This window comes from Thermodesulfomicrobium thermophilum DSM 16697 (assembly GCF_059568695.1).
In genome coordinates, this window is sequence record NZ_JCANTW010000017.1 from 55,876 (window position 1) to 112,130 (window position 56,255).

Here is a 56,255-nt window from a genome sequence, read left to right on the forward strand (position 1 = left end):
AGCCAATGCTCCGACACCATGCATAAGGCGCATACATTCCTCCTTGGAGAGGGAAAACACGAAAGATGCCATAACCACACCGTCACAAGGGCGCGAGCCATTCCTGCGGGTCGAGGGCTTTGGAGCCGGAGCGCAGCTCAAAGCGTACTCCCGGCCCTTTGACCTTGGGGGAAAATCCACAGCGCCCCAAGGTGGCTCCTTGAGCTACGCGTTGGCCTTCCTCCACATTGGGGGTCGCTAAAAAAGCGTAGACCGAATAATATGTTTCTCCGTGGTAGACAATGACCACGTGTCCGAGTCCTCGGAGCGTATCGCTGTGGACCACCTTGCCTGCGGCAATGGCCCGGACTGCATCGCCTTCTTTGGCGGCGATGTCGATGCCGGTCACCGGCGGGGAGGCCTTGGGGGCGAAGCGATGCACCACGCGTCCCTGTACGGGCCAGGGGAGTTTCCCTTTGGCGGCGGAGATCTTCTGCGCTGCTTCCAGGGCGGCCTTGCGTCGGAGGTCTTCCAAGGCAGTGAGCAGGGATCCGAGCTGTGCTTCACCCTGCAGGCGCTGTGCGCGCAGTTTTTCCGCCTGTTTGACTCGGGCGAGGCGCTGGCGGGTGATATCGTCTTTGATGGCGGCCAGACGGCGGTTTTGATCCTCGAGATCGGCGGCGGTTTTTCGGACGGCTTCGGCCTGAGCCGAGAGGGCCGCCTGTGCTTGGGCAAGCTGGATGCGGTTTTGCCGGAGCTCTCGGAGCACCGCCGCCAGCCAGGTGCTCTCTCGGTCCGCCTCGGCCCAGCCTTCCGTGCGGAAGGACTTGAGGCGCATGGTTGCGGCCCACAAAACTCGGGCGAGCTCCGAGGCGCGTCTCGCCAACTGGTCGTGGCGGGACTGGATTTGAGAGAGCTGCCCTTCCAGGTCTTGCTTGCGTCCCTGGGTGGCTTCCCATGCCTTCTGGGCCTCGGCGAGTTGTTCCTCAAGGGCACGGATCTTGGTGTCGAGGCGCGTGAGCTCTGCCTGGACCGCGGCCTCCCTGCGTTTGGTGGCTTCAAGCTCCCGGCGTTGGGCTTCCACTTGGTGCTGGGTGCCGCGGAGCTTTTCCTGGGTCGTCGAAGCCCCCACGGCCGGGGAGGCGGCCAGGAGGAAACAAAGGACGAAGAGGCAGCTGCAGCGGTACGGCATGGAGAGCCCCTGACCACGCCCTGCCTTTGGGGTCAAGATGAAGGAAGGAGCGGGGCGAGCGGACAGAGGGCGCAGCGGGGCTTGGCGCGGCACCACTCCTTGGCCGTGCGTACAATGAGTGCGTGGAATTCTTTATATAAATTGACGTCCGGCGTGAGGGCGTCTGCAAAATAGGCGCGCAAGTCTTCGTAGCTGATGTCTTCGGGAACGAGGCCGTGGCGGTGGAAGATGCGTCGGGTGTAGGCGTCCACTACGAAGCTGGGGATCTCCAGGGCGTAGAGCAGGATGGAGTCCGCGGTCTCCGGACCGATACCCGAGACCTCGAGCAGACGCTCGCGGATGTGCGGGACTTCGCGCAAGGCGAGGATGTCTCCGCCGTGGGCTTGGAGAAAGGTCAGGAAATGCCGGAGCCGTTTGGCCTTGACCCGAAAGTAGCCTGCAGGGCGGATGAGTTCGGCCAGGTGCGCTTCGGGCAGGGCGAGCATGGCGGCCGGAGAGAGTACGTCAGCGGCCTTGAGGGCGGTAATGGCCCGCTCCACGTTGGTCCAGGCCGTGTTTTGGGTGAGGATGGCCCCCACCGCCACCTCGAACGGAGTCTCGGCCGGCCACCAGCCGCTTTCGCCCAGGGCGGCGAGCATGGTCTCGAAGTACTGACGCAGCAAACGTTCGCGACGCATTAGGCAGTACGAAAGACGAGGCTCGCCCACTCGCCTTGGGTGTGGCGCTGCGGGGAGGGAAGTCCCAGGTCGGTGTAGGCGGTTTCCACGGCAAGGGCCTGCTCGCCGGCGAGGATGCCTGAGAGAATCAAGATGCCGCCGGGCAGCAGGCGGGCAGTGATGTCGCGGGCCATGTCCATGAGAGGGCCCGCCAGGATATTGGCCAGCACCAGGTGGAAGTGGGCGGTTGGGGCGTCTGTGATGGTCCCGGTGCGGACTTCCACGCCCTGGGCCTTGTTGACGGCGAGATTTTCGGCGGCGTTGTCCACGGCCACGGAGTCGATGTCCAGGGCCAGGCCGGTGAGCCCCAGGCGGCTTGCGGCCAAGGCGAGGATGCCTGATCCCGTGCCGAGGTCGAGGAAACGCTGCCCTGGTCCGATGGCCCCTTCCTGGGCAAGGGCGTCCAGAGCCTCCAGGCAGAGGGCGGTGGTGGCGTGGTGCCCGGTGCCGAAGGCCATTTTGGGCTCGATGACCAGGGTCCAAGGCCCGGCGTGTTCCGCCGCCAGCCACGAGGGGACCACGGTGAAGCGCCCAATGGACAGGGGGGAGAAGAACTGCCGCCAGGCCGCGTTCCAATCGGCGTTGTCCACGGAGCTGGTGGAGACGTCCACACTCGGGCATACCTCGGATAGGGCGGCGTGGAGGCGGGCGGCATGCTCGGGCAGCGTGCTGTGCACCACCAGGTGGCGCAGACCATCGCGCATGCCTTCGTCTTCCCAGCCCCAGGAGGCGTGGAGGGCCAGGACCATGGTGACCATGTCTTCGCAGGAGGGCGGAAACGCCAGATGAATACGGGTGAGTTTATCGGTCATGGCTGGTGCGGGCTTGATAGCGCGCCATGCTGCGCTCCAGACGGCGGGAGAAGGCCGTGAGCACCCAGCAGATGGCGAAATAGAGCAGCGCAATGGTGAGAAAGATCTCCATGGGCGCTTTCATGGTGCGGGTGTAGACGTGGCGCGCGGCCAAGGTGAGCTCGTTGACGTTGATGATCATGGCCAGTGAGGTGTCCTTGGTGAGGGACACGAACTGGTTGACGAAGGAGGGGATCATGTTGCGCAGGGCCTGGGGGAGGATGATGTGCACCATGGCCTGGGTATGGGAAAGGCCGGAGCCACGGGCCGCCTCCATCTGTCCTTTGGGGATGGCAAGTACGCCGGCACGCACGATTTCTGCGATATAGGCGCCGGTGAAGACGATGAAGGCCGCGATGGCGCTTTCCGTTTCCGGAACGCTTTGGTTCATGAGCAGCGGGGCGAAGAAGTAGAACCAAAAGATCACCATCAAAAGCGGCGTGCCGCGGATGATCTCAATATAGATCAGCGCCGGCCAGGAGAGCCACGGCCGCTTGGAAATACGCATGAGTCCGGCGGCAAGACCGATCCAAAAGGCGCCGAAGATCCCGATGACCGCCATGACGATGCTCATGGCGAGCCCGCCCAAAGGACCTTGGGGATAGGCCCCTACCAGCAGGTAGTCGAAGTTGTTCCATACCACGCCCCAGTTGGCGAACAGTCCCGAAAACCACTGCCAGAAATGCTCCATCTCCGTCCTCCTACCGCCTGCTGCCGATGTGTAAGAAATGCTTGTTGTACTGGTTGATGATGAAGGACACCAGCAGGGACAACGACAGGTAAATGAGGGTGGACACCGTGAAGGCCTCGAAACCGTGGAAGGTGTGCGCTTCCACCTGGCGGGCCATATAGGTGAGTTCCATGACGCCGATGGTCATGGCCAGGGAGGAGTTCTTGATGAGATTGAGAAACTGGCTGATAAGCGGTGGAATGATGATGCGAAATGCTTGCGGAAGAATGACATAGCGCATCGCTTGGATAAACGTCAGTCCAGTGGCGCGGGATGCTTCCAATTGTGTTTTGGGGATGGAAAGAATCCCAGATCGCAATTCCTCCGCGATGAACGCCGCAGTATAGGTCGATAGGGCGATGACTGCTGTGGCAAACTCGATATTTTGTTGGTAGAGCCACTTTTTGAAAAAATCGGGTAAAATAGGATCAGATCCAAAATACCAGAAAAAGATCTGCACCATGAGTGGGGTGTTGCGAAAAAACTCCACATAGGCCGCGGAAAACCATACGAGCGGCCGTACCCGGGACAGACGCAGGACGGTGAGCAGCGTCCCCAGAAGCAGGGCAAAAAGAATGGAAATGCCGGAGAGCTCCAGCGTGACCGCAAGGCCGTCCACGAACCAGCGGCCGTACTCGCCGGCAAAAATCAGGGCCCAATTGAAGGTATAATTCATGAGGGTCAGAGGATTTCGGTTGCGGGCGGCCTCTGGGCCGCCCGGGATGCGTTGGCCTTAGGGCCAGATTTCCATGGTCCAGTTGAGCGGCAACGGGAACTTGGTGTCCGGGCCGAACCACTTGGCGTAGATCTGCTGATATTCGCCGGACTTCCACATTTCCATGAGGGTGGTGTTGACAAAGTCGCGAAAATCCGAGTCGTTTTCCGGCAGGCCGATGCCGTAGGGCTCTGCAGAAATGTCTTCACCCACGATGACCCACTCTTCCGGATGGTCGTCGGAGTTGCGGATGCCGAGCAAAATGGGGGCGTCGGTGGTTACGGCAGCCACTTTGCCTTGCTTGAGGGCGAGGAAGGCTTCGGGATAGGTTTCAAAGGACACCACAGTGCATTCGGGCTGCGCCTTCTTGATGTTCTGCTCCGACGTGGAGCCCTTGGCCGATCCCACCTTCTTGCCCGCGAGATCCGCCACGGATTTGATACCCGAGTCTTTGCGCACCAGAAGTTTTTGGGTGGCGGGGAAATAGGTGATGGAGAAGTCGATCTTTTCCTCGCGCTCGATCTTGTGGGTCATGGTGGCGGCGATGAGGTCGATGGCGCCCTGCTCGAGCATGGGAATGCGGGTGGCGGAAGTCACGGGTTTGAGTTCCAGCCCCACGCCCAACTTCTTGGCCAGGGCGGCGCAGATGTCGATCTCGAAGCCGACGATCTGCCGCGTCTGTTCGTCCACGTAGCCGAAAGGCGGCTGGGAGTCTTTGACGCCGGCGATGAGTTTGCCGCGGCTTTTGATCTCGTCCAATTTGCCGGCATGGGCTGTGCTTGCGCCCAAGGCCAGGGCGGCAAGGATCACCAATGTCCGCTTCCAGAATCCGTTCATGGTACGCTCCTTCGGTTGATGGTTAGAGGATTTCCTTCAAAAACGCCTTGGTGCGTTCATGCTGCGGACTCGTGAAGAAGTGCTCCGGGGTGCCGCGTTCCAGGATCTCGCCGTGGTCCATGAAGATGACCCGGTCCGCCACTTCGCGGGCAAAGCCCATTTCGTGGGTCACACAGAGCATGGTCATGCCTTCTCGGGCCAGATCCTTCATGACGTTCAGCACCTCGTTGATCATCTCCGGGTCCAAGGCGGAGGTGGGTTCGTCGAAGAGCATGATCTTGGGCTTCATGGCCAGGGCCCGGGCAATGGCCACCCGTTGCTGCTGGCCGCCGGAGAGCTCCACCGGATACTTGTGGGCCTGGTTGCCGATGCCCACCCGTTCCAAAAGGGCAAGGGCCGTGGCCTCGGCCTCGTCTCGAGGGATCTTTTTCACCTTCATGGGCGCCAAGGTGATGTTTCTCAGCACCGTGAGGTGCGGATAGAGATTGAACTGCTGGAAGACGATGCCGATTTCCGCGCGCAGTTGGTTGATGTCCTGATCTTTGGCATGGATGTTCTTGCCTTCGATGAGGATTTCGCCCTGGTCGATTTCTTCGAGGCGGTTGACGCAGCGCACCAGGGTGGACTTGCCGGAACCGCTGGGACCGCAGATGACGAGCACCTCGCCTTTTTCGACAGTTTCGTTGATATTTTTGAGGACATGAAAGTCCCCGTACCATTTATTGACATTGTGGATTTCGATCATGGGCATGGTTTTTTGCTCAAAAATGAAAAAATCGTTCCGAGTATGCAGGTTGCTTGCTACAAGGAGTTACGGGGGTTGTCAAACGAGGTCGGTGCCGCCCCTGTGGGTGCGGTGGCGGCCAGGGCTTCTTCCAACGCGATGCAAAAGCCTTCCAGGTGGGATTCATCCACGATGAGCGGCGGAAGCAAGCGCAGCACCGTGTCTTGAGTAAGGTTCACGAGGTAGCGCCGGGCCAGAAGCTCCTGCCAGACGGCCTTGCCCGGGGTTGTGAGCTCGATACCCACCATGAGGCCTGCGCCGCGCACTTCCTGGATGCGGCCCGGGTGCTTTTGGGCCACGACCTGCAGACGCTCCTTGAGCCACGTGCCGAGCTGGGCGGCGCGGGCTACCAGGCCGTCGCGCTCGATGATGTCGAGCACGGTGGCGGCCACACGGCTCACCAGGGCGTTGCCGCCAAAAGTGGTGCCGTGACTGCCGGCAGGAAAGCCTTGGGCTACGTGGGCGGTGGTCAGAACGGCCCCCATGGGCAGCCCGCCGGCGATGCCTTTGGCGATGGTCATGATGTCCGGGGTAAGGCCAAGACCTTGGTAGGCCCAGAAATGTCCGGTGCGGCCCACGCCGGTTTGGATCTCGTCGCAGATGAGCAGTACCCCCTGCTCGCGGCAAAGGCGCTGGATGGTTGCGGCGTAGTCCGCCGGCAGCGGGCGCACCCCGCCTTCTCCTTGGATGGGCTCCACGAGTACGGCGGCGGTGTGCTCGTCCATGGCGGATTTTAGGGCGGCTGCGTCGCCGAAGGGCACGGTGGTGAAGCCTTCGGGCAAGGGGCCGAAGCCGATCTTGACCTTGTCTTGACCGGTGGCCGTGAGTGTGGCCAGGGTGCGGCCATGAAAGGAGCCGGACAGGGTGATGATGCGAAAGCGGTCTTGTTTGCGCACTTCGCGCATGAAGCGGCGTGCGAGTTTGATGGCCCCTTCATTGGCCTCGGCGCCGGAGTTGCAAAAGAAGGCCCGCTCCATGCCTGGGGCGGTGGCCAGGAGCTTTTCCGCCAGGATCAACTGTTCTTCTTGGTAGAGGAGGTTGGAGACGTGGACCAAGGTGCCGGCCTGGGCGCAGATGGCGGCGGTCACCTCGGGGTGACAATGGCCCAGGGCGCATACGGCGATGCCGGAGAGCAGATCCGTGTAGCGCTCCCCTTCCGGGGTGTAGAGGTTCATGCCTTCGCCCCGGGACACAGCCAGCGGGTAGCGGGCATAGGTGGGGCATAAGAGTTGGGACTCGCGTTCCATGAGTTGGGAAGAAGTCATCATGTGGTCATCATCCTTGGGTTAGTGGGTTCCGGTATGGCCGAAGCCGCCGGCACCGCGCTCGGTGGGGGAGAGCTCGGACACGGGGATGCACTGCACCGGAATTACAGGTTGAAAGACGAGCTGGGCGATGCGCATGCCTTGCGTGACGGTGCGCGGCTCCTGCGAGAGATTGAGCAGCATCACCGTGATCTCGCCGCGAAAATCCGGATCGATGACGCCAACGCCCTGGGCCACCACCAAGCCTTGTCGGGCGCCGAGGCCGCTTCGAGAATAGACAAAACCCGCTACCCCCGGCATGAGTGGTTCCACAGCGATGCCCGCAGGAAAGGGGTGCCGCGCCCCAGGGGCGAGGGTGACGGCCGCTTCCGCCATGCAGGCGCGAAGGTCGAGCCCGCAGGACCCGGCCGTGGCCGGGCAGAGCCCCTCAGCGCCGTAAAGTTCGGAGAAGAAACGTACCCGTACCGGGCATGGGCCCCAGGGCGTAGTAGTGGACGAAGAAGGAGAACGCATGCAACCGCTCCAGACGTATACGGTTATTCCGCGGCTTCCTGAGCCGCTTTTGGGCCTCAAAGAGCTGGCCCAGAACCTCTATTTTTCCTGGCACCACGAGATCGAAGATATCTTCGTGCAGATGGACCGGGATCTTTGGGAGCGCACCGAGCACAACCCGGTGCTCTTTTTGAGCCGCATCCCCCAGACCGCGCTGGAAGAATTGGCGCAGGATGAGTTTTTTCTCCAGCGCCTGTCAACCATCGTGGAGGACCAACGGCGCTATGTCCAACGTCAGGGGGCGAGCATCCCGGGGTTTTCTGCGGGCCAAGTGGTGGCCTACTTCAGCGCCGAGTATGGCATCGCCCATTGTCTGCCGCTGTATTCCGGCGGGCTGGGTGTGCTGGCCGGAGACCATCTCAAGGCCGCCAGCGACCTCAATCTGCCCATGGTGGGCGTGGGGCTTGCGTACCGGGAGGGGTATTTTCGGCAGTATCTCACCCATGACGGCTGGCAGCAGGAGCGGTATCCCGTCAATGACTTCGAGCAGATGCCCTTGATCCCCGTGCGCGATGCCCAGGGGCGGCGCCTGGTCGCCCAGGTGCCCATGGCGGGAAGTCCGCTCTTTTTTGGCATCTGGCGGGTGCAGGTGGGCTGCGTGCCACTCTATCTGCTCGATAGCAATATTCCCGAAAACACTCCGGCCCGCCGGGAGATCACGGCTCGGCTCTATGGCGGGGACCTGGAGATGCGTCTGCAGCAGGAGTATTTGCTCGGCATCGGCGGGGTGGAGGCTTTGCGCTGTCTGGGGATTTCCCCTGCGGTGTACCACATGAACGAAGGGCATTCGGCTTTTGCCGGTCTTGCCCGGGTGCGGGAGTTCATGGCCCAAGGTCTTGCCTTCGAGGCCGCCGCGGAGCTGGTGGCCCAGGGTTCGGTCTTCACGACCCATACCCCGGTGCCTGCAGGCAACGACCGCTTTCCGCCGGAGCTGGTGGAGCGCTATTTTGCGCAGTTTGCCCAAGAGTTGGGGCTGGCCTGGAAGGTCTTTCTCGCTCTTGGCCGGGAAAATCCCCATGACGACCGCGAGCCCTTTTGCATGACGGTCTTGGCCCTGCGCCTTTCTCGGGTCAGTAACGGGGTGAGCCTTTTGCATGGCGAGGTCTCCCGCCGCATGTGGGCCGCGGTGTGGCCGCAATTCCCGGCCGAAGACGTGCCCATCGCCTCGGTGACCAACGGGGTGCATTTTCCTACCTGGGTGGCTCCGGATCTCTCGTCCCTCTACGATCGGTTTTTGGGCTCCTCCTGGCGTGAGGACCCGGATCATCAGCGAGTGGGGGAAAAGTTCGGCGTCATCCCGGATATCGAGCTTTGGCGCACCCATGAGCGGTTGCGGGAGCGGCTGGTGGATTTCGTGCGCACGCGGTTGCGTCGGCAGATTCAGGCCCGCGGCGGCCGCGCCTGGGAAGTGGAGGCGGCGGAGAACGTGCTCGATCCTGCGGCCCTCACCATCGGTTTTGCCCGGCGCTTTGCCGCCTACAAGCGCGCCTTTCTCCTGCTCAAGGACCCGGCCCGACTCTCCCGCCTGGTCAACGACCCGGAGCGGCCGGTGCAATTCGTCTTTGCCGGCAAGGCCCACCCCAAGGACACCGAGGGCAAGCGCATCATCCAGGAGCTCATCAATCTGTGCCAGTCGTCGGAGTTTCGGCACGCCATGGTCTTTCTCGAAGACTACGACATGCACGTGGCCCGGCATCTGGTGCAGGGCTGCGACGTCTGGCTCAATACTCCGCGCCGACCGCTGGAGGCTTGCGGCACCAGCGGCATGAAGGCCATGGCCAATGGCGTGCTCAATGTGAGCACCTTGGATGGCTGGTGGGACGAGGCTTGGCGGCCGGACAACAGCCTGGGCTGGGCCATCGGCAGCGGCGAGGAATACGACGATGCCGAATACCAGGACTTCGTGGAGAGCCAGATCTTGTACAATATCTTGGAAAAAGACGTGGTGCCGCTCTTTTACGAACGCGGCCGCGGCTCCTTTCCGCGCGAGTGGGTGCGGCGCATGAAGCGCGCTCTGCAGGTGCTCGGTCCGGTGTTCAACGGCCACCGCATGCTGGAAGATTACGCCCGGATGGCCTATCGTCCGGCCATGGATGCCGTGCATCGGCTCTCCGAGGATCATTTCGCCCCGGTGCGGGAACTTGCCGCCTGGCGCATGCGCTTGATGACCGGGTGGGACGCCTTGGCGGTACGGGAAGTGCGCGCCGCGCACACCGGCGAGGTGTACGTGCACGACGCCGTAAGCGTGGAGGCCCAGGTGTGGCTGGGCAGCCTCACCCCGGAGGACGTGAGTGTGGAGATCTACGCCGGGCCGGTGGACGGTCTTGGGCATTTCACGACACGCCGTACTACGTCCATGGAGCCGGTGGGGCTGACGGAGGACGGGTGGATGCGCTATCAGGGCCGCGCCATGGCCGAGGACACAGGGAAATTCGGCTTTACCGTGCGCGTGGTGCCCCGGCATCCGTTGCTGCGTGATCCCCATGACTTGGGGCTGGTGCGCTGGGCTGGGGCATGAAGCAGCGGGCCGACCTCCTGACCGTCACCCAGGGGCTTGCGCCCAGCCGCGAGGCCGCCCGGCGTCGCATCATGGCCGGAGAAGTCTTTTGCACCGTGGGGGGGCGCACGGAGCGGGTAGCGAAGCCCGGCCAGTTGCTCCCGGCTGCAGCGGTGCTTTCGGCTACGGCTCCGCCGCGCTTCGTCTCCCGCGGAGGAGACAAGCTCATGTCCGCCCTGGAAGGGATCACCGCCCGCGGCCTGGAGCTTCCCCTCGCAGGGGCCGTGGCCCTCGATGCTGGGGCGTCCACAGGTGGATTTACGGACTGCCTGCTCCAGCATGGTGCGGCCCGGGTGTACGCTGTGGACGTGGGCCGCGGGCAGCTCCATGTGCGGCTTCGCCAGGATCCGCGAGTGGTGAGCCTGGAGGGCGTGAACCTGCGCCATGCTCCGGCGGACCTCATCCCCGAGCCTGTGCACGTGGTGGTGGCGGACTGCTCGTTCATCTCCCTGCGCCACATCTTGCCCCCGTGCATCACCTGGCTTGCGCCGGGTGGGTATGCGCTGGCCTTGGTCAAGCCCCAATTCGAGGTGGGGCCGCGCTGGGTAGGCAAAGGCGGCGTGGTGCGGGATGAAGCCGCACGTCTGGCCGCAGTGGAGGGCATTCGCCGTTTTGCGGAGGAAGAACTGGGGCTGACACCGCTGGCCACCATTCCTTCCGCGGTGCTTGGCCCCAAAGGCAATCAAGAATACTTTCTGTTTTTGCGATGGGAGAAAAGCAGTTCATGAACCTTGCCCCTGATGCCTTGCTCACCGAAACCCGCAAGGCCCGGCTGCGCCGGGTGGTGGCCTGCCGCCAGCCGGACCTCACTTTGGTGCTGCACAATATCCACGACCCGCACAATGTTTCCGCGATCTTGCGTAGCTGCGACGCCTTTGGTGTGGGGGGGGTGCATCTCCTCTATACCCGGGAATCGTTTCCGAACCTTTCCGCTGCTTCGTCGGCCTCGGCCCGGAAGTGGGTGGACACCACCCGACACCGCGACGCTGCGTCGCTGGTGGCCAGTCTGCATGATCAGGGGTTTTCTGTGGTGGCCACCGGCATGACCTCGGATACGGTGCCGGTCATGGAGTGGGATTTCACCCGGCCCACTGCCGTCATCCTGGGCAACGAGCACCGGGGGCTGGATGCGGACCTGGCGGCCTTGGTGCCGCACACCGTGTGCGTGCCCATGTACGGCATGGTGCAGAGCCTCAACGTATCCGTGGCTGCGGCCATCATCCTCTATGAGGCCATGCGCCAGCGCCGCGCCGCCGGGCTCTTGGAGCGTCCGGCTTTGAACCCTGAGGCCTTGGAGGCCCTGTACGCGGATTATTGCTTGCGCGGCAAACCCTATGCGGAGGTGTTCCGTGGCCGGAAATAGTTTTGGCGAGGTGTTCAGGCTCACTACCTTTGGTGAATCCCACGGCCCGGCCTTGGGTGGAGTGGTGGACGGGTGCCCGCCGGGGATTGCGCTTTCGGAGGCGCGCATCCAGGAAGACCTGGACCGCCGCCGACCGGGAAGCGGCGGCATCGCGGCCACCACACGCAAAGAATCCGATCGGGTGCGGCTGCTCTCGGGCGTATTCGAGGGCTCCACCACGGGCACGGCCATCGGTTTTGTGGTGGAAAACGAAAACCAGCGCTCCGGGGACTACGACAGTCTGCGCGAGGTTTTTCGGCCCGGGCACGGGGATGTGACCTATCAGGCCAAATACGGCCGGCGCGATCACCGTGGCGGTGGCCGGGCCTCGGGCCGGGAGACCGTGGCCCGGGTGGTGGGCGGGGCCATTGCCGCCGCCGTCCTGGAGACCGTCGGCGTCAGCGTGCATGCGGCGTCCGTGGAGTTGGGCGGCATTGCGGCCAGTGGGCGGGACTTGGCCGGGGCGTGGAACCGCCCCTTTTTCGCTGCGGATGCCGAGGTGCTGCCGGCGTGGGAGGCCTTGGTGGCCGAGGTGCGCGCCGCAGGCGATACCCTGGGGGGTATTGTGGAGGTGGTGGCCCAGGGCGTGCCTGCCGGCTTGGGCGAGCCGGTGTTCGACAAGCTCGATGCCCGCCTGGCGGCTGCGGTCATGAGCGTGGGCGCGGTCAAGGGCGTGGAGATCGGCGCCGGCTTTGCTGCGGCCCGCAGCCGGGGAAGCCAGAACAACGATCCGCTCACGGCCCAGGGCTTTGCCTCCAACCACGCGGGCGGCATCTTGGCCGGTATCTCCACCGGACAGGACATTGTGGTGCGGGCGGCGGTGAAACCCATTCCCTCCATTGCCGTGCCCCAGCGCACCCGGGACGTCTCCGGGCAGGAACGGGAGATCCGCGTGGGCGGCCGCCACGACATCTGTGCCATTCCACGTATTGTGCCGGTATTGCGGGCCATGGTTTGCCTTGCCCTGGCGGACATGCTCCTGATGCACCGCGCCGTGCGTCCTTGGGGGAATCTGGCGTGAGGCGGCTTCGCGTTGGCGGGTGAGGGGCATGGGCGATGGAGATTTCCGGCTTTTGGATCAAGCGCATTTTGGGCCAGGGGCTCATGCCGCTCGGCGTGAGCGTGTGCCTTTCCCTGTGGGGGATGCTTCTGGCCTTGGTGGGCCGACCCAAGCGGGCCGTGGCCCCGTTCGTGCTGGCGGCCTTGGTGCTTTACGCCGTCAGCCTCGATCCAGTGGCTGCCTGGATGGTGGCGCCCTTGGAGCGGGCGTATGCGCCTCTTCGACTGGACGATTCCCGGCTGGCGGGCGTGCGCTGGATCGTGGTCTTGGGAAGCGGCCATCATCAGGACGCCGCCCTTCCGCCCCTCTTGCGCCTGGATACCGTGGCCACCGCCCGTCTGGCCGAGGCCCTGCGTCTGGCCCGGCGGGCGCCGCGGGCCCAGGTGCTGTGCACCGGGGGAAGCCCCACTGGCGGCACTCCCCATGCGGAGGTGCTGGCTGCGGCTGCCGTGAGTTTGGGGGTGGATGCCGGGCGGGTGGCTGTGGAAAACGCCTCCCTGGATACCCCGCAGCAAATGACGGAGGTGGCCCGTCGCGTAGGCCGCGAGCCTTGGGTGCTCGTCACTTCCGCCATCCACATGCCCCGGGCCGTGCGTCTGGCCCGCGCCCATGGGCTTTTTCCCATCCCGGCGCCTGCGGCCTTCGAGACCTTTTCCCCCGAGAGCCTGCCGTTTCTCCCGTATGCTCGAAACATTCTCGCCTGCCATCGTGCCTTGCACGAATATTTGGGCCTGCTCTGGGGCTGGATCACCGGGCGGCTCCAGCTTTGGGAGTAAGGACGGTGCGTATCGCCGCCGCCCCCTTGTCACTGCCCCCAATCCTGGCTAAGGAGCTTTGACCACTGACCAGGAGGGTTTGGACATGGTTATCGATGTGCGCGCCTGGAACGACATGCAGGCCTTGGATCAGCTCTTGGACGCCCTGTGGCACAACCCCAACGTGCGGCAGCGGGCCTTCGCCTTTCCCCCGGTCAATGTGGAGGAGACCGACACCGCCCTGGTGGTGACCGCTGCGGTGCCGGGGGTAGCCCCCGGGGACGTGGAGGTGACGTTGGAGGACAAATCCCTCATCATCCGTGGCGAGCGGCAGGCGGAACCGGGCCGCTACTTCCGCCAAGAGCGGCCGGTGGGGCCGTTTCAGCGGGTCATCACCATGGAGACTGCGGTGGACGGTGACGGCGTCCATGCCAGTCTGCGCCATGGCATCCTCACCATCACCCTGCCCAAAACCCACGCCGCCACCCAGCGCCGCATCCTCGTGGAGGGCGAATAGATGGACACGGCCCGTATTTCGCTGCCCCAAGGTCGACCTGCCGCGGACATCATTGAGCTTTCCGACGGTTTTGTCATTGTCTTGGATCTTCCCGGGGTTTCTCGGGAGAGTTTGTCCGTGGAGCTGCGGGGCACGGAGCTGGTGGTGCGCGGCCGCGCGCTCCTCGCCCGGGAGCCGGGGCGCAAACCGCTGCACCTGGAATTCGGGGACGCCGAGTTCGTGCGCTCCTTCACCGTTGCCCACACCGTGGACCGGGAACACATCCGCGCTACCTTCCGCCACGGCCAGTTGGAGCTGTTTCTCCCCAAGTCCACCCACGGCCAGCCGCGCACCATCCCGGTGGCAAGCGCGGACACCCAATCCTGATACTCCCAACCAGCAACCGCCCCGTAACGGAGCGGTTGTGCTGGTGCGCTGCCTCGGCGTCCGCCGTCAGTGGGCCTGCACGGCCCCTGCTGCGGTGCCGGAGAAGGTTCCGGTGCCGTACTGTCCCGCCGCCACACCGTGCATTTGGTCAACGATAAAGGCGCCTAAGTTCCCATTGAGTTCGCTTCCAGACACCGTCGCCGCCCATTGGTTTCCACTCCAATGGGTTGGAGTGAATTGGACAGCGAGCTGTCCGTTGGACAGAGAAATCGTCTCTGAAGGAATTCCTGTGAAGGCTCCTGTGACGCTTCCCGTTGCCCATACGGTGGGCAGGCCGCCGCTGGTTGGCGCAAGGAATTTGATGTTATTGAGAGCAACATTGTAGTTCGTACCCGCCCCGCTGAGGGTCGTTGTCCCTACCTCGTAGGCCGGCAGGTTCAGTGCCGTGAGTACACTGGGGTTGGAACTGACGAGGTCAAGATACGCGGTTGTTTCCATCCACGGGCCAATGGCGGTGGCAGTCCATGTGGGATCCGGGGATGCGGATGGATTAAACGTTCCAATGGTTTCTCCCACGAAAATGCCGGTGGAGACCGAAGACCCGTCCACAACCACAAATCCGGCGGCCGCGGTCCCTTCAATGACGTTGTGGAGGGTGCCTGCCGACTTGGAGGATTCGCTGGAGAATTGGGCGGTTACTCTGCCAGCGGCCATATCCAGTCCTGTCATCGATGATTGCAGTGGAAGCACAGCGGCTGCTGGAAACGATAGGGAACTATTTGTATATGTTCCTGATACATCGAGACTTCCAACGCCCCAGGGAAGCGATGCTGCATGCTTGAAGGTACTGGGTGCAGATGATGTCATTATGGTATCACTATATCCAATAGTTCCTGTGCCATTTACTGAAGAAGAAGATACCGTATAGAGAGAAATGGTGCTGAGTCCTGATGAGGAGTTCAGCTCCACCGCCTTTTGGAATCCCCCTTGGGCGTCCACCATGTTCACGGAGCTCAGGACATTGGCTTCTGCCCCTTCGCCGAAGCCGCCGGTGAGGATCCCTGCACCCCCAGATGGATTGACATATACGGCCACGATCCGTCCGGAGAGGTTGTACTGGCCATCGGTGCGCTGGGCGAGCCAGCCGGCCATGTCTCCCGCGTAGTCTCCGTCATCCAAAAGCACCGTGCCGTCGATTTCGGCGTGCCACGTGGCTGGAGACGGTGCTTCTCCGAGGGCTGCCAAGAAGGCGATGGGATGGTGCGGAGGACTCGGGTTGGGATTGTACCATGGGGAGTCGGTGCTCCAGCCTCCCAAAATGTACTGGGGGGACAAATCAGAAATAGTGCCTGTAGCTTTGTGGATGAGGGGAACAGGCTGGAGGCCGCCTTGGAAGCCAAGTTCCGTGATCGCGTTGGAAGCATCCAGCGTTGCCTCAAGTGTTCCTGAATCGCTGCTCCACCAATGGGTATCTGTGAGAATATGGAGGGAATCCACGGTGTAGTTTGCGGTACCCGGCCCGGTGGGCGGGGTGCTTGTCCCGGCACGCAGCGCCCATGCCGTTGGAAGCACGTATCCTCCGGCTTCCAGGGCGGTGCCGCTGGTGGGGACAGGCGTGTCGGGGGTTATGCTGACTGTAGACAGAATCGTAGGCCGGGATTCCACCCCTGCTGCGGCGCCGCTTGAAGATGTTGGGGTGCTTTCTGCCCATACATTGCCCGAAAGGCTGGCATATACGGGGTATATGGGATTATTGCTGTCGGGGATGATGCCAGAAGCGCCATCGGTATTGGTGGCGCGGAATTCGACAGTATAGGAATCTTCGTAACTCAGCCCCGCGATGGTTGCGGTATACTCCCCTCCTCCAGTCGTGGGGGTCGTGAGTTCGGCAGGTTGCCAGGTGCCGCCGCCGAAACTGCCGCCGCTGACGCGGAACTCCACGCCGGCCACCCCGCTTTCTGGGTCCACGGCATGAATCTCGTAGACGAGCGTGACGGATCCCGGCATCGCCTTGGTCTGCATGATCTCCATTTGGGGTGGAGTCGTGTCTGTGGAGCCGCCTCCGCCACCGCCGCCACCTGGGTCAGGGGTTGGGCCTGGGTCAGGGGTTGGGCCTGGGTCGGGGGTTGGGCCTGGGTCGGGCGTTGGGCCGGGGTCAGGCGTTGGGCCTGGGTCGGGGGTTGGGCCTGGGTCGGGCGTTGGGCCGGGGTCAGGCGTTGGGCCTGGGTCAGGGGTGGGAGTGGGGTCAGGGGTTGGCTGTGGCTCGGGCTGCGGCTCAGGGGTGATCGTTTGCGGTTGGGCCTCGGTGATGGGGACGACCACGACGGTTTGCGTGGACGTGGTCGGCGTATCCCCAAGGGCCATTGGCTCAGGTCCTGCTCCAGCCATGGGCTGGAAGGTAGCGCCTCCCGAAGGAGTCTCGGTTGGTGCTGCCGCAAGAAGGCCGCCTGCGGCCCCACCTACTGTTGCAGTATCGCCCCCTGGCGCCCCGGTGCCGCCACCGGTAGGACCGCTGGAGGTGCCCCCGCCACCGGGTGTGCCGCCACCGATGGTGGTGTCCTGCTGCTGCTTTTGGATCTGCTGTTCTGTTGCCGGCTGCGGCTGACCGGGCGGGGCCTCTTCGGGCACGGCTACGATCTGGCCGGCCTCTACGATAATTTTTTGGTCTGAAAAGGCAGGGTTGGAGACTTCCACCCGGCCTTGGAGCACGAGCACGTAGGACACCGAGCCCTCTTTCCAGGTGATGTAGCGCGTGCCGCGCACACCGGCCACGGCGTTGGGGGTGCGGATCTCGAAGGCGCGGCGTCCTGGTTCGGTGGCGATGGCCTTGACGGTTTGCGGGTCCACCACGGCCTCGGCCTTGCCGCGAGGCAGTTCCAGAGTCCGTTGGCCATTAAGGCGGTACTCACGGATGTCCACGCGGGAGCGTTGACCGATGTTGAGCACGTTGCCGTCCACGAAGGTCACTTGCGCCTTGGATTTGCTTTTGGTGCGGATCATGTCCCCTTGGTCCACAGCTGTACCCACGGTGGCCGGGATCCCTGGGGTGGCGCCGTTTCGGAGAATGTCCACGGTCCCTTCCAAGGCCGTAATGCGCCCCACCGGAGCGGCGAAGGCAAGCGTGGGCAGGAACGCCAGGACGAGAAGGAAGGTGAGGGCTGAGGTGCGCATAGGGCCCTCCTAAAAGGTCGCCTCGAAGCCGAGGGTATAGAGATTGCGGGTGTATTCATAGATGGCGATGGTGGAGTCCGCCTCCACGTGGGTATATTGGAGCGAAAACTTGCCCCAGTCCCAGGGCCGCCAGATGAGCCCGATGCTGCCGGTGTAGGTTTCGTCCCGGCGGTGGGTGTCGAATACCGTGTGCGTGCCGTCGAAATTTTGGAATTGGGCGTCTAGGCTCGCGAGAACGCTCACGGCATCGGTAAGCGGATAGAGGATGGAGACAAAGGGGCGGTGTCCGGTATTGCGCCAATTGACCCCGCGGGTCTCGTCCCGGGAGAGTTCATAGCCCAGGGAAAAGAGCCCTGCGCCGCCGGCCAGCGGCTTGAGATAGGTAAGCCCTGCGAGCCCCACCACACCGTCGCGGTTTTCGTCGTCAAGCAGGGCCGCTTCCACCATCTCTCGGCGGGTGACGCCGATGGCTGCCTGCAGGAGATGGCCGGGAGCCAGGGTGGTGAGCAGGGTGGGGCGCACCCCCACGGTCAGGGAGTAGCGCTGGCCATCGAGCCAGGTATGCGTCATGGTCACCGGCAAGGTGAGTTGGCTTCCCGCGCCGAACCTTCGTCCTGGGATGAGGGTGATCCCGGCGTTGGTAAAGTCGTGGGATTCGATGTGTTCGTGGCGCACGGCCGTTGCCGAGAGTTGCCCGAGAAAGGTCCATGGCCCTTCCAGGAGGGGCGCGTACTCCGTTCGTAGCGAAAGTACCGCCGCGGAGTCGCTTTCCCGCGAGCTGATGCCGCCGGGGATGTCGTCGGAAGGCTTGAGGATGACGTTGTCGTCGTACTGGTACTGCAGCCCGGCCGTGAAGCGCCACGCCTTGTGGCGCGCTACGAGGTTGGCCAAGGCGGTGTCGTACTGTCGGGCGAATTCGGCGAGTTCTGTGCCTGGGGACACATTGGCGATGGCCTGAAGGGTCTGACGTGCGGACGTGTAGCGGTGCTCCGCCACATCCAGCATGGCCTGCTGCATGTCCGCACGCGGGCCGAGGCGCGGGTCCATGGCCTTGGCCTCGGCAAAGGCCTGCCGCGCGTCGTTGGTATTGCCTTGGCGGGCAAGCACGATGCCGCGCAAAAACATGAGGGCGCCGGACCGGATCCCAGCGCCCTCGGCCTCATCCAAGATGCGGGCCGCTTTTTCGGTGTCTCCCAGGGCGAGGAGCACGTCGGTGAGTTCGGTGTAGGCGTCGTTGACTCGGGGGGTCAGGCGCAGAGAGCGCTCCAGGAATGTGGCTGCCTTTCGCAGTTCTCCGGTCTGCTTGTAGGTGAGCCCCAAGTAGAAGGCCGCCACGGAACCGTGCTGCCCGGACTCGGGAATGGTTTGGAGAATTTCTAACGCTTCTTCGTAGTTTTCCGCCCGGTACTGGGCGATGGCGTCTTCCAATGCTGTGGCGGATGCGGTGGCAGGAACTCCAAAGCACAAGAAAATACAGAGGAAAATCGGCAGCATGGCAAGACTCCTTCTCAAGGCTTTCTTCACACGTATCTCGATTTGCGCCATGCTGCAAGAGAGAAGAGAGGATTTTGCTGGTTTGGACGATATTATTTGGATTTAAAGTAAAATATAAATAAAAACAAATAGTTCAATATGGATTCAAGAAGAGTGTGCACGCAGACTTGTTTTTTTAAGAGGTGTTCTTAGTAGTTAACTATGCATTCTTTCCGGATCTCTGCACAGGAGGTGCTCTATGCGGATGGAAACCTTATTGTACTTCTTGCGGTATTTTGAGCCGCATTGTGAGGAACGGGAAGGCGTGCGGCGCTGCTATCTTTCGGCCTTGGACTACCCGGAGGCCGAAGATGCCGCCCAGGCCTTGGAAGAGCATGGCATGGCGGTGACGTCGCTCGAGCGGCGGTTTGTGCGCCTGGATGTGGTGGATGGGGATCGGCGCTGGGTGTCGTGCGCGGCCACCGCCTCGGATGCGCTGCCCATTTGGGAAGCGCGGTGCAGCTCCACATAACGGAGCGTGTACAGACAACCACGAGGAGAAACCTATGGGATGGATGCCGACAATGCTGGGAGTGGTCGTCGTGAGCTTGGCTGCAACTCCGGTTGGCGCCAAAGACCTCCGCGAGGCGGTGTTTGCCGGAGGATGTTTTTGGTGTGTGGAGCACGCCTTGCAGGGCGTGCCAGGGGTGGTGGAGGTCATCTCCGGCTATAGCGGGGGCAGCGTGGAAAACCCCACCTACGAGGAGGTCTCTTCCGGGCGCACCGGACATTTGGAGGCCGTGCTGGTGCGCTACGATCCGCAGCAGGTGGATTTTGCCCGCTTGGTGCGGATCTTTGGAGAGAATATCGATCCGTTGGACGCCGACGGACAGTTTTGCGACCGTGGGCCGCAGTACCGGTCGGCCATTTTTGTGGCCGATGCCGAGGAGGAGCAGACCGCGCGGCAGTGGATTGCGGAAACCGAAGCGCGGTTGGGGGCTTCGGTGGCGACCCTCATCCTTCCTCGGACAGCCTTTTATCCTGCAGAGGAATACCACCAGGATTTTTCGAGAAAAAACCCCCTGCGCTATCACCTCTATCGCTGGGGGTGCGGCCGCGACGCACGGCTCAAGGCGGTTTGGGGAGACGCCCCCAAGGCACCCTGAATGCGTCGGCTGTTCACGGGAGGGTTCCCTGGGGCGCCTAGCTTGAGCGCCCCAGAGGACAGTGGAGAGCGCGCGGGCTAGCTTTGGGTCAGATGTTTGGTGCGCAGGTAGATGACCTGCATGACCACGGGAATCATGAACCAATGGGCTGAGCCCGTGAGGTTGATGGGGGAGATGGTGTCAAACTCCACCATGAGAGGCTTTTCCGTGACTTCCAGGGCAGGCCGGAAGGCTTCCGGAACCTGGTCGAGGTAGCCCACATTGCTGGCGAACATGGCGGCCCCGTGTGCTACACAGAGGGCCACGCGGCTGGCAATGGTGTCATCGAAGCGCATGGCCTCGGTGATGGCCACGTTGACGGCCAGTTGATTCATGCTGGCGGGTTTGATGCCAAAAGCCGCGCTCACTGCTTCGAGGTTGGCCTTGGAGAGGCGCTGTAAGGATTTGGTGAAGAGGAAGGAGTAGAGTTCGCGTTCGATGATCTCGGTGGCGGCATTGGGGTTGTAGCGCAGGTCGAAACGGTCGCACACATCGCCGAGAATTTTGATGTAGTGTTTGCCGCGGCCGCCTCGCGCGATGGCCGCAAGGGGATTGGAACCATAGAGCTGGATTTCGCCGGCGATGACTTCCCAATACAGAGAATGATTGGGGGCATGCTGCTTGTAGAGGGGATGGTTGGGCAGGCGGCGTACCACGAAACGCTGCTTGCCTTCTCGATCGTAGAGAAGGACATGGACCAAGATGTTGAGGTCCTCGTTGCTGCACTCCTTGAGAAAGTCGAGGTCTGGATCCGGGCGGTAGTAGGTGCTCATGAGGCAAATCCTGCTCAAGGTTGGAATATGGGAAAAAAAATGCTTCCGAGCCGCTAGCAGAGCTTGGGTTCGTGGTCAATACGTCAGGCAAGAGACCAACGATTGGCGTCAAAAAAAGCGAGGAGCCTGCTGCTCCCCGCTTTTTGGTACTGGTTTTTCTGGCGTGGGCGCCACGTTGGGTGCGGTCGGAGATCTGCTATACTTCGAAGAGCATTTCGAGATCCGCCCGGGTGAGGCTTTTCCAGGCCGATTGCCCGGGGATGATGGAATCGGCGATGCCTTTTTTGGATTCCTGGAGTTTGAGGATTTTTTCCTCCACCGTATTCTCGCAGATCATCTTGTACGAGAACACCTGGCGGGTCTGGCCGATGCGGTGGGTGCGGTCTGTTGCCTGATCTTCCACTGCGGGGTTCCACCAGGGGTCGTAGTGGATGACGTAATCGGCGGACGTCAGGTTGAGGCCCGTTCCGCCTGCCTTGAGCGAGATGAGGAAAATAGGAATCTCGGGCGTGTTGTTGAAGCGGTCCACCTGTTCGAAGCGGTCCTTGGAGGTGCCATCTAAGTAGCAATATGGAATCTCTACCATATTGAGCCAGTTGCGGATGATGTGGAGCATCTGCACGAACTGGGAGAACACGAGCACCTTGTGGCCGTCGTCGATGATGGAGGTGACGAGATCTTTGAATGCCTCGAACTTTCCGGAAGAGACGTTGGTGCTGACCCCAGGGACATCCAGCTTGAGCAGCCGCGGGTGACAGCAGATCTGCCGCAGTTTGAGCAGCGCGTCCAAAATGGAGATCTGGCTTTGGGCAATGCCTTTTTCGTCCACGTCTTGGAGGACTTGCTCTTTGAGTTTTTTGGCCAAGGCCGCGTAGAGCTCCATCTGGTCGTCCAGGAGGCTCGAGTAGTAGATGTTTTCCACCTTGGGCGGCAGGTCCTTGGCCACTTCGTTCTTGGTGCGGCGCAGGATGAAGGGTTTGACCCGGGCCTTGAGGTAGTTCAGGCTGTCTTCGTCTCCGTCCTTGATGGGTTTGACGAATCCCTTCTGGAACGCGGTCTGGGAGCCAAGGAAGCCCGGCATGAGGAATTCGAACAAGGACCACAGTTCCAGCAAGGTGTTCTCGATGGGGGTGCCGGACAGGCACAGGCGGAAGCGGGCCTGGATCTTGCGCACGCTGCGGGCGGTGATGGTGTTGGGATTCTTGATGTTTTGGGCCTCGTCGAGGATCACGGCGTTGAACTCGAACTTGAGCAGTTCATCCAAGTCACGGCGCAGCAAGGCATACGTGGTGATGATGAGCTCGGATTCCTCGATCTTCTTGAAGAGGTTCTCCCGCCGCGAGCCGTAAATGACCAGTCGCTTCATGTCCGGCACGAATTTTTGCGCCTCGCGCTCCCAGTTGGGCAGAACCGAGGTCGGGACGATGATGAGGTTGGGGCCTTTGGCGCCGTGCTCCTTCATGTACTGGATGAAGGCGAGTGTCTGGATGGTTTTGCCCAGCCCCATTTCGTCGGCGAGGATGCCGCCAAAGTGGTATTCGCGCAGGAAGTTCATATAGCTGATGCCCTGGAGCTGGTAGGGCCGCAGTGTGGCGTTGAGCCCCTTGGGCGGGGCAACGGTTTTGATCTCCGTGAAGTCGTGAAGCTTTTCCCGCAGCGTCGTCCAGAACCCATCGGCAGCGGTTTCGGGGATGTCCTCAATGATCTTGTCGAGGATGGGGGCTTCGAAGTTCTCGAAGCGCTTCTTGGGCGGCTTTTCCGGGTCCAGTCCCATGGCCGCCAGCTTGTGTCCAAGCTTTTGCAACCAGGATTCCGGCAGGCTGGTGTACGAGCCGTCTTTGAGCTGCACGTAGCGTTTGCCCTGGGTCCATGCCTTCCAGATCTTGTCGATGGGCACGCTCATGCCGTCGTAGTCCACCGAGATCTCGAGGTTGAACCACTTGTCTTCTTCCTGGGTGGTGATCTCCGCCACCACTTGGGGGGTGGCTTTGCGTACTTTGTAGCGGGAGAGGTCCTTCTCGCCAAAGACTCGGTATTGCTCCACCAACCGTGGGTAGGCGTCCAGAAGGAAGGAGATGGCCTCCTCGGGCTCCAGGAACCACATGGACTGGGACCTGGGCTGGAAGTTCATCTCCATAAGGGTGGCGATGAGCGCCTCTTCCTTTTCCTGGTCGCGGCGGATGAGGAAAGATTTGCCTTCGAATTGGTAGCTGCCGGTCTGGAGGTCCTGGTTGGGGCCCGGCAGAGTGATGTCGCCGTGTTCCGTCTCGTAGATGTTGTGGATTTCCAGCGTGAGCAGGCTTCCTTCTTCGCCTAGGTAAAGCTTGGGGTTGTAGGTGGCTGCAGCGAAGATGGGCTTCATGTGCTCCAGGAATTCGTCCTGACCATGGAGGTCCGATGCGGGCAGTTGGGTCCATACCCGGTCGAGAAACTCCGGGATCTCCGCATGGGGGATGCGCGGCGGAGCCGTGACGAGCTCCTGCACCAGGCGCGGCTCCAAACCGGTTTGCACCGGGTAGAAGCGGTGCTTGAGGCATACCCACAAGGGGAGCTTGCCGAAGATGGAGATGGGCTGCCGGGCGATGGAAAAGGGGACCTTGCCTTCACGGCCGAGCATGATGTCGAAGGAGAGGCCCTCTTCGGAGAATTCGGGGCGCAGCTGCAGGCGCATGGGCGTGCTTTCGATGGTCACCGGCTGTTCGGTATCTTCCCAGAAGAGATAGTATTCGTTGCGGATGGCCCAGAAAAACCAGGTCATGAGCCCTGCCGGGATCTCCACACGGTGTCCGTAATAATCCAAATATTGGCCGATCTGCTCTGCTACTTTGGGAAGCTCGGGCGCCATTTCGCACCAATCGGGGTTACGGATGATCTGTTCCAGAGTGACTTGGTTCTGTACCGTGGAGAGTCCAGACTTGTTTTGACGGGCTCGGAAAAATTCCATTTGCAGCCGGTCCGGCTCAGGATGAAAGCGATAGATGATGTAATGTTCGCCGGGCTCTGGCTCGAGATGAGTTGCGAAAAAGGAACGGAACGTCTGTTTCCATTGGGATGTAACAGCGCTTGCATCTTTCTCTTCCTCTTTGTCCGAGGAAGTCGATTTCAGAATATGGAGCGCCGTAGCAGCAATGTGCGCACACACGCCAGAGAATGAGTCCGGACAATTGCAGTAAGCATGCACCATGCCGTACTCAAGATTGATGCTGATCTCAGGGGTATAGGACTGAAAGTCTTCTCCTTGAAAGTGGGCTTCCACCTCCCAGGATTCCTCTCCCGGATGGATGCTGATTTTGGGGGCACCTTCTTCGGAAAGGAGATATTGTGCTGCGCTTTGGATATGCTCCGGTACGCTGTCGTTGAGATATCCGCGAAGGACGTGCTGAACGCTGTCGTTGGGGTGGATCATGGAAAAAATCATCTCCTGAAAATCAAGATGCCGCGCCTGCGCTGGGAAGGACACTGTGACACCTTCGTATGGGATGCAGTGGGATTTGGCAAGGGGGGTGAGGATTTTTAGGCGATGTTTTTCCGCAGAGTCCCTTGCTCGGCGCATGAGAGGGGAGCCTGTACCCGGAATGCGTGCGTCTGGCAATACCCTGGAGGGAAAATCATAGAGAGGTGCGTGGTTACTCAAGCTTTTCGGACTGATAGACTCTACTTTAGGGTGCGTGTGGAGGGGGCTGCGTGGAGGGGATCTTCCGGCCAGGCGTGCTTGGGGTAGCGACCGCGCATCTCTTTACGCACTTCGCGGTAGGCTCCGGCCCAGAAGGCGGCGAGGTCTTGAGTGATGTGTAGGGGGCGGTGGGCGGGAGAGAGCAAGACCAGGGTGATGGGGACACGGCCGTGAGCCAGGCGCGGGCTTTGGGTGGCCCCGAACATTTCTTGGAGCTTGACGGATACGCGTGGCCCCGACGGATCGGTGTAGTCGATGGGACGTTTGGCTCCGGCAGGGGTGGATATGGTCTGGGGCAGTAAACGGTCCAGACGTTGGATTGCGTCATATCCGTGGGTGGTGGCAAGCCAGTCCTGCAGAGGGCGGGTCAGATCCATGGCCGCAGCCTGGGCGAGCCTTGAGCAGTGCATGAGGTGGTGGCCGAGCCAATCCTCCAGGGATGCCATGAGTAAGGCATCTTCCCAGGCAGGCCAGTGCTCTGGATCGAGGGTGTGGGCCAGGCGCACTCGGGCCACCAGCTGGCGGGCGCTCTCCGTCCACTGGAAGAAGGAGAGGCCACGGCGGCGGATGGCCTCGGTCAAGGCCGCTTTCCGTTCTTCGGCCGATGGGGTTTCGGGGTGGGCGCGTACGGGGAGGGTGTCTGCAAGCAGGCGCGTTTCCGCCACCACGCGGCCGTCGTCGCCTTCCAGACGCACGCTGCGCTCCAGGCGCAGGCGCGGCCCCCAGACGTGTTGGATGTCGGGGATATCCACCGGGGCCGCAGCGTGGATGGTGAGCGTTCGGGTCGAGCTCCCCGACAGGCAGGGTGCCACCAGGTACGTGGCTCCGCCGTACGTTCGGGAGGGGCAGACGGCCTTGGTGCCGGTGGTCAGCCGCCATGAGCCGTCAGGCATGCGTCCGGCGAGACGGTCCGGGTAGGCCAACAGGGTGAGGAAGCCCGCGTGTTCCGGGAAGAGGGGAGCGCTTGTGGGGATATGGAGGGCGCGGCGCAGTCGATGGAAGACCGTGCGCCAGGGGCCAGGCTCGTGGATGGCGGCCAGGGCGTGCCGGAGGTCGTGCTCGCGGCGCAGGAGAGCGCCCCCTTCTTCGAGCAGGGCGGCGAGGGCGCAGGCCGTGGCCTGGAGGTGCCCGGGGCAGGAGAGCACCATGTGGCCGAGGCGCGGGGCAAGGGGGAGCCCCAGGAGCTTTCGGCCATGCTCCGTGGCGCGGCCGTGGGCGTCCAGGGCGCCGAGATCAGTAAGCAGGGTGCGGGCGCGCTGCAGTGGCGCGGCGGGCGGCGGGGTGAGCCAGGCGAGGTCGTGGACCGGAGTGCCCCATGCGGCCACTTCCAGGGCAAGGCGCGTCAGATCGGCTTCCAGGATCTCCGGCTGCGGAGCTGCTGGGCGGTGATGCTCTTCCTTAGGATCCCAGAGACGGTAGCATGTCCCTGGACCTGTGCGTCCTGCCCGCCCGGTGCGCTGCTGGATGGTGGCCGTCGGAGCAGGCACCGTGGCCAATGTCGTGAGGTCGCGGCCGGGGTCGTAGCGGGGCACCCGGGCAAGGCCGCAGTCCACCACCACGGTGACCCCAGGGATGGTGAGGGACGTCTCTGCGATACTGGTGGCGAGGATGACCCGCCTTTCGCCTGGAGCCGGGCGCAATGCCTGGTCTTGTCGGGCTGGGGGGGTGGAGCTGTGCAGCGGCAGCACCTCTGCCGGCAGGTCCGCCAGGGCGTGGAAGAGGCGCTGAATTTCGCGCATGCCGGGGAGAAAGACGAGGGTGGTGCCGCCATGGCGCAGGCAAGCGTGGCGGACGACCCGGGCGGCGTGGTCGAAGAGGTCCTCTCCAGGGCGCGGCGGCAGGTAATGGACCTCTACGGGATGACTTGGGGCTTCGGCGGTGACGACCGTGAGGTTGGGGAGGACGTTGGCGAAGTCGGCCGGGGTGACGGTGGCGGAGAGGAGCACGAGGCGCAGGTCCGGTCGCAGGGTGGCGCGGGCGTCCTGGGTGAAGGTGAGGGCGAGATCCGCGGCCAGGGTGCGTTCATGGCATTCATCGAAGATGACGCCGGCAAAGGCTTCCAGGGCAGGGTCTTCCTGCAGGAGGCGCAGATACACGCCGTAGGTGGCCACTGTCAGGCGAGTGCTCGGGCCGACTCGGGTCTCCAGACGGGTACGCAGGCCGATGGTGCCCCCCACTTGTTCTCCCAAGCCATGGGCAAGGAATCGGGCCGCCGCCCGTGCGGCCATGCGTCGGGGCTCAAGTAGGAGGATGCCGCGGCCTTGGGCCCACGGGGCGTTCAGGAGTTGGGGGGGGATGCGCGTGGTCTTTCCCGTGCCTGGCGGCGACTGCACCAGGAGGGATGCGCCCGGGGCGCGGAGACGGTCCAGGGTGGCGGCGATGGCAGCGGCGAAGGCCTGGTCCACGGCAGGGGTCATGGAAGCAGGACGCGCAGCAGCGCCAGTCCTCCCAAGGCCATGAGCCCCGCCACCACGTCGTCGAGCATGATGCCGTGGCCCCCGGCAATGCGGCGTTCCAGGGCGCGGATGGGCCATGGTTTGGTGATGTCGAGCAGTCGGAAGAGACCGAACGCCAGTACCAGCTCCCACCACGGCGCGGGGGAGGCCGTGGCGCAGAGGGCGATCCATTGGCCGAGAAGTTCATCGATGACCACGCAGCCTGGGTCATGGCGCTGCAGGAGGACTTCGGCGCGCGTGGCCGCCTGTACGCCCACGAGGTAAATACCGAGGCAAACCCCCAGCCGCAGGGGCATGGGGAGTGGAAGGAAAAGCAGCGGCGCTAGGATGGCGGCCGCAGCCGAGGCCCAGGTGCCGGGGGCCTTGGGCAGGCGGCCGATGCCGCCCAAGGTGGCGAGGCCAAGCACAACACCGGCAGAGAGCTTCATGGCGCAGGCTCCACCGCATCCATGTGCAGCAAGGCGGCGACGGTTTCTGCCAAGGGGAGGCCGATGACCGCGCTTACTGATCCGCGCACCGACTCCACCAAAAAGCCTCCCACCCCTTGCACCGCGTAGGCCCCGGCCTTGTCGAGACCTTCGCCGGTGGCGGCGTAGGCGCGCAGGAGCTCTGGGGAAAATGCGGCCATGCGCACCTGCGCCGAAACCGCGAAGGTGTGTTCACGGTCCCCCTGGCGCAGGGCCACGGCGGTATGCACCTGGTGTTCGGTGCCTGCCAAAAGTTCCAGCATATGGAAGGCCTCCTCCGGGTCGCGGGGCTTTCCCAGGATGCGGCTGCCCAGGGCCACCACGGTGTCTGCGGCAAGGATGACCGCTTCCGGGTCGTGCACGGCGGCCGCCTTGGCGCGGGCGAGAGCGAGGGCGTGCCCCTTGGGGTCCATCCCTGGAGGGACGGACTCGTCGATGGACGGCGCGCGCACCACGAAATGCAGCCCAAGACCTGTGAGCATGGCCTGGCGCCGTGGCGATGATGAGGCCAGGATCAGGGGGCGCTTGGGGCGCAAAGGGCCGCGATAGATCATGACAGCGGCTCCTTGGGCGCGGTGAGGGCGGCGCGCACGGCTTCATCCAGACTCGGATGGGCGAAGATATGGGTGTGCGCCGCCGATTCGTCCCATCCGTCCCGCACCATGGCTTCGGCCAGGCCCGCAAGATGGGACACCCGTGCCCCGACCGCCGCCACACCCACGACCTGTCCATGGCGCCAGTACACCTGGACCATGCCGTGCACATGCCCATGGGCCTGGGCAATAGGGTTGGCCGCGAGCATGGATCGGGAGACAAACACCTCGTGGCCGTGGATTTCGGCATACACGGGCCCCACGCGCATCACTTCCACGCCGCCGTACACGCATGCGGGAATGGGCCCTGGATGGTACGGGCCTGCGATTTCTCCCAAAGCATGGGCCACGGCAAAGTGGGCCTGGTGCTCGGCGGCATGGGCGAGCAGCGTGCGGCCGTTGACGTCGCCGATGGCGTAGACTCCAGGAGCCGCCCGGAGTTGGTCGTCGGTGGTGACGAAACCGCGGCCGTCCACCTGCGCCCCGGCAGCCTCAAGGCCTAGGTCTTCGGTATTGGGGCGGCGGCCGATGGCCACGAGCACTGCCTGGGCCGTGCATGTGGTCTGGGGCAGGCGGACCTGGGCGTCTGCCCCATCCACGAGGACTTCCTGTACCGGCGCTCCGACATGGATCGTGATGCCGCTGCGTTTGAGCATGGCAGCGAGGGCGTGCCCCAGGGCGGGGTCCTCACTGGGGACCAGGGTGGGGGCGGCTTCCACCAGGGTGACGGTCGAGCCCATGCGGTTCCAGAACTGGGCCATCTCCACGCCAATGGCCCCGCCGCCGATGATGACGAGGTTCTGGGGGACTTGGGAGAGCTCGAGGGCCTTCGTGGAGTCGAGGATCGGGCCGCCGAAGGGGAGCCCCGGAAGCGGCATGGGGCGGGAGCCCGTGGCCACGAGGATGATGGGCGCCTGGATGGAGATGTCCTTTTCCGCCACCGTGACCGTGTGCGGGGCGGTGATGCGGCCGCGGCCGTGGATCACCTGTACTTTGCCGCCCTCCAAAGCCGCAGCCATGGCCTTGTGCGTGGCCTGGATGATGGTTTGAGCGCGTCGGCGCAGGGCGGCGAGGTCCAAGGCGGCCTCACCGCGCAAGAGGCGCAGACGCCCCATGGTGCGCAGCCCCTCCAGGGGTTCGCTGGCGCCAAGATAGATTTTGGTGGGGATGCAGCCCCAATTGAGGCAAGTGCCGCCCAGTGGGCCGTCTGCCACGAGCACGGTGGCTTTTCCTCTTTGACTGGCGGCGAGAGCTGCGGCATAACCAGCCGGCCCTGCGCCCAGGATGACCATATCGGCATGGTACTGGGTCATGGTATACTCCAAGTAAGAGAGATCACGAACAGCGTCCCGCCGCCTACTGAAGCCGCAGAGTTTGGGCAAGGGGCAGCGGGGCCACCTGGGGAGGTTATGGAAGAGAAACAACAGCGGACTGACGAGCGCCGGCACGGTCTTGCAGCGCTCTTCGACGAATACGAGCTCAAAGACCTATTTCGGAAATACGTGCATTTGCTCTTGGTCGTGGAAGGGCTCATTTTTTTGGTGTGCTGGGTGTACCAATTGGGCCTCGACGAGGCTGCGGTGACGGGGCATCCCGTAGATATTCCCTTTCCATGGAAGACGTATTTTGTGGTGGCCTTGAGCGCACCGGTTGCCGTGACGTTTTTGGTGGGCATTGTAGTGGCGGGATTCAATGCCTTTGTGTATGGCCATCAGGGGCGTCCCCTGGTGCGGGCGAAGAAAGAAGATGGCACCGAGGCCCGTTTGGCGGCGGCGATCAATTTTTGTATGCAGCTTCCGTTTCTTTTGATTTTGGGGATGCTGGGCATCCTTATTGGAGTACTCTATAATCTTGGGAGCATCCTGGAGTTTCTCGGTCGTTTTGGCGAGGCGGCATCCCGGATTATTCTCATCGGCCTGGGGGCTGTGCTTGCTGCAGGGACCATTTACGCCGTGGTGCGCCTGATTCTTCAGTACAAACTGCGCGCCAAGAATATGGAGTACGAATACAAGCGGCAGGTGATGGAACAGCTGGGTATTGCCATTGTGGACAATACCGTGGTGCATAAATCCGGCACGATTCTGCCGCCGGGGTCCATCGACGTGACGCCGCAGCTCCCGCAAGGGAGCTCGCAACCACCTGGAGATGCGCCCCGGCCCGGTGCCGGGGACGCAGCGCCGTAACACATACGCGGGGGGCAGATTTCTCTGTCCCCCGCATTGTTTTTAGATCAGAGCCGCGGCGTCGGTTTCCACTTGTTCGGCCATGGTCTGCCGGGCCTCGCGCAGGCGTTGGGCCAGGTCGGGATCGTTCGTGGCGAGGATTTGGGCCGCCAACCAGGCGGCATTGCGCGCCCCGGCGCTATCCAGAGCCACGGTCGCCACCGGAAAGCCCGGAGGCATTTGCACCGTGGCAAGCAGGGCGTCCATGCCGCCGAGCGGCGAGGCTGCCACCGGGATGCCGATGACCGGCTTGATGGTCCGGGCCGCAACGGCGCCGGCGAGATGGGCCGCCATGCCTGCGGCGCAGATAAATATTTGGACGCCTTGTGCTTCCAGTTCACGCACCAAACGTTCGGTGCGCTCCGGGGTGCGGTGGGCAGAGGTGATGGTAAAGACATGGGGGATGTCGAGGCTGGCCAAGAGTTCGGCACAGGGGCGCACGACGTTTTCGTCCGATTTGCTTCCCATGAAGATGGCGACGAGGGGCATGGATGGCTCCTTATGGCGTTATGGGGTGCGGTGAATCCCTTTGTGGGCGATATCCTTGCGGAAAAAACAGCCTTCAAAATGGATGCGGCCTGCTGCGGCGTAGGCCCGGGCCTGGGCTTCGGCCAAGGTATCGCCCAGGGAGGTCACCCCGAGCACTCGGCCGCCGGCGGTCACCAGTTGGTCACCCTGCAGGGTGGTGCCGGCGTGGAAGACCACCGTGTCCGGGACCTGGCTCGCCTCGGCGAGACCGCTGATGGGCAGCCCCTTGCGGTAGGGGCCCGGGTACCCTTGGGAGGCCAGCACCACGCAGCAGCTGGGACGGGGGGTGAAGCGCACTTCCCGAGGATCGAGCTCTCCCCGGCAGCAGGCGAGCATGATGGGCACCAGATCGCTTTCCAGGCGCGCCATGAGGGGCTGGCACTCCGGATCGCCAAAGCGCACGTTGTATTCCAGGACCATGGGCCCGGCGGCGGTCATCATGAGCCCGGCGTAGATGACGCCCACGAAGGGGCGGCCGAGGGATTTGAGGTGGCGCACCATGGGGGTGATCACCTGCTCGGCTACGGCAGCGGCGTCCGCATCCGGAAGGATGGGCGCAGGACTGTAGGCCCCCATGCCGCCGGTGTTGGGGCCGGTGTCTCCGTCCCCCACACGTTTGTGGTCTTGGGCTGAAGGCAGGACGGCGATGCGTTCGCCGTCACAGAGGGCCAGCAGCGAGACTTCCTCGCCCGTCAAGGTCTCTTCGATGATCACGCGCTCGCCTGCGGCGCCGAAGGCCTTTTCCCCCATCATCTGGCGCAGGGTAGTCTCGGCCTCGGCCAAGGTCGTGGCCACGACCACTCCCTTGCCCGCCGCCAGGCCGTCGGCCTTGATGACCATGGGCAAGGGGTGGCGACGCGCATACGCGAGGGCGGCGTCGAGGTCTTCGAAGGCCGCGAAGGCCGCGGTGGGGACGCCGGCCTCTCGCATCATGGTCTTGGCAAAGGTCTTGGAACCTTCCAATTGGGCGGCGAAGGCCGAGGGACCGAAGCAGGGGATGCCGGCTTGCGCGAGGGCATCGGCAAGTCCAAGGACCAGCGGGGCCTCGGGGCCTGCCACCACGAGGTCTACGGCGTGCTCCCGGGCAAAGCGGACCAATGCCGGGATGTCGGTGTCCGCGATGGATACATTGGTCCCCAAGGCTGCGGTGCCGCCGTTTCCCGGGGCGATCCACAGCTGGGAGGTCAGGGGGCTTTGGCGGATCTTCCAGGCCAGGGCGTGTTCTCGGCCTCCAGATCCTACGAGCAGGATATTCACTGCAGTCCTCCTTGATGCGTGATTGTGGAATGCGTGACGGTTGGTGCGGGATTCATCCGCGGCGTTTGAAGAGTTTTTCCAAGGCCTCCACCCCAAGACGGACCAGGGTGGGGCGGCCATGGGGGCAAAATTCCCGCTCCGGGGTGTTCCACCAGGCTTCCAGCAGGGCGTGGGCCTCGGTGGGGGAGAGCTCGTCTCCGGCCCGCACCGCCCCGTGGCAGGCCATACGCGCGTGTACGCTGTGCAGATCCCGCTCCTTGCCCTGCAGGGCGTCGGCGATGAAGTCTTTGGCCCGGGAAACGGTGAGGATGGCCGGAATACGGTGCACCACGAGGCGGGGAGGCGTGTGCTCCAGGGCAAATCCAAGGGTCGTGAGCGGCTCCCACAGGGCCTCCACGGTGTCCACCTCGGAGGGATGCACGGGAAAGGTGATCGGGGGCATGATCCCTTGGGAACTGGGCGGGGTGGTGGCGATGCTGTGGAAGAGCACGCGTTCGTGCGCCGCATGCTGGTCGAGGAGGAGCACTTCGTCGGCGCCCAGAAGCACCAAATAGGTGGCGGCTACTTGGCCGGCATAGCGCCAGGGAAGATGAATTGACGTGCGGGATGGCGGTGGGGGCGCTTGCGGGGCCGGGGGATCCCATAGGGCGGGGGCCTCGGCCGCGACAGCAAGGTGCTCCATGAGCCGGGTTTGGGCAAACTTGGGCGTCGGCGGATCCATGGGGGCCGACAGCGAGATGTCCGCAGGCGGCGTCAGCGCGGGGGGCTCTTCTCGCCGTAAGTTTTTCTGTAGGACGCGGGAGAGCGCCTGCATCACAGCTCGAAACACCATGCTTTCGTCCTGGAAGCGCACCTCGATTTTGGCAGGGTGCACGTTGACGTCCACCATCTCCGGGTCCAGGCGGATGTCCAAGACTACTTGAGGAAATTCGTTTCCGAGGATCATCCCTCGGTAGGCCTCGCGCACGGCGCGTACGAGCAATTTATCCTGTACAGGCCGGCCGTTGACCGCCAGCAGGATGCGGTCGCCGCGGCCTTGGGCCCGCGCAGGATCCCCTGCAAGCCCCACCACCTCGATAGAGCCCCGGCTCTCCACCGGCAGCATGGCGTCCACGATTTCTTCAGGCCAGAAATGTCGGAGACGCTCGGCCAAAGAAGCAGTGGCCGGCAGGGAAAAGACGGAGCGGCCCGCCTGGGAGAAACTCAAGGAGACATCCAGATGCAGGAGGCTTATGCGCTGAAAGACCTCCTGACACTTGCGGGACTCGGTGGTGGGCGTGCGCAGGAATTTGAGGCGGGCGGGGACGTTGGCAAAGAGATCGCGCACCGTCACCTCGGTCCCCTGGGCCATGGCAAGGGGGCGGGGAGCGCCGAGGCGGCCGAATTCCGCTTCCACCGCCACACCTTCGCCGCCGCCGGTGCTGCTTGCCAGGCGCAGGCGGGAGACACTGGCTACCGAGGCCAAGGCTTCTCCGCGAAAGCCCAAGGTTCGGATGGCGGTGAGATCTTCCAGGGAGTGGAGCTTGCTCGTGGCGTGGCGGGTCAGGGCAAGAGGGAGGTCTTCGGGGAGGATGCCGTGGCCGTTGTCGCGAACTTGGATGCAGCTTTGCCCGCCGCCTTCCACCATGACATCCACCCGTGTGGCGTCGGCGTCCAAGGCGTTGTCCAAGAGCTCTTTGAGCACGCTGGCCGGCCGTTCCACCACTTCCCCGGCAGCGATGTGGTTTTGCAGGGATTCAGGAAGTTTCTGGATGCGGGGGAGCGTCATCGTTCCCAGGCCCCTAATTGATCAAGATAGACGCGTAACTCCATGCGGGTATCGGTATCGGTGCGGGACCAGCTGGCCTCCAGGTCGAAACATTGGTGGGCATACCGGACGGTCACGGTTTTTTCCAGGTCGATGCCTTCCTCCCAGTCCGTGCGGTAGGTGAGGGCGGCGCTCACCCCTCGGCCAAAGTTCCAGCCTGCCCCCATTTGGGCGATGTTTTGGCGCTCTTGGTTTTGGCGCAGATATTCGTCCATGGGGGCGAGAAAATCGAGGCCGAAGAGTGCGTAGCCGTGATCCGGCCAGGAAGCCACGAGATTATGCTCGTGTTCCGTGACTTTGGCCGCATAGGGGGAGAACCAGGTGCGGTCTGTGAGGGTGAGCCAGGGTCCCAGGGATGCGGAGACCTCAAGGAGGAGATCCGACCAGGGGCGCCGCGGGTAGTCGGAGAGGTCGTGGTTGCGCCGCGCTTCGTTGATTTCGAACCCCTGCTCGATTTTGACCCGCAAGAATTCCGCAAAGTCCATGGTTGCGGACCCGGCAGCTCCTTGGGCCTTGCGGGTGAAGACATTGGTGATGCTGTAGCGCAGTTCATTGGTGGCATTGACCCGATCCCGGGCGTCGAAGAGGGGATAGCTTTCTTGGTCGCGGTCCGGGATGTAGGTGTAGGTGAGCTGGGGTTGGATGGCATGACGGACGGCAAGCCACTTGCCCGGCTCTGCTTGCGGCGGCGCGCTCAAGGGGAAGATGCGGAAGAGCTCCGTGGAAAGAGAGGAAGAAAAGTCCCAGAGTCCCCGGAAGCGTGTGTTGCTCTGTGTGTCCACCTGAGAGGACTCGTTTTCGAAGCGGTCGATATCGTAGAAGGTCCCGCGGACGCCGATTTTGGGGATAAAGGAGAACGCGGGTTCGTGGAGTGCAAGCCCCACCGTGGGATGGATATCCCAGCGGGTGCCGGTGGTGCCGTATTCCCGCCAGAAGGAGACGGCCTGGGCTTCGCCTTCCACGGTAATGGGTGTGTCCCCGATGTTGGTTTGGTACAGGTAGGCGTCCAGTTGGGGGAGCCGCTGGAGCGTGGGGTTGCGGTCTTTGGCAAAGTCCGGATTGTCGTTGTTACTGGTGTAGGCCAGGTTTTGGACGTATTCGATGAGACCGAAAAAACCGAAATGCGCCCAATTGTGGGAGAGGAGCAGGCGGTTGATCCGCTTTTTGTCATCCTGATCCGCGATATCACGGCCAAAGGCCGCAAGAAAGGTTTTGCGGCTCTTGCGGAAGCCTGAATACCCATGGCCGAAATCTCGTAAGTAGTCCTGGTCCGATACCCAATCGAGGTCCAGCTTCAGTCCAAAGTCGGGGTCCCCCAGATGCCCGTCATACTTGCCACGAAGCCAGTAGCGGTTACGGTTGACGCGCTCCCAGCCGGCATTGTCGGCGTAGGGGGACGCGCCTTCGATCTGGTTGTCGTAGAGATAGTCGAAGCGGAAGAGACCCTTGGAATAGATATCCGGGGTGACGCGGTATTCCGCCCCCAGCATGAGCCCTTTTTCCGTCATGAGGTTGGCGTACAGGGTGACGTCGCTTTCCTCGTCAATAACTTGGTAATATGGCTGGTTGTATACCAATCCGAGTCGTTCACTCAGGCTGGTTTCCGGCAAGAGGAAGCCGCTTTGGCGCTTGGTCTTCACCGGAATGACCGCATAGGGAGCGTAGAGGAGCGGTTGGTTGAGGACCTGGAAGCGGGGATTCCACAGTTGGGCATAGCCGTCGAGGCTGATAGCGCCTTGGGAGGTTTTGATGGACCACGCGGGGCGCTCGCCGTCGCACACGGTCACCGTGGCCTCACGAAACTCGTAGCTTGCTTCGCTGGTACGCTTGAGCAGCGCTCCGGAAAAATACATATGTGGATCCGCGAGGAACACCGTTCCGTTTTTGAGCCAGCCGCGGTTGGTGGCGAGGTCGAACTCGGCTTCTTCAGCCTGGAGATAGTCCCCACCCAGATGTGCTTGGATATGGCCGCGTAAATAGACCCAGCGGGATGCGTGATAGTACCGGGCGTAGTCCGCCTGGATGGAATCGTCGCCTCGTTCCACAAACACGTTGCCGAACGCTTCGACGTACTGGCTGTCATGGCTGGCCACGGTGCGGTCCGCGGTCAAACGCCAGGTGTCTGGCTGGGGCTCTGCCAGGGCAAGACACGGGAGGAGGCACACGAGCACGGGGAGGAGCCAACGGGACATGGGGCCTCGAGTGGTTTTAAGGTGAAAAGCGGAGACGCTCCTACCACGCTTCCCCCCAAAAGCCTAGCCCTGGATCGGGTGCTGTTGTGAGCGCGGGTGCCTTGTCGCTTTTTTCACGTGCAGCTTGACCTCCTGACACCCGTTCTTTACAACCCCCCGCAATTGCGGGCCGCTCGTGGTTCGTTCGCTATCGCGCATACCAAAGAAAAGGAGCATGCATGGACTTTGAGCGTACGCTTCGGGAGCGCCAAAGCGCCATCGCCGAAGAGTGGGCGGGCGCCATCCTGCGCGCCTACCCCGAGGAAGGGGCGAAATTTTTTGCTTCGGTGCACAACCGGTTTTCCAACCCAGCGGGGTATACCTTTCGGACCAATACCGAACAAATTGTGTCCAAGCTCCTTAGCGGCGCCACGGAAGCAGAATGTGCCAAAGAGCTGGATGGGATTTTGCGTATTCGCGCAGTCCAGGGACTATCCCCCTCGGTGGCTTTAAGTTTCATCCCGGCATTGAAAGAGATTCTTTATCGTGAACTGTGTTCGGTGACTGGTCCGGAGCAAGCCGATGCACTGCTGCATGAGTGGTATATCCGTATCGATCGCCTTCTGCTCATGGGTTTTGATATCTACATGAACTGCCGGGAAACCTTGTGGCAGCAGAAGGCCAATCAGTTGTATGACCGCACCCACAAGTTGCTCGAGAAGGCGAATCTTATTCAGAAAGAGGACGTTACGGGGTAGTCCCGTTGGTATATTTTTGTGTAACCCTATAGCGAGGTAGAAGGTACATGAAAGCTCTCTACTCCCTCTTCCTGGTCTTTGCCCTTGCGGCAATCGCCTTGGTGGGTGCCGGGGCTTTAGGTATGGAACGGACATTTGGTCTGTACATACCTTTCCTGGCCGCCGCTGTGTTTGTGGTGGGTTTCTGTTGGCGCGTTGTGCAGTGGGGAAAGTCGGCTGTGCCGTTCTGCATCCCCACGACCTGCGGACAACAAGAGTCCCTGCCCTGGATCAAACAGAGCACTATTGAAAATCCCTCCACCACCACCGGCGTGGTGCTGCGGATGCTTTTGGAAGTGCTTTTGTTCCGATCCTTGTTCCGTAACAATAAACCCCAGCTTTATAGCGATGCTCGGGTGCGGTACGCATCGAGCAAGTGGCTGTGGCTGGGCGCTTTGGCCTTCCACTATTCGTTTTTGATTATTTTTGTGCGCCACATGCGGTTCTTTACCGATCCAGTTCCGGCGTTCATCCGCGGCATCGAGTCCGTGGATTCCATGCTCCAGATCGCAGCACCCACGCTGTATCTCACTGACCTCATCTTTATTGTCGCCGTCACCTATTTGTTCTTGCGGCGGGTGGTGGTGCCGAGTGTGCGTTATATTTCTCAGGTGCAGGATTACTTCCCGCTCTTTTTGATACTGGGCATTGGTCTGACCGGCATTTTCATGCGCTATTTTGCCAAGGTGGACATCATGGCCGTGAAAGAGCTCACCATGGGCCTGGTGAGCTTCTCGTGGAAAGTCCCTCAAGGCATTGGCGTGATTTTTTATGTCCATGTGTTTTTGGTTTCGATTCTGCTGATATACTTCCCGCTCAGCAAACTCATGCACATGGGCGGGGTGTTTTTGAGCCCCACGCGGAACATGAATTGCGCCTCACGGAAATTCCGACACATCAATCCCTGGAAGTTTGAGAACGTCCACTACCATACGTATGAAGAGTATGAGGACGAGTTCCGGGAAAAGATGGTGGAGAAGGGACTTCCTGTTGAAAAGCCTCTGTGAGAGTAAGGAGCCAAACGCATGTCCACGTTGCCACGCCCTGAAGAGCTCTATGCCAACATCAACCACACGCCGCCCAAGACAGATTGGATGGACGTGCCGGTGGATATCAAGCCGGGTCGGTACTGCTATGCAGCTAATCCGGAGAGCTTGAATTATGTAGGATTTCCGCATGCCCGCAAATGGAATCCTCTCGACGAGGATTGGAAGCTTCCGGAAAATTGGAAAGAGATCATCTTCAATGGTATCCGTGAACGTCTGGATAAATATCGTTCCTTCAAGGTGTTCATGGATATTTGTGTGCGTTGCGGCGCTTGCGCCGACAAGTGCCATTTCTTCATCGGATCGGGCGATCCCAAAAACATGCCCGTGCTGCGCGCTGAGCTGATCCGCTCGGTGTATCGCGGGGAGTTTACGACCTTTGGAAAACTGCTGGGCAAGTTTGCCGGCGCCCGCCCCTTGACGGAGCAGGTGCTCAAGGAGTGGTGGTACTACCTCTTCCAGTGCAGTGAGTGCCGTCGGTGTTCGGTATTCTGTCCGTATGGTATCGACACCGCCGAGATTACCATCATGGGGCGGGAGCTCATCAATCTCCTGGGCCTCAATATCGACTGGATCGCCACGCCGGTGGCCAATTGTTACCGCACAGGCAACCACCTGGGCATCCAGCCCCACGCCTTCTTCGATATGATCGACTTTTTCTGTGATGATATCGAAGATATCACCGGCATTCGTCCGGAACCTCAGTTCAATAAGAAAGGGGCGGACATCCTCTTTGTGACGCCGTCGGGCGATGTGTTCGCCGATCCAGGCACGTATACTTGCATGGGATATCTCATCCTCTTTGAATATCTCAAGCGTGAGTACGGATTGGATGTCACCTGGTCCACATACGCTTCCGAGGGTGGAAACTTCGGTTTCTTTACCTCTCATGAGACCATGAAGCGTCTCAATTCGAAGATTTACATGGAAGCAGCACGTTTGGGGGTCAAGTGGATCATCGGCGGTGAGTGCGGCCATATGTGGCGCGTGCTCCATCAATACATGGATACCCTCAATGGTCCTGAATTCCAGTCTCCCAATATGATCGTGCCCACCAACCCCATCACCGGGACAGTGTTCCAGCATGCGGCAAGCACCAAGATGATCCACATTACTGAGTTTACCGCGGATCTTATCAAGCATGGAAAACTCAATTTGGACAAGAGCCGCAATGCGGGGATCCATCTGACGTGGCATGACTCCTGTAATACGTCTCGCGGCATGGGACTTTTTGAAGAACCTCGGTATATCGCTCGCCATGTGGTGGAGAAGTTTACGGACATGCCTCCGGGAACCATCCGGGAGGAGACCTTCTGCTGCGGCGGCGGTGCAGGCCTCAATGCCGGTGAGTGCGAAGAACTCCGCATGATGGGTGGTCTGCCGCGGGCCAGCGCGGTGAAGTACGTACACGAAAAGTATGGGGTGAACATGCTGGGCTGTGTGTGCGCCATCGACCGGGCCGTGCTCCCGGGTACCATGAAGTATTGGGTGCCAGAGGTGAGCGTCTGTGGCCTTCATGAGTTGGTGGGCAACGCCTTGGTCATCCCAGGGGAAAAGGAACGCGAAGTGAATTTGCGTGGTGAGGACCTGCCCGGGAAGGAGGATGAATAATGTACGACAAGGGAAAAATTCTCACTGGCCTTGCCGTGTTTGTGGTCGTGATGACCTATCCATTCTGGAACAACATCGGGCGGGCAGCGTATGTAAAGCCCGAGCTGGAAAAGCCACGCATTGCCAAGCAGTGCGTGGAGAACGTGGAGTTCATGCGTGCTGAGCACATGGCGATGCTCAACCAGTGGCGTGATGAAGTGGTGCGTGATGGCATGCATGAATACCATTCTGCATCTAGTCATGAGGCGTATGCCAAGTCTTTGACGAAGACTTGTTTGAAATGCCACGAGAATAAAGATAAGTTCTGTGACAAGTGCCATAATTCCGTTGGCGTGAGTCCGTATTGTTGGGACTGTCACGTTGACCCGAAGGGGGTGAAGCAATGAGCACCACGCGCCGCTGTTTTTTGAAGCTCGCTGGTATCGCCGCGCTGGGATGGGGTGTGCGCCCGGCGTCGCAGGTGCTGGCCTCGGGAGGGGCTGCGTCCAGCGAAGGGCTTCTTTTGGCTTCGCGTCATGCTGTGCACGCTGGTCCCGACGCCCTGAAAGCCAAACGTTGGGCCATGGTGATCGACACCCGGGCGTTGACTTCGGAAATCATCCAGGAAATGGTGCACGCCTGTCATTCCATTCACAACGTGCCGGACATTCCTTCTAAGCAGAACATCAAGTGGATTTGGGAAACGCACTTCGAGAATCTCTTTTTGGAAGACGTGCACGAGCACTTGCCAGAAGATCATCCCAAAATTGGAGTGGCCTTGTGTAACCACTGCGACAATCCACCGTGCGTGCGGGTGTGCCCCACCAAGGCAACGTTCCAGCGGGAAGACGGCATTGTGATGATGGACTTCCATCGCTGTATCGGTTGCCGTTACTGTATGGCGGGTTGTCCATACGGATCGCGCAGCTTCAACTTCATGGACCCTCGGCCGTATATCGCTTCCATCACTCCGGACTTTCCCACCCGCACTAAAGGCGTGGTGGAGAAGTGCGAGTTCTGCGCCGAACGTCTGGCTGAAGGTAAGTTGCCGGCCTGTGTGGAGGTCTCTCAAGGGGCGGTGGTCTTTGGTGACCTGGAAGATCCGGAGTCGCCGGTGCGCAAAGCGCTTGCGTCGCGGTTCTCCATCCGGCGCAGCCCCTCCCTGGGAACGCAACCGTGTGTTTACTATCTCGTGTAGGGGGAAGACATGCTGGAAAAAGCCCTTCAAGGATCGAAATTGTATTGGGGCTGGCTCGCCTTCTTGGCCTTGCTCGCGTTGGTGGGCGCGGCCTGCTACTGGCAGCAGCTCTCCCATGGCCTCACCATCACCGGCATGAGCCGGGACGTGACTTGGGGATTTTATATCGCTCAGTTCACCTTCCTGGTGGGCGTGGCTGCGTCGGCGGTCATGCTGGTCATTCCCAAATATCTTCATGACTACAAGAAGTTCACCAAGATTTTGATCCTTGGCGAATTCAACGCGGTGGCCATGGTGCTTTTGTGCCTGCTCTTCATTGTGGCGGATTTGGGTTCTCCCCAGCGCCTCATGAATGTGCTCTTGCATCCCACGCCCAACTCTATCCTGTTTTGGGACATGGTGGTGCTCAATGGCTATCTGCTCATCAACATTTTAGTGGGCTGGGTGACCCTGGAGGCGGAGCGCAAGCAGGTGGAGCCGCCGCATTGGATCAAGTTCTTCATCTATCTGTCCATTCCCTGGGCAGTGTCCATCCACACCGTGACGGCTTTTCTCTACGCGGGCCTTCCCGGTCGGGGGTATTGGCTCACAGCGGTGCTGGCGGCGCGCTTTTTGTCCTCGGCGTTTGCTGCGGGTCCGGCCTTTCTCATCCTGGTCACGTATATTGCCCGCATGTTTACCGGATTTGATCCTGGCAAAGACGTGCTTTCCACTTTAGGCAAGACCGTGGTGTACGCCATGATCGTGAACATCTTCCTCTTCCTCTGCGAGGTGTTCACCGTAAGCTATAGCCAGATCCCTTCGCACATGGCGCATCTGCAGTATCTCTTCTTTGGCTACCATGGCCATGGGGTGCTGGTACCGTGGATGTGGGCGTCCATGATCATGGGCGTGGCGGGCATTCTGATCCTCTTGGTTCCCAAGAACCGCAAGCAGGACAACATGCTCATCATCGGTTGCCTGCTGGTGTTTATTGGCGCCTGGATCGACAAAGGATTGGGGATGATCGGCGGCGGTTTCGTGCCCAACCCCTTGCATGAAGTGACGGAATACGTTCCCACGCAACTGGAGTTGGGGGTGTCTTTGGGAATTTACGCCGTGGGCTTCATGGTCCTGACCATCCTGTATAAGGTGGCCATCGGCGTGAAACAGGAAGTGGAGTAGGCGAATGTCTGCCGGCGCGACTTCACGCTCCGGCAGATCCTATATGCCCTGGCATGCTTGTGGTTTACAGGCGGCCTCAAGGTGTGTAAGGGATGGGGCGCCGCGCATATGGCGGTAGTTTTTTCAAGATTTTCGGAGGTATATCATGGCTTACAAGATTACGGTGGATCTGGACAAGTGTGTGGGCGACGGCGAGTGTGTGGATGTGTGCCCCGTGGAAGTGTACGAGCTTCAGGATGGCAAGGCCGTGGCCGTGAACGAAGAAGAATGCCTGGGCTGTGAGTCCTGCGTGGAAGTGTGCGAGCAGGACGCCATCACTGTGGAAGAGGCCTAAGCATTGGCGGTATGGCAGGTCTTCGTTGAGGAGACCTGCCTTTTTTTTCATCTATTGCATTGCATATAAAGGTAGGCATGCAGGATTTTTCTCCTTTTTTTGACGAATATGCAAAGTTGGCCGCATCCGTAGACCGTCTGTGTGCGCAGGTTGCAGGGCAGTTTGCTCATGCGGTGCGTTGCCATGAGGGGTGCACCGATTGTTGTCATGCCCTTTTTGATATTCCTCTTATAGAGGCAGTATATCTTCAATATCATTTTTCTGCTTTGGATGATGATCTGAAACAGCGTATTTGGATCGATGCAGACAAGACGGATCGTCATATCGAAGTGCTCAAAAAACGCTTGTACAAGGAACACTCCCGCAGCGGTGATACGCAGGCCATTTTGCAGCAAGCCGCAAGTGAACGGGTGCGATGTCCGCTCTTGGGAGAGGATGACCGTTGTACACTCTATGATCACCGTCCGCTCACCTGCCGCATTTACGGTTTGCCCTTGGATGTGCACGGGCAGGGGTGTTCGTGCGGCTTGTCGGGGTTTGTGCCGGGAGAGCGCTATCCTGCCATTAAGGTGGCGCCGTTGCAGGACCGCCTGGTGGATATGAGTCGGCGTTTGCTTGCGTCGGTGGGGTCTCCATATCTCGATTTTGCCACCATGTTCGTGCCTGTTTCGCGGGCACTGCTGACTTCCTATGACGCCGTGTTTTTTGGTCTGAAGCAGCCGGATTCCGAGGAGAAGGGCGAATGAAGCGTTCCACTGCCATGACCCCGGAGCATGAGCGTCAGAAACGCGCCATTTATGACGCTATGTCCCCGCGGCGGCGGAAATTTATTGATCGGATCGGGTACGACCGCTGGGATCCTTTTGCCGAGCCAAAGGATCCCATTGAATGGCGCACCGATGGAACCAGTCGTACCACCCAACAATTGGTGCGGGAATTTTTGCAGCAGCATGCTCCGGAAAACTATAGCAACGGCTATGGCGCTGGAGTCCTGGAAATTTGTCTCGGTATCATCAATGGCGATGATCGGTATATTGGGATGTATGAGTTTGCTTTGTGGTACGCAGAAGAATTGAAAAAAAGCGGGCTCAATATCCGGGATTATCGTCCATAAACCAAGGAGAACTGCGTGTCGTCGAAAATTCAGCCGGATTACGGACCACAAGATCCGGAATCCATTAAAATTGCCTTGCAAGAGAATCCAGATTCCGCAACGTTGTTGTACAATCTTGGGGTTTCGTTGATTGCCCAGCGCCGTCTTGATGAAGCGGAAAAGGCTTTTCGGGATGCCTTGGCGCTGGAGCCGGAAATCGCAGAGGCGTATGTGCAGTTGGGCGGTCTGGCCATGCACCGTGGCGATCTGGATGCATGTTTGGAAATGAACAAAAAAGCCGCGCAAATTCGTCCACGCTTTGCTGTTCCGTGGGGGAACATTGGCTTCGTGTACATGCAGCGCCAAGAGCCGGATAAAGCGGTGAAGGCGCTGAAAAAAGCATTGAGTCTGGATCCGAAGTTTATTCAGGCCCATACGACTTTGGGGAGTGCCTATCTTGCTTTGGGCGATCCGGATGGCTGTATCATGCAATGTATGAAAGCTATTGAGATCGAACCCATGTTTGGCCCGGCATACAATAATATCGGCCTCGCCTATTTGGAAAAAGGCGAGGTGGAGAAGGCGGTTCCGTATTTTGAAAAAGCCCTGGAAACGGGGTTTGAGGTGGAGAAGGCGGTGCTGGAGGAAATTGCTCCGTACCGTTCGGGCGCACAAAAACCATGAAAAAAAGATTTTCTGGTTGACTTTTTTGGGGCTTTGAACCATGCTTCACAAGCAGTGAGAATTGAGTAACTGTTTGAAATCGTTGGTGAGAGGTTGGCGGGCTTGATGGCCAAGCCTCGCAACACAAGTATCCGGTCTAATCTCAAGGAGGATGCGTAATGCCTAAACACGAGACCCCGTTGCTGGATCAGCTGCAGAGCGGTCCCTGGCCGAGTTTTGTGACGGACATCAAGGAGGAAGCTGAGCGCCGTCACAAAAACGAGCGGAATGTGGAATTTCAGGTTCCGGTAGATGTCTGTGACGACCTGCTCGGCTTGTTGGAGCTGTCGTATGTCGATGGCACCACCCACTGGAAACACGGCGGTATCGTCGGCGTGTTCGGGTATGGTGGCGGCGTTATCGGTCGTTACTGCGACCAGCCCGAAAAGTTCCCGGGCGTGGCCCATTTTCACACGGTGCGCGTGGCGCAGCCTGCCGGCTTGTACTACACCTCCGAGTACCTGCGTCAGCTGTGTGACATCTGGGAGCTGCGCGGTTCTGGTCTCACCAATATGCACGGCTCCACGGGTGACATCGTGCTCTTGGGCACCACCACGCCGCAGTTGGAAGAGATCTTCTTCGAACTCACTCACAAGATGAATACGGACTTGGGCGGCTCGGGTTCCAACCTGCGTACTCCCTCCTGCTGCTTGGGTGAGTCCCGCTGTGAGTGGGCCTGCTACGACACCCAGGAGCTGTGCTACCAGCTGACCATGGAATACCAGGACGAACTCCATCGTCCGGCCTTCCCCTACAAGTTTAAGTTCAAATTCGATGGCTGCCCCAATGGCTGTGTGGCCTCCATCGCCCGTTCCGACATGTCCTTCATTGGTACCTGGCGGGATGAGATCCGCATCGACCAGGAAGCCGTTGCCGCGTATATCGGCGGTGAGTTGCAGCCCAATGCCGGCGCTCATTCGGGCCGTGACTGGGGTCCCTTCGACATCCAGAAGGAAGTCATCGACCTGTGCCCCACGGAGTGTATGTGGCTGGAAGACGGCAAACTCATGATCAACAATCGTGAGTGCACCCGCTGCATGCACTGCATCAACGTCATGCCCCGCGCCCTGCGCATCGGTAACGACCGCGGCCTGTCCATCCTCGTGGGCGCCAAGGCCCCGATCCTGGACGGCGCGCAGATGGGTTCGCTCCTCGTGCCCTTCGTCAAGGTGGAAGAGCCGTACGACGAGATCAAAGAGGTCATCGAGAACATCTGGGAATGGTGGATGGAAGAAGGCAAGAACCGTGAGCGCCTGGGTGAGCTCATCAAGCGTCAGGGTCTGGCCAAGGCCATTTCCGTCGTCGGCCTCAAGCCCATGCCGCAGCATGTGCAGGAACCCCGTCACAATCCGTACATCTTCTGGAAGGAAGAGGACGTGCCGGGCGGTTGGGATCGCGACATTGCGGAGTACCGCAAACACCATCAGAGATAAGAAGGGGGTAGACAATGGCTTTTGTTTCTTCCGGTTACAATCCCGAAAAGCCCTTGGAGAACCGCATTACCGATATCGGCCCGCGTCATTACAGCGACTTCCTTCCGCCGGTTATCGCCAAGAACAAGGGCAAATGGCTGTGGCATGAGATCATCGAGCCGGGCATTTTGATGCACAAGGCCGAAAGCGGCGACGAGGTCTACACCGTGCGCTGCGGCGCGGCCCGTTTGCTGTCCGTGGGCATGATCCGCGAGATCTGCGATATCGCCGATAAATTCTGCGGCGGCCACCTGCGCTTCACCACCCGGAACAATGTCGAGTTCATGGTGGGGACGTTGGAAGAGGCCAAGAAGCTCAAAGAGTACTTGAACAGCCAGAAGACCTCCACGGGCAACTACAAGTTCCCGGTGGGTGGCACCGGTGCTGGCGTGACCAACATCGTGCACACCCAGGGTTGGGTGCACTGCCACACCCCGGCCACCGATGCCTCGGGCACGGTGAAGGTGGTGCTGGACGAGCTCTTCGAGGAATTCCAGCAGATGCGCCTGCCCGCGCAGGTGCGTATCGCCATGGCCTGCTGCCTCAATATGTGCGGCGCTGTGCACTGCTCGGACATCGCTATCCTGGGCTACCACCGCAAGCCGCCCATCATCGACCACGAGTGGCTGGACAACCTCTGTGAGATCCCGTTGGCCGTGGCCGCCTGCCCCGTGGGCGCTATCCGTCCCACCAAGAAGGAAATCGTCACGGAGAAGGGGGAGACCAAGACCGTCAACACCGTGGCCATCAAGACCGACCGCTGTATGTTCTGCGGTAACTGCTACACCATGTGTCCCTCCCTGCCCTTGGCGGACAAGGAAGGCGATGGTCTGGTCATCATGGCGGGTGGTAAGGTCTCCAACCGCATCAGCAATCCCAAATTCTCCAAGGTGGTGGTGGCCTTCATTCCCAACGAGCCGCCCCGCTGGCCCACGTTGGCTAAGGTTGTGCGCCAGATCCTGGAAGCCTACGCCAAGGATGCCCGGAAGTACGAGCGTCTGGGCGACTGGGCCGAGCGCATCGGCTGGGAGCGTTTCTTCGAGAAGACCGGTCTGGAGTTCTCCGAGCACATGATCGACGACTTCCGCGATCCGGCCTACTACACCTGGCGTCAGACCACGAACTTCAAGTTCTAATTTGGTTTCTCTTCCTGGGGCTGGCCTTTGGGGCCGGCCCCATAGCTTCAAGCGAGGCGAGTTATGTCGGAAAAAAGTCCCAAAGAGATTGTCGTCGAGTTCATGCAGTCCAAGGCCAAACAGAAATCCAAGTTCTACTTCAATGATCTGGCGGCCTTGTTCCCGGACATGAAGCAGCGTGAAGCCAAAAAGCTCATCAACCAGTTGGTCAATGAAGGCGTTCTGGTATACTGGTCCAGCGGCAGCACCACCATGTACGGACTGCCCGGTGCGGGCAAACAGGCTGGAGCCGAAGGCGAGGAATAGCGTTCTCTCATGAGCGAAGCATTGTCCTGCCCTCGGCTGCTCGTCGCCGGTTTGGGCGGCGGGTCCGGCAAGACAATGGTGAGTTTAGGCCTGGCTCGCGCCCTGCGGGAAGATGGCCTGATCGTCCAGACCTTCAAGAAGGGTCCAGATTATATCGATGCTCAATGGCTCTCGTTGGCCAGTGGGCAGCCGACATCCAATCTGGATCCTTTTTTACTCTCTCCTACTCAATTGCGCCAGGTGGTGGCGGCGCGGGCGGCAGGCAAAGACTTGCTCCTCGTGGAGGGCAATCGCGGCCTTTTCGACGGTAAGGACGTTCACGGTTCTTGTTCGTCGGCGGAGCTTGCGCGCCTTCTTCAGTGCCCCGTGGTGGTGGTGCTCGACTGTACCAAGGTGACGCGTACCATGGCCGCGGTGGTCTTGGGGTTGGTACATTTTGATCCTCAACTCACCATCGGGGGGGTGATCCTCAACCGCACCGCCGGGTGTCGGCATCGGACCATCGTTCGTCAAAGCATCGAGACCTATACCGATGTGCCGGTGCTCGGAGAGCTCCCCAAACTCAAAGACAACCCCATTCCGGAGCGGCACATGGGGCTTACCTCCCATGCCGAGTGGGGCACGGACGCCCTTGCTGCGGTGGCGGCCAGGGTGCGGGAACACGTGGACATCGCCGCCTGTATGCGTTTGGCCCGATCCGCGCCGCATCTCCCCTTGTCGCCCCAAGAAGCTGCGCCGCTTTTTGTGCCTCGTGCATCCCGTGGAGTGCGTATCGGTGTCGCCTTGGACGCCGCCCTATGGTTCTACTATCAGGAAAATATCGATGCCTTGCGGGCAGCTGGGGCGGAAGTCGTGCCGTTTAGTCTGTTGCGGGACCCGGAGCTTCCGCCCATGCATGCGCTCTATCTGGGCGGGGGCTTTCCGGAGACCCTGGCTCAAGGACTGTCCGCCAACGTCTCCATGCGCGAGAGCGTGCGCCGGGCCGTGGAGCGGGGCATGCCGGTGTATGCCGAATGCGGCGGACTCATGTATTTGGCGCGGGAGCTCCATTTTCAAGATCAGGTGTATCCCATGAGCGGGGCGCTCCCCTTTGCCACCACGGTGTGTTCACGGCCGCAGGGGCATGGCTATGTGGCCGCCACCGTGACCGCCCCGTCACCGTTTTTTGCGCCGGGAACCAGGCTTCTTGGTCACGAGTTCCATTACTCCTGCTGTAGGGACTTGCCTGAAGGCGCGGACCTCGTTTTGCAACTCGACCCTGGTGTGGGCATGGCTGCGGGCCGTGATGGCTTGGTGTGGCGCAATGTCTTGGCCTCCTATACCCACATCCATGCCGTGGGCGTGCCTGCTTGGGCCGATGCCATGGTGGAGGCTGCGATGGCTTTTGCCGCTTGCCTGTCGGGTGAACCCTTGGAGAATTTACGACGCAGTGCTTGACACAAAAGATAATTATTCCTAAAAAGAACCCATCGGAACACCAACAGGAGGAGTTGTATGGGACAGCTGCGTCGCTTCAAGGATTTGGTCATTGATTGGGAAATGACGCCCGAGGATGCGGTGGCTCTGTATCTGGAATGGGGCAACAATGGATATCGCGGGGGCTACCAGAATGCCGTGCGCAGCAAGACGGACCATTCCAACTACTTTGTGGTCAATACCTGGAAGACTCCGCCTACGGTAACCTTGGTGCGCCGTAATTCCGATGGAGCCGAAGAACTGGTGGAGCTCCCCTTGCCGGAGTCTTTGGCGCGGGATTTTGTCACCAGCGTCCATGGGCATAAAGGGGTATACGGGGTCAACGAGCCTATCCGCCAGTGGTTAGAGCGTGAGATTTTTGGCCGCTGATGAAGGCCTCTTTCCATCCACCAAAGCCGGAATGTTCCGGCTTTTTTTATGACCTCAAGGAGCTTGCATGAGTTGCCAACGCTGCGGCACGTGCTGTCGGAAAAGTGGTCCAACCCTGCGCATGCAGGATCGTGCCTTGGTGCATTCTGGCGATATTCCGGTGGGGGATCTGGTTTGTGTTCGGCGTGGGGAGTTGGCGTGGGATCCGCGCAGCAATGCGTTGCTGCCGGTTTCCCAAGAGATGCTCAAGATTCGTGGCCAGGGGGAAGGCTGGACGTGCCTGTATTATGACCCCGGGCGGCGGGCTTGCGCCCGCTATGCGGTGCGTCCGGTGGAATGCCGGGTGCTTTCCTGCCAGGATCCAGGACCACTTTTGGCGGTGATGGACGAGCCGCCCCTTTCCCGCGATGCTCTTTATCCCCCGAAAAGCGCTCTGGCCTTGGTCGTCGCAGAGCATGAAGCGAGCTATCCCGCAGGCCAGGCCGTGGAGTGGGCGCAGGACTCGACGACTCTTGCCCTGGCACACGATCTTGCCCGCCGGGAGGCGCATTTCCGGGCGGCACTTGCGGAGCGGCTGGCCGTGGATGATGTTTGCTTGTGGCCCTATCTGGGGAGACCCTTGGCGCAGATCGTGGATGCGGTGCGTCAGATGCTGGGGATTCGTTGACAATTTTGTTGAAAATATTATGAGAGGCCAAACTGGTTGTGCCAAGGAGCGTCTATGGCAGTAGAGTACAAGGACTACTATAAACTCCTCGAGGTCCCACGTACGGCCTCTCAGGAAGATATTTCGCGCGCATTCAAGAAATTGGCCCGCAAATACCATCCTGATCTCAATCCAGGAGACCCCAAGGCCGAGGCCAAATTCAAGGAGATCAACGAGGCCTACGAGGTCTTGAAGGACCCGGAAAAGCGCAAGCTCTACGACTCCTTGGGGCCGAATTGGAAAGAAGGACAGAATTTTCAACCACCGCCGGGTTTCGAAAACGTCCGCTTCCACTCTACGGGTTTTGGCGAGAGCGGCCTCGGCGGTTCGGGGTTCAGCGACTTTTTTGAGATGTTCTTCGGCGCCCCAGGCTTTGATGTGGGCGGTGCGGGCTTCCGGGACGGCGCTTTCGGGGGACAGTTTGGCGCTCGGCGTGCCCGGGGACAGGATGCGGAGGTTCCGCTGACGTTGACGTTGGAGGAGGCCTACCGTGGTGGCCCCAAGACGATCACCGTGCAGGAGCGCCAGGTGGGGCCGGACGGACGGCGTCACTTCGCTCCCCGCACCTTGAACGTCACCATCCCGGCCGGGGTAAAGGACGGCGCCAAGATCCGTCTGGCAGGCCAGGGTGAACCTGGGGTGGGCGGCGGCCCTGCGGGAGACTTGTATCTGCGGGTGGAACTCGCCCCGCATCCGGTGTTCAAGGTGGCAGGAAACGACGTCATTTATGACTTGCGTCTTGCTCCGTGGGAGGCGGTGCTGGGAACGAGCGTGCGCGTGCCCACCTTGGAGGGTGAGGTGGACCTCAAAGTGCCGCCGGGCATCAGCAGCGGTCAGAAGATTCGTATCCCCGGCCGGGGGCTGGGGACCAAAGGACAACGCGGGGATCAATTGGTGCGGGTGATGATCCGGTCGCCCAAGAATCTGAGTGCGCGTGAGCGCAGTCTGTGGGAAGAATTGGCACGCACCTCGACATTTTCTCCGAGGACCTAGGAGGGCAGCATGACCTTACTCCATACGTATACCGCCATGCCTGTAGCCTCGGACCGTATCGCCAAGATGGAATTTTTGGAGCTTACGGGCATTGACGAGAAAGAACTCATGGAACTCATTCACATGGAGTGGATTTCACCCATTGTGACTGCCCAAGATGAATGGTTGTTTTTGGTTCGTGACGTGCCGAGGGTCCGCAAATACGTCCGTATTTGTGATGATTTTGAACTTTCTCCCATTGCCGGCACGATCATCGTCGATCTGTTGCATCGCATTGCAACATTGGAGCGGCGCATTCAGGAGCTCGATGCTCTAGCGGCGCTGTAAAAAACAGAGAAGGAGGATCCTATGGATCTCAATCGTTTTACCCAGAAATCGCAAGAAGCCTTGGCCGCGGCGCAAGCCTTGGCCGTACGCCATGGGCATCAAGGAGTGGACGGCGAACATCTGCTTGCCGCCTTGCTCGATCAAGAAGGAGGTTTGGTCCCGCGGATCATGGAGCACATGGGCTTGCAGCCGCGGCGTTTGCGCGAGGCCGTTGATGGGGAGCTCGCGCGTATCCCGCAGGTGAGCGGGCCGGGAGTGCAACCCGGTCAGGTGTATTTGACCCAGCGGGCGAGCCAGGTGCTGGTGCGGGCCCAGGATACGGCCCAGGCCATGAAGGATGAATATGTAAGCGTGGAGCATCTGCTCTTGGCGCTGGCGGACGAGAGCCCGTCCACCGGTGTCGGGCGGGTGTTTTCCGAGGCCAAGGTGACCAAAGACGCGTTGCTTGCAGCCATGACTGCGGTGCGTGGCAACCAGCGGGTAACCTCCGCCAATCCCGAGGAGACCTACGAGGCCCTCAAGAAGTACGGCCGGGACTTGGTGGATGAGGCCCGGCGTGGCAAGCTTGACCCGGTCATCGGCCGTGACAGCGAGATCCGCCGCTGTATCCGCATCCTTTCGCGCCGCACCAAGAACAATCCGGTGCTCATCGGCGAGGCAGGCGTGGGCAAGACCGCCATCGTGGAGGGGCTGGCCCAACGCATCCTCAATCAGGACGTCCCGGAAGGGCTCAAGGACAAGACCATCTTTGCCCTGGACATGGGGGCGCTCATCGCTGGCGCCAAGTACCGCGGTGAGTTCGAAGAGCGTCTCAAGGCGGTGCTCAAAGAGGTCCAGGCATCAGAAGGCCGCATCATCCTCTTTATCGATGAGCTCCACACCATCGTGGGCGCGGGCAAGGCCGAAGGCGCCATGGATGCAGGCAATCTCCTCAAGCCCATGCTTGCCCGGGGAGAGCTCCATTGCATCGGCGCCACCACTTTGGACGAATACCGCAAGTACATTGAAAAAGATCCGGCCTTGGAGCGTCGTTTCCAGCCCGTGCTCGTGGATGAGCCCAGCGTGGAGGACGCCATCTCCATCCTTCGGGGGCTGCGGGAGCGCTTCGAGGTGCACCATGGTGTCCGCATCGCCGACGCCGCCCTGGTCACGGCCGTGACTTTGTCACACCGCTATATCTCCGACCGGCAATTGCCGGACAAGGCCATTGACCTCATCGATGAAGCCGCGGCCATGATCCGCACGGAGATCGATTCCCTGCCCACGGAGCTCGACGAGATCAACCGCAAGATCATGCAGCTCGAGATCGAGCGTGAGGCCCTGCGCCGTGAGACCGATACGGCCTCCAAGGAACGCTTGGCCAAGTTGGAACGGGAACTGGCGGACCTCAAGGAAGAGCAGACCGCTTTGCGCGCCCAGTGGGAAAAGGAAAAGGCCTCCATCGAGGGCGTGCGCCAGATCAAGGAGGAGATCGAGCGCACCCGCCTGGCCATCGAAAAGGCGGAGCGCGAGTACGACCTCAACCGGGCTGCGGAGCTGCGTTATGGGCGGCTGGCGGAGTTGGAGCGTAAGCTCGCCGAGGCCCAGGGCGGCAGCGAGGAGGAGAAGCGTCTGCTGCGCGAGGAAGTGGGGCCGGATGACGTGGCCGCCATTGTCTCCAAGTGGACCGGCATCCCGGTGACCAAGCTCTTGGAAGGGGAGCGGGAAAAGCTCCTCAAGCTTGCGGACGTGCTCCACGAGCGGGTGGTGGGGCAGGACGAGGCCGTGCAGGCGGTCGCGGATGCGGTGCTGCGCGCCCGTGCCGGACTCAAGAATCCCAATCGGCCCATTGGCTCGTTCCTCTTCTTGGGTCCTACAGGCGTAGGCAAGACCGAGCTGTGCAAGACCCTGGCGCAGACGCTCTTCGACACCGAAGAGAACATGGTGCGCCTGGACATGAGCGAGTACATGGAAAAGCATTCCGTGGCCCGACTCATTGGCGCGCCTCCAGGATATGTGGGCTATGACGAGGGCGGACAGCTCACCGAGGCGGTGCGGCGCAAGCCCTACTGTGTGGTGCTCTTTGATGAGATCGAGAAGGCGCATCCCGACGTGTTCAACGCCTTGCTCCAGATCCTTGATGATGGGCGGCTCACGGATAGCCATGGCCGCACGGTGGATTTCAAGAACACCATCGTGATTCTGACCTCCAATATCGGCTCGCCCACGCTCCTCGAGGGGATTACTGAATCCGGGGAACTGCGTCCCGGGGTACGCGATGCGGTGCTCCAGCAGCTGCGCAGCCACTTCCGTCCGGAGTTTTTGAACCGCATCGACGAGATCGTTCTCTTCAAGCCGCTGCTGGTGGAGCAGGTGATGCGGATCGTGGATCTGCAGATGCAGCGGCTCCAGGCCCGCTTGGAGGAGCGCCAGATCCAGTTGCAGCTCACCGAGGCTGCCCGGCAGTGGATCGCCCGGGAAGCCTACGACCCGGTGTACGGTGCCCGGCCGCTTTTGCGTTTCCTCCAAACCCATGTGGAAACCCCGTTGGCGCGGCAGATCATCGCCGGCACCTTGCGGGACGGCCAGACCGTTACCGTGGACGTGGATGGCGACCAGTTGGCTTTTCGAGCGGATTGACGCCTGCTGGCGGTCACCGAGCGCGGCCCTGGGAGGGACTTTCCTTCCCAGGGCCGTTTGTGTTGGGAAGCTCTGGGTGGGGCCATTGGGGTGGGTGGTAGTCCACGCGTACGGCCTCTGCCGATAGCGGACAGACGAAGGAGAGATGGGCGCATGCCAAAAGGAGCACGGGGTGGGCGGGCCCACCGTAACGGGCGTCCCCCACTACGGGCATGTGGAGGTGGCGGGCGGCATGGATGCGGATTTGGTGACGCCTGCCGGTGGCGAGATGCACGTGCACCCAGGTGCGGCCATCGTTTCGGGCGAGGACGGAAAAATGGCTGCAGGCGGCTTGTCGCTGGATGGGGGCGTTGACGGTGATTTCCTCCCAGGACGCCTGGCCTGCCAGTACGGCGGCGTAGGTCTTGGTGATACGGTTCTCCTGCATCCAGCGGGAGAGGGCGGCCATGGATGCGGCCGTGTGCGCCAGGAGCACGAGGCCTGAAGCCGCGGTGTCCAGGCGGTGCACGGGGTGGAGCTCGCCGGACTTCCCCAAGTGCTGTGCCGCAAGGCGGGTGAGTGCCAGGTGGTCGCCCCACGGGGATCCTTGAGTGGGGATCCCAGGGGGTTTGGCCCAGATGCTCCAGGCATCCCGGCGCATGATGGGAGAAAGCATTGGTGCTTGCAATCGCAGCAGGCGCGGGTCATACCAGATTGCAAGTTCCTGACCGGGGCGCACCATGGCCTGCGCCCGCCGCAGTCGGCGCGGCTTTTGCCCTGCTGGGTGCAGCCATACCCCGCCTTTGGTCATGCAATCCTTGATGCGGGATTTGGAAAGGCCTGTGGCCTGGGCGAGGATGTCCACGGCTACGCCAGCAGCCAAGACGGGGATACGGCGGTGGAAGCGTTCCATGCCGCGGCCGCTACAGGGGTGCCCCCTCCTTGTCCAGAGGAGTATTCTGGGTGGTCGAAAGGGCTTGTGCATCAAGCGCGGACCGGGCTTTTTTATCTTCGAATGTATGCAAGATGTGTCTCATTGAGATTGTATTTTTTTATCTGATTATTTTCAAGCCGTTGAGAATAAAAAAATCAATAAAATGGGTGACTCATGTGTAAAGTCGGTTTCATTGGTCTGGGTATCATGGGAATGCCAATGTCTTTCAATGTCTTGAGAAATGGATACGAATTAGTTGTATACAATAGAACATCATCGAAAACACTGCCTTTGGTCGAAAATGGGGCACAGGCGGTGAAATCTCCTTTTGAGGTAGCACAGAATAGCGATGTCATTGTAATGATGTTGACTGGGCCAGAAGCGATCGATCAGGTTGTTTTTGGGGCTAACGGCCTCTTTTCTGGCCTCAATGAGAAAAAATATCTGATCAACATGAGTTCAGTCTCTCCTGATTACACTAAAGAGATCGCAAAGAAGATAGAGCCCTCTGGGGTCAAATTTATCGATGCACCTGTATCTGGATCGAAAAAGCCTGCAGAAGATGGACAGTTGGTTATTTTGGCTGGAGGAAAAGAAGAGGACGTGCGCGATGTCGAAGATGTTCTGCTGGCTATGGGGAAAAAGGTGGTGTACTGCGGCCCGGTGGGCCATGGTTCGATGATGAAAATGACTATCAATCTACTTCTGGGGGTGATGATGGCCGGGATGGCGGAAATGATGCATTTCGGTCAGAAAGGTGGACTGCGTAAAGAAACCATGCTGGAAGTACTGTATTCTGGAGCTTTGAATTGTCCATTGTTCCAGCTCAAAAACGATTTGTTTTTAGAGGAAAAGTTTACTCCACAATTTCCTTTGAAGCACATGAGCAAAGATTTGCGTTTTGTTATGCAGACCGCGCAAACAACAGGAGCGATGATTCCAGAAGCGACGACAGCATTGCGTTTTTTTGAAATTGCTGAAAAAAACGGCCTCGGCGAAGAAGACTTCGCTGCTGTATACAAGGTATTCCAACAAATGGTGTCGTAACGACGTGGATGCCAGATTTGGAGTGGTTCTGTATTGGAAAAGCATAGTTCAAACAGGGGCTTCTCTTGCACTCCCTGCGGCGATGGCCTCGTAGCCGAGCATCTTGACAAAATCGATTTTTTCCGCGACGAACTTCTCATGTTCAACGCAACTTGCCCCATTTCTTGGTTGTGGTGGCGGCACACGCAGTGTGCCGGGGGAGGGCGTTGACTCGTAGAGGCGATATACATCGCACACCCAAGCCGCGGCAGAATGATTCTGACCGCGGCTTTTTGTATTCAAGGAGGTCGATATGCATCAGTTTTCTGGGTTTTTTGGACCTTACGGCGGGCAATTCGTCCCAGAGCCAGTGAAGTCCATGCTGGATGAGTTGGATCATGCGTTTCAAAAATATCGCAATGATCCAGATTTTCTTGCGGAGTACGAATATTATCTGCGCGAGTACGTCGGAAGGCCAAATCCTTTATATTTTTGTGCAAATCTGACCAATCATCTTGGCGGCGCAAAAATATATCTGAAGCGGGAAGATTTGAATCACTTGGGTGCCCATAAAATCAACAACACGCTCGGGCAGATCTTGCTTGCAAAGCGTATGGGGAAAAAGAAGATCATTGCGGAGACTGGCGCCGGACAACATGGAGTGGCCACGGCTGCGACGGCTGCCCTCATGGGCATGGAATGTACCATTTACATGGGCGCGGTGGATGTGGAGCGGCAGCGCCTCAATGTCTTCCGCATGGAGATGATGGGGGCCCGGGTGGTGGCGGCCCAAAGCGGGCAGAAAACCCTCAAGGAGGCCGTGGACGAGGCCATCGAGGCCTGGGTGCGGGAAGGCGATGCGTTCTATCTTTTGGGCTCTGCCGTGGGTCCGC

General features: G+C 60.8%; 54 protein-coding genes (2 of these 54 only partly in view). 31 read left to right on the forward strand and 23 right to left on the reverse strand.

Translation table 11 applies throughout. The annotated features are described in order from the left end of the window. The 10 genes in view from BR00_RS10350 to dut are tightly spaced (at most 57 nt apart) and all read right to left on the reverse strand, a layout consistent with a single transcriptional unit that may run on beyond the window. On the reverse strand, positions 1-33 hold the start of the coding sequence (locus tag BR00_RS10350) for a S41 family peptidase (protein WP_496477522.1). 1,242 nt of this gene lie to the left of the window's left edge; 33 of the gene's 1,275 nt are visible here — the first part of the coding sequence; the start codon lies at positions 31-33; its stop codon lies beyond the left edge, outside the window. A 49-nt stretch (positions 34-82) separates the two neighbouring features. Further along, positions 83-1,171, reverse strand: coding sequence for a murein hydrolase activator EnvC family protein (locus BR00_RS10355; protein WP_496477523.1), 1,089 nt, complete (start codon positions 1,169-1,171; stop codon positions 83-85). A 32-nt stretch (positions 1,172-1,203) separates the two neighbouring features. Continuing rightward, entirely contained in the window at positions 1,204-1,848 is a 645-nt protein-coding gene (locus BR00_RS10360) for an endonuclease III domain-containing protein (RefSeq protein WP_496477524.1), read from the reverse strand. Further along, on the reverse strand, positions 1,848-2,699 hold the full coding sequence (locus tag BR00_RS10365; protein WP_496477525.1) for a 50S ribosomal protein L11 methyltransferase: 852 nt from the start codon (positions 2,697-2,699) through the stop codon (positions 1,848-1,850). The genes BR00_RS10360 and BR00_RS10365 overlap by 1 nt, the downstream gene beginning before the upstream one ends. After that, the gene (locus BR00_RS10370) at positions 2,689-3,429 is read right to left on the reverse strand and encodes an amino acid ABC transporter permease (protein ID WP_496477526.1); all 741 of its coding nucleotides are present in this window, start codon (positions 3,427-3,429) and stop codon (positions 2,689-2,691) included. Before BR00_RS10370 ends, BR00_RS10365 begins: the two co-directional genes overlap by 11 nt. Before the next feature lie 10 nt (positions 3,430-3,439). After that, positions 3,440-4,144, reverse strand: coding sequence for an amino acid ABC transporter permease (locus BR00_RS10375; protein ID WP_496477527.1), 705 nt, complete (start codon positions 4,142-4,144; stop codon positions 3,440-3,442). Positions 4,145-4,201: 57 nt separating this feature from the next. Next, positions 4,202-5,020 (reverse strand): ABC transporter substrate-binding protein, encoded by an 819-nt coding sequence (locus BR00_RS10380; RefSeq protein WP_496477528.1) that lies wholly within the window; start codon positions 5,018-5,020, stop codon positions 4,202-4,204. A 22-nt stretch (positions 5,021-5,042) separates the two neighbouring features. After that, positions 5,043-5,771: an amino acid ABC transporter ATP-binding protein gene (locus tag BR00_RS10385; protein ID WP_496477529.1), complete on the reverse strand. Its 729-nt coding sequence runs from the start codon at positions 5,769-5,771 to the stop codon at positions 5,043-5,045. A gap of 50 nt (positions 5,772-5,821) precedes the next feature. Next, positions 5,822-7,069 (reverse strand): aspartate aminotransferase family protein, encoded by a 1,248-nt coding sequence (locus BR00_RS10390; RefSeq protein ID WP_496477611.1) that lies wholly within the window; start codon positions 7,067-7,069, stop codon positions 5,822-5,824. A gap of 21 nt (positions 7,070-7,090) precedes the next feature. Next, entirely contained in the window at positions 7,091-7,582 is a 492-nt protein-coding gene (gene dut, locus BR00_RS10395) for a dUTP diphosphatase (protein ID WP_496477530.1), read from the reverse strand. Between dut and glgP the strand changes: the two genes are divergently transcribed. From glgP to BR00_RS10430, 7 genes are all read left to right on the forward strand, one after another. Next, the gene (gene glgP, locus BR00_RS10400; RefSeq protein ID WP_496477531.1) at positions 7,581-10,139 is read left to right on the forward strand and encodes an alpha-glucan family phosphorylase; all 2,559 of its coding nucleotides are present in this window, start codon (positions 7,581-7,583) and stop codon (positions 10,137-10,139) included. The genes dut and glgP overlap by 2 nt on opposite strands. Then, complete coding sequence (locus BR00_RS10405) at positions 10,136-10,906, forward strand: TlyA family RNA methyltransferase (RefSeq protein WP_496477532.1); 771 nt, start codon at positions 10,136-10,138, stop codon at positions 10,904-10,906. The genes glgP and BR00_RS10405 overlap by 4 nt, the downstream gene beginning before the upstream one ends. Then, positions 10,903-11,541 (forward strand): TrmH family RNA methyltransferase, encoded by a 639-nt coding sequence (locus BR00_RS10410; RefSeq protein ID WP_496477533.1) that lies wholly within the window; start codon positions 10,903-10,905, stop codon positions 11,539-11,541. Before BR00_RS10405 ends, BR00_RS10410 begins: the two co-directional genes overlap by 4 nt. Continuing rightward, complete coding sequence (gene aroC / locus BR00_RS10415; protein ID WP_496477534.1) at positions 11,528-12,601, forward strand: chorismate synthase; 1,074 nt, start codon at positions 11,528-11,530, stop codon at positions 12,599-12,601. Before BR00_RS10410 ends, aroC begins: the two co-directional genes overlap by 14 nt. A gap of 35 nt (positions 12,602-12,636) precedes the next feature. Then, positions 12,637-13,416: a YdcF family protein gene (locus BR00_RS10420; RefSeq protein ID WP_496477535.1), complete on the forward strand. Its 780-nt coding sequence runs from the start codon at positions 12,637-12,639 to the stop codon at positions 13,414-13,416. Positions 13,417-13,501: 85 nt separating this feature from the next. Continuing rightward, positions 13,502-13,912, forward strand: a complete 411-nt coding sequence (locus BR00_RS10425; RefSeq protein ID WP_496477536.1) for an Hsp20/alpha crystallin family protein — start codon at positions 13,502-13,504, stop codon at positions 13,910-13,912. Then, positions 13,913-14,278 (forward strand): Hsp20/alpha crystallin family protein, encoded by a 366-nt coding sequence (locus BR00_RS10430; protein WP_496477537.1) that lies wholly within the window; start codon positions 13,913-13,915, stop codon positions 14,276-14,278. A 66-nt stretch (positions 14,279-14,344) separates the two neighbouring features. Here the strand turns inward: BR00_RS10430 and BR00_RS10435 are convergent, their stop codons facing one another. Then, positions 14,345-17,449, reverse strand: coding sequence for a FecR domain-containing protein (locus tag BR00_RS10435; RefSeq protein WP_496477538.1), 3,105 nt, complete (start codon positions 17,447-17,449; stop codon positions 14,345-14,347). A 9-nt stretch (positions 17,450-17,458) separates the two neighbouring features. After that, a complete protein-coding gene (locus BR00_RS10440; protein WP_496477539.1) occupies positions 17,459-18,943 on the reverse strand; it encodes a surface lipoprotein assembly modifier in 1,485 nt (494 codons plus the stop codon). A gap of 238 nt (positions 18,944-19,181) precedes the next feature. On the opposite strand from BR00_RS10440, the gene BR00_RS10445 reads away from it, so the two are divergent. After that, positions 19,182-19,454 carry a hypothetical protein gene (locus BR00_RS10445; protein WP_496477540.1) on the forward strand — a complete coding sequence of 91 codons (273 nt, stop codon included), beginning with the start codon at positions 19,182-19,184 and terminating at the stop codon, positions 19,452-19,454. 43 nt (positions 19,455-19,497) lie between these two features. Beyond that, the gene (msrA, locus tag BR00_RS10450; RefSeq protein WP_496477541.1) at positions 19,498-20,088 is read left to right on the forward strand and encodes a peptide-methionine (S)-S-oxide reductase MsrA; all 591 of its coding nucleotides are present in this window, start codon (positions 19,498-19,500) and stop codon (positions 20,086-20,088) included. Positions 20,089-20,165: 77 nt separating this feature from the next. On the opposite strand, the gene BR00_RS10455 is transcribed toward msrA, so the two are convergent. From BR00_RS10455 to BR00_RS10480, 6 genes are all read right to left on the reverse strand, one after another. Then, positions 20,166-20,900: a DUF3944 domain-containing protein gene (locus tag BR00_RS10455; protein ID WP_496477542.1), complete on the reverse strand. Its 735-nt coding sequence runs from the start codon at positions 20,898-20,900 to the stop codon at positions 20,166-20,168. A gap of 196 nt (positions 20,901-21,096) precedes the next feature. Beyond that, positions 21,097-24,306, reverse strand: a complete 3,210-nt coding sequence (locus BR00_RS10460; protein WP_496477543.1) for a DEAD/DEAH box helicase — start codon at positions 24,304-24,306, stop codon at positions 21,097-21,099. A 248-nt stretch (positions 24,307-24,554) separates the two neighbouring features. Continuing rightward, positions 24,555-26,990 carry an ATP-dependent helicase HrpB gene (gene hrpB, locus BR00_RS10465; RefSeq protein ID WP_496477544.1) on the reverse strand — a complete coding sequence of 812 codons (2,436 nt, stop codon included), beginning with the start codon at positions 26,988-26,990 and terminating at the stop codon, positions 24,555-24,557. Further along, positions 26,987-27,457: a phosphatidylglycerophosphatase A family protein gene (locus BR00_RS10470; RefSeq protein ID WP_496477545.1), complete on the reverse strand. Its 471-nt coding sequence runs from the start codon at positions 27,455-27,457 to the stop codon at positions 26,987-26,989. Before BR00_RS10470 ends, hrpB begins: the two co-directional genes overlap by 4 nt. Beyond that, on the reverse strand, positions 27,454-28,050 hold the full coding sequence (locus BR00_RS10475; protein WP_496477546.1) for a Maf family protein: 597 nt from the start codon (positions 28,048-28,050) through the stop codon (positions 27,454-27,456). The genes BR00_RS10470 and BR00_RS10475 overlap by 4 nt, the downstream gene beginning before the upstream one ends. After that, positions 28,047-29,402, reverse strand: a complete 1,356-nt coding sequence (locus tag BR00_RS10480; RefSeq protein ID WP_496477547.1) for a dihydrolipoyl dehydrogenase family protein — start codon at positions 29,400-29,402, stop codon at positions 28,047-28,049. The genes BR00_RS10475 and BR00_RS10480 overlap by 4 nt, the downstream gene beginning before the upstream one ends. 96 nt (positions 29,403-29,498) lie before the next feature. On the opposite strand from BR00_RS10480, the gene BR00_RS10485 reads away from it, so the two are divergent. Next, entirely contained in the window at positions 29,499-30,272 is a 774-nt protein-coding gene (locus BR00_RS10485) for a hypothetical protein (RefSeq protein WP_496477548.1), read from the forward strand. Positions 30,273-30,314: 42 nt separating this feature from the next. Here the strand turns inward: BR00_RS10485 and purE are convergent, their stop codons facing one another. The 4 genes from purE to BR00_RS10505 are packed head-to-tail and all read right to left on the reverse strand — an operon-like array spanning position 30,315 to position 36,095. Next, on the reverse strand, positions 30,315-30,800 hold the full coding sequence (gene purE / locus BR00_RS10490; protein WP_496477549.1) for a 5-(carboxyamino)imidazole ribonucleotide mutase: 486 nt from the start codon (positions 30,798-30,800) through the stop codon (positions 30,315-30,317). Between the two features lie 18 nt (positions 30,801-30,818). Then, a complete protein-coding gene (gene purD, locus BR00_RS10495; protein WP_496477550.1) occupies positions 30,819-32,096 on the reverse strand; it encodes a phosphoribosylamine--glycine ligase in 1,278 nt (425 codons plus the stop codon). Positions 32,097-32,148: 52 nt separating this feature from the next. Beyond that, the gene (mutL, locus tag BR00_RS10500) at positions 32,149-33,864 is read right to left on the reverse strand and encodes a DNA mismatch repair endonuclease MutL (protein ID WP_496477551.1); all 1,716 of its coding nucleotides are present in this window, start codon (positions 33,862-33,864) and stop codon (positions 32,149-32,151) included. Further along, positions 33,861-36,095, reverse strand: coding sequence for an LPS-assembly protein LptD (locus tag BR00_RS10505; protein WP_496477552.1), 2,235 nt, complete (start codon positions 36,093-36,095; stop codon positions 33,861-33,863). The genes mutL and BR00_RS10505 overlap by 4 nt, the downstream gene beginning before the upstream one ends. Positions 36,096-36,313: 218 nt before the next feature. Between BR00_RS10505 and BR00_RS10510 the strand changes: the two genes are divergently transcribed. The 19 genes from BR00_RS10510 to clpB all read left to right on the forward strand — a co-directional run bounded on the left by BR00_RS10510 (position 36,314) and on the right by clpB (position 53,423). Then, positions 36,314-36,832 carry an RsbRD N-terminal domain-containing protein gene (locus tag BR00_RS10510; RefSeq protein ID WP_496477553.1) on the forward strand — a complete coding sequence of 173 codons (519 nt, stop codon included), beginning with the start codon at positions 36,314-36,316 and terminating at the stop codon, positions 36,830-36,832. Between the two features lie 47 nt (positions 36,833-36,879). Further along, a complete protein-coding gene (dsrM, locus tag BR00_RS10515; protein ID WP_496477554.1) occupies positions 36,880-37,878 on the forward strand; it encodes a sulfate reduction electron transfer complex DsrMKJOP subunit DsrM in 999 nt (332 codons plus the stop codon). An 18-nt stretch (positions 37,879-37,896) separates the two neighbouring features. Then, positions 37,897-39,528 carry a sulfate reduction electron transfer complex DsrMKJOP subunit DsrK gene (gene dsrK, locus BR00_RS10520; protein ID WP_281752539.1) on the forward strand — a complete coding sequence of 544 codons (1,632 nt, stop codon included), beginning with the start codon at positions 37,897-37,899 and terminating at the stop codon, positions 39,526-39,528. Then, positions 39,528-39,914: a sulfate reduction electron transfer complex DsrMKJOP subunit DsrJ gene (gene dsrJ / locus BR00_RS10525; RefSeq protein ID WP_281752541.1), complete on the forward strand. Its 387-nt coding sequence runs from the start codon at positions 39,528-39,530 to the stop codon at positions 39,912-39,914. Before dsrK ends, dsrJ begins: the two co-directional genes overlap by 1 nt. Further along, positions 39,911-40,705 (forward strand): sulfate reduction electron transfer complex DsrMKJOP subunit DsrO, encoded by a 795-nt coding sequence (gene dsrO / locus BR00_RS10530; RefSeq protein WP_496477555.1) that lies wholly within the window; start codon positions 39,911-39,913, stop codon positions 40,703-40,705. Before dsrJ ends, dsrO begins: the two co-directional genes overlap by 4 nt. A 9-nt stretch (positions 40,706-40,714) precedes the next feature. Beyond that, a complete protein-coding gene (dsrP, locus tag BR00_RS10535; RefSeq protein WP_496477556.1) occupies positions 40,715-41,869 on the forward strand; it encodes a sulfate reduction electron transfer complex DsrMKJOP subunit DsrP in 1,155 nt (384 codons plus the stop codon). A 145-nt stretch (positions 41,870-42,014) separates the two neighbouring features. Then, positions 42,015-42,203, forward strand: a complete 189-nt coding sequence (locus BR00_RS10540; RefSeq protein ID WP_281752547.1) for a ferredoxin — start codon at positions 42,015-42,017, stop codon at positions 42,201-42,203. A gap of 77 nt (positions 42,204-42,280) precedes the next feature. After that, positions 42,281-42,949, forward strand: coding sequence for a YkgJ family cysteine cluster protein (locus tag BR00_RS10545; RefSeq protein ID WP_496477557.1), 669 nt, complete (start codon positions 42,281-42,283; stop codon positions 42,947-42,949). Continuing rightward, positions 42,946-43,317 (forward strand): hypothetical protein, encoded by a 372-nt coding sequence (locus tag BR00_RS10550; protein WP_496477558.1) that lies wholly within the window; start codon positions 42,946-42,948, stop codon positions 43,315-43,317. Before BR00_RS10545 ends, BR00_RS10550 begins: the two co-directional genes overlap by 4 nt. 15 nt (positions 43,318-43,332) lie before the next feature. Continuing rightward, positions 43,333-43,980: a tetratricopeptide repeat protein gene (locus tag BR00_RS10555; RefSeq protein WP_496477559.1), complete on the forward strand. Its 648-nt coding sequence runs from the start codon at positions 43,333-43,335 to the stop codon at positions 43,978-43,980. A 158-nt stretch (positions 43,981-44,138) separates the two neighbouring features. Beyond that, entirely contained in the window at positions 44,139-45,452 is a 1,314-nt protein-coding gene (gene dsrA / locus BR00_RS10560; RefSeq protein ID WP_496477560.1) for a dissimilatory-type sulfite reductase subunit alpha, read from the forward strand. A 14-nt stretch (positions 45,453-45,466) separates the two neighbouring features. Further along, complete coding sequence (dsrB, locus tag BR00_RS10565) at positions 45,467-46,627, forward strand: dissimilatory-type sulfite reductase subunit beta (RefSeq protein WP_496477561.1); 1,161 nt, start codon at positions 45,467-45,469, stop codon at positions 46,625-46,627. Positions 46,628-46,690: 63 nt separating this feature from the next. Further along, on the forward strand, positions 46,691-46,933 hold the full coding sequence (locus BR00_RS10570; protein WP_496477562.1) for a dissimilatory sulfite reductase D family protein: 243 nt from the start codon (positions 46,691-46,693) through the stop codon (positions 46,931-46,933). A 9-nt stretch (positions 46,934-46,942) separates the two neighbouring features. Next, positions 46,943-48,370 (forward strand): cobyrinic acid a,c-diamide synthase CobB, encoded by a 1,428-nt coding sequence (locus BR00_RS10575; RefSeq protein WP_496477563.1) that lies wholly within the window; start codon positions 46,943-46,945, stop codon positions 48,368-48,370. Between the two features lie 57 nt (positions 48,371-48,427). Further along, positions 48,428-48,778: a DVU0772 family protein gene (locus tag BR00_RS10580; RefSeq protein ID WP_496477564.1), complete on the forward strand. Its 351-nt coding sequence runs from the start codon at positions 48,428-48,430 to the stop codon at positions 48,776-48,778. A 67-nt stretch (positions 48,779-48,845) separates the two neighbouring features. After that, positions 48,846-49,445, forward strand: coding sequence for a YkgJ family cysteine cluster protein (locus tag BR00_RS10585; protein ID WP_496477565.1), 600 nt, complete (start codon positions 48,846-48,848; stop codon positions 49,443-49,445). Positions 49,446-49,499: 54 nt separating this feature from the next. Then, on the forward strand, positions 49,500-50,477 hold the full coding sequence (locus BR00_RS10590; RefSeq protein WP_496477566.1) for a DnaJ C-terminal domain-containing protein: 978 nt from the start codon (positions 49,500-49,502) through the stop codon (positions 50,475-50,477). Positions 50,478-50,486: 9 nt separating this feature from the next. Then, on the forward strand, positions 50,487-50,804 hold the full coding sequence (locus BR00_RS10595; protein ID WP_496477567.1) for a chaperone modulator CbpM: 318 nt from the start codon (positions 50,487-50,489) through the stop codon (positions 50,802-50,804). A gap of 21 nt (positions 50,805-50,825) precedes the next feature. Further along, complete coding sequence (clpB, locus tag BR00_RS10600) at positions 50,826-53,423, forward strand: ATP-dependent chaperone ClpB (RefSeq protein ID WP_496477568.1); 2,598 nt, start codon at positions 50,826-50,828, stop codon at positions 53,421-53,423. A 13-nt stretch (positions 53,424-53,436) separates the two neighbouring features. Here the strand turns inward: clpB and BR00_RS10605 are convergent, their stop codons facing one another. Then, positions 53,437-54,315 carry an RluA family pseudouridine synthase gene (locus BR00_RS10605; protein ID WP_496477569.1) on the reverse strand — a complete coding sequence of 293 codons (879 nt, stop codon included), beginning with the start codon at positions 54,313-54,315 and terminating at the stop codon, positions 53,437-53,439. A 195-nt stretch (positions 54,316-54,510) separates the two neighbouring features. On the opposite strand from BR00_RS10605, the gene BR00_RS10610 reads away from it, so the two are divergent. Both BR00_RS10610 and trpB read left to right on the forward strand, forming a co-directional pair. Further along, positions 54,511-55,383, forward strand: a complete 873-nt coding sequence (locus tag BR00_RS10610) for an NAD(P)-dependent oxidoreductase (protein WP_496477570.1) — start codon at positions 54,511-54,513, stop codon at positions 55,381-55,383. Positions 55,384-55,675: 292 nt separating this feature from the next. Continuing rightward, a protein-coding gene (trpB, locus tag BR00_RS10615; RefSeq protein ID WP_496477571.1) for a tryptophan synthase subunit beta crosses the window boundary here: on the forward strand, positions 55,676-56,255 show its start. 620 nt of this gene lie beyond the right edge of the window; 580 of the gene's 1,200 nt are visible here — the first part of the coding sequence; the start codon lies at positions 55,676-55,678; the stop codon falls past the right edge of the window.

Excerpts from the sequence above, each read along its gene's own strand:
- BR00_RS10360 (WP_496477524.1), bottom strand. The coding sequence starts at position 1,848 with ATGCGTCGCGAACGTTTGCTGCGTCAGTACTTCGAGACCATGCTCGCC.
- dsrJ (WP_281752541.1), top strand. The coding sequence starts at position 39,528 with ATGTACGACAAGGGAAAAATTCTCACTGGCCTTGCCGTGTTTGTGGTC.
- BR00_RS10595 (WP_496477567.1), top strand. The coding sequence starts at position 50,487 with ATGACCTTACTCCATACGTATACCGCCATGCCTGTAGCCTCGGACCGT.
- msrA (WP_496477541.1), top strand. The coding sequence starts at position 19,498 with ATGCCGACAATGCTGGGAGTGGTCGTCGTGAGCTTGGCTGCAACTCCG.
- BR00_RS10455 (WP_496477542.1), bottom strand. The coding sequence starts at position 20,900 with ATGAGCACCTACTACCGCCCGGATCCAGACCTCGACTTTCTCAAGGAG.
- dsrB (WP_496477561.1), top strand. The coding sequence starts at position 45,467 with ATGGCTTTTGTTTCTTCCGGTTACAATCCCGAAAAGCCCTTGGAGAAC.
- BR00_RS10370 (WP_496477526.1), bottom strand. The coding sequence starts at position 3,429 with ATGGAGCATTTCTGGCAGTGGTTTTCGGGACTGTTCGCCAACTGGGGC.
- BR00_RS10610 (WP_496477570.1), top strand. The coding sequence starts at position 54,511 with ATGTGTAAAGTCGGTTTCATTGGTCTGGGTATCATGGGAATGCCAATG.
- BR00_RS10540 (WP_281752547.1), top strand. The coding sequence starts at position 42,015 with ATGGCTTACAAGATTACGGTGGATCTGGACAAGTGTGTGGGCGACGGC.
- BR00_RS10485 (WP_496477548.1), top strand. The coding sequence starts at position 29,499 with ATGGAAGAGAAACAACAGCGGACTGACGAGCGCCGGCACGGTCTTGCA.
- BR00_RS10355 (WP_496477523.1), bottom strand. The coding sequence starts at position 1,171 with ATGCCGTACCGCTGCAGCTGCCTCTTCGTCCTTTGTTTCCTCCTGGCC.
- BR00_RS10405 (WP_496477532.1), top strand. The coding sequence starts at position 10,136 with ATGAAGCAGCGGGCCGACCTCCTGACCGTCACCCAGGGGCTTGCGCCC.
- BR00_RS10605 (WP_496477569.1), bottom strand. The coding sequence starts at position 54,315 with ATGGAACGCTTCCACCGCCGTATCCCCGTCTTGGCTGCTGGCGTAGCC.
- BR00_RS10545 (WP_496477557.1), top strand. The coding sequence starts at position 42,281 with ATGCAGGATTTTTCTCCTTTTTTTGACGAATATGCAAAGTTGGCCGCA.
- mutL (WP_496477551.1), bottom strand. The coding sequence starts at position 33,864 with ATGACGCTCCCCCGCATCCAGAAACTTCCTGAATCCCTGCAAAACCAC.
- dsrA (WP_496477560.1), top strand. The coding sequence starts at position 44,139 with ATGCCTAAACACGAGACCCCGTTGCTGGATCAGCTGCAGAGCGGTCCC.
- BR00_RS10510 (WP_496477553.1), top strand. The coding sequence starts at position 36,314 with ATGGACTTTGAGCGTACGCTTCGGGAGCGCCAAAGCGCCATCGCCGAA.
- BR00_RS10585 (WP_496477565.1), top strand. The coding sequence starts at position 48,846 with ATGAGTTGCCAACGCTGCGGCACGTGCTGTCGGAAAAGTGGTCCAACC.
- BR00_RS10440 (WP_496477539.1), bottom strand. The coding sequence starts at position 18,943 with ATGCTGCCGATTTTCCTCTGTATTTTCTTGTGCTTTGGAGTTCCTGCC.
- dut (WP_496477530.1), bottom strand. The coding sequence starts at position 7,582 with ATGCGTTCTCCTTCTTCGTCCACTACTACGCCCTGGGGCCCATGCCCG.
- BR00_RS10470 (WP_496477545.1), bottom strand. The coding sequence starts at position 27,457 with ATGAAGCTCTCTGCCGGTGTTGTGCTTGGCCTCGCCACCTTGGGCGGC.
- BR00_RS10380 (WP_496477528.1), bottom strand. The coding sequence starts at position 5,020 with ATGAACGGATTCTGGAAGCGGACATTGGTGATCCTTGCCGCCCTGGCC.
- BR00_RS10460 (WP_496477543.1), bottom strand. The coding sequence starts at position 24,306 with ATGATCCACCCCAACGACAGCGTTCAGCACGTCCTTCGCGGATATCTC.
- BR00_RS10550 (WP_496477558.1), top strand. The coding sequence starts at position 42,946 with ATGAAGCGTTCCACTGCCATGACCCCGGAGCATGAGCGTCAGAAACGC.
- BR00_RS10475 (WP_496477546.1), bottom strand. The coding sequence starts at position 28,050 with ATGATCTATCGCGGCCCTTTGCGCCCCAAGCGCCCCCTGATCCTGGCC.
- BR00_RS10570 (WP_496477562.1), top strand. The coding sequence starts at position 46,691 with ATGTCGGAAAAAAGTCCCAAAGAGATTGTCGTCGAGTTCATGCAGTCC.
- dsrP (WP_496477556.1), top strand. The coding sequence starts at position 40,715 with ATGCTGGAAAAAGCCCTTCAAGGATCGAAATTGTATTGGGGCTGGCTC.
- dsrM (WP_496477554.1), top strand. The coding sequence starts at position 36,880 with ATGAAAGCTCTCTACTCCCTCTTCCTGGTCTTTGCCCTTGCGGCAATC.
- BR00_RS10580 (WP_496477564.1), top strand. The coding sequence starts at position 48,428 with ATGGGACAGCTGCGTCGCTTCAAGGATTTGGTCATTGATTGGGAAATG.
- hrpB (WP_496477544.1), bottom strand. The coding sequence starts at position 26,990 with ATGACCCCTGCCGTGGACCAGGCCTTCGCCGCTGCCATCGCCGCCACC.
- purE (WP_496477549.1), bottom strand. The coding sequence starts at position 30,800 with ATGCCCCTCGTCGCCATCTTCATGGGAAGCAAATCGGACGAAAACGTC.
- BR00_RS10420 (WP_496477535.1), top strand. The coding sequence starts at position 12,637 with ATGGAGATTTCCGGCTTTTGGATCAAGCGCATTTTGGGCCAGGGGCTC.
- glgP (WP_496477531.1), top strand. The coding sequence starts at position 7,581 with ATGCAACCGCTCCAGACGTATACGGTTATTCCGCGGCTTCCTGAGCCG.
- BR00_RS10375 (WP_496477527.1), bottom strand. The coding sequence starts at position 4,144 with ATGAATTATACCTTCAATTGGGCCCTGATTTTTGCCGGCGAGTACGGC.
- BR00_RS10410 (WP_496477533.1), top strand. The coding sequence starts at position 10,903 with ATGAACCTTGCCCCTGATGCCTTGCTCACCGAAACCCGCAAGGCCCGG.
- BR00_RS10445 (WP_496477540.1), top strand. The coding sequence starts at position 19,182 with ATGCGGATGGAAACCTTATTGTACTTCTTGCGGTATTTTGAGCCGCAT.
- BR00_RS10480 (WP_496477547.1), bottom strand. The coding sequence starts at position 29,402 with ATGACCCAGTACCATGCCGATATGGTCATCCTGGGCGCAGGGCCGGCT.
- BR00_RS10425 (WP_496477536.1), top strand. The coding sequence starts at position 13,502 with ATGGTTATCGATGTGCGCGCCTGGAACGACATGCAGGCCTTGGATCAG.
- BR00_RS10505 (WP_496477552.1), bottom strand. The coding sequence starts at position 36,095 with ATGTCCCGTTGGCTCCTCCCCGTGCTCGTGTGCCTCCTCCCGTGTCTT.
- dsrK (WP_281752539.1), top strand. The coding sequence starts at position 37,897 with ATGTCCACGTTGCCACGCCCTGAAGAGCTCTATGCCAACATCAACCAC.
- BR00_RS10390 (WP_496477611.1), bottom strand. The coding sequence starts at position 7,069 with ATGACTTCTTCCCAACTCATGGAACGCGAGTCCCAACTCTTATGCCCC.
- BR00_RS10365 (WP_496477525.1), bottom strand. The coding sequence starts at position 2,699 with ATGACCGATAAACTCACCCGTATTCATCTGGCGTTTCCGCCCTCCTGC.
- BR00_RS10590 (WP_496477566.1), top strand. The coding sequence starts at position 49,500 with ATGGCAGTAGAGTACAAGGACTACTATAAACTCCTCGAGGTCCCACGT.
- dsrO (WP_496477555.1), top strand. The coding sequence starts at position 39,911 with ATGAGCACCACGCGCCGCTGTTTTTTGAAGCTCGCTGGTATCGCCGCG.
- BR00_RS10575 (WP_496477563.1), top strand. The coding sequence starts at position 46,943 with ATGAGCGAAGCATTGTCCTGCCCTCGGCTGCTCGTCGCCGGTTTGGGC.
- BR00_RS10385 (WP_496477529.1), bottom strand. The coding sequence starts at position 5,771 with ATGCCCATGATCGAAATCCACAATGTCAATAAATGGTACGGGGACTTT.
- BR00_RS10430 (WP_496477537.1), top strand. The coding sequence starts at position 13,913 with ATGGACACGGCCCGTATTTCGCTGCCCCAAGGTCGACCTGCCGCGGAC.
- clpB (WP_496477568.1), top strand. The coding sequence starts at position 50,826 with ATGGATCTCAATCGTTTTACCCAGAAATCGCAAGAAGCCTTGGCCGCG.
- BR00_RS10435 (WP_496477538.1), bottom strand. The coding sequence starts at position 17,449 with ATGCGCACCTCAGCCCTCACCTTCCTTCTCGTCCTGGCGTTCCTGCCC.